This is a genomic window from Giesbergeria giesbergeri, assembly GCF_054779375.1.
In genome coordinates this window covers 1-57671 of sequence record NZ_BAAGYJ010000007.1, presented here as the reverse complement: position 1 = coordinate 57671, position 57671 = coordinate 1, and the positions used below count along the sequence as shown (strand labels likewise).

48 protein-coding genes and 1 pseudogene (1 of these 49 running past the window's edge) are annotated in these 57671 nt (G+C 59.1%); 29 read left to right on the top strand and 20 right to left on the bottom strand.

Translation table 11 applies throughout. The features are described from left to right. Both ACYVB2_RS11800 and metG read right to left on the bottom strand, forming a co-directional pair. Nucleotides 1-560, bottom strand: partial view of a SulP family inorganic anion transporter gene (locus ACYVB2_RS11800; protein WP_382433171.1) — the 5' end (the start) only. 1123 nt of this gene lie to the left of the window's left edge; only the first 560 of its 1683 coding nucleotides appear in the window; its start codon is at nucleotides 558-560; its stop codon lies beyond the left edge, outside the window. Nucleotides 561-613: 53 nt separating this feature from the next. Next, nucleotides 614-2680: a methionine--tRNA ligase gene (gene metG / locus ACYVB2_RS11795; protein WP_382433169.1), complete on the bottom strand. Its 2067-nt coding sequence runs from the start codon at nucleotides 2678-2680 to the stop codon at nucleotides 614-616. Between the two features lie 117 nt (nucleotides 2681-2797). On the opposite strand from metG, the gene ACYVB2_RS11790 reads away from it, so the two are divergent. The 7 genes from ACYVB2_RS11790 to apbC all read left to right on the top strand — a co-directional run bounded on the left by ACYVB2_RS11790 (nucleotide 2798) and on the right by apbC (nucleotide 12176). Next, nucleotides 2798-4075 carry a nitrate- and nitrite sensing domain-containing protein gene (locus tag ACYVB2_RS11790; RefSeq protein ID WP_382433167.1) on the top strand — a complete coding sequence of 426 codons (1278 nt, stop codon included), beginning with the start codon at nucleotides 2798-2800 and terminating at the stop codon, nucleotides 4073-4075. 384 nt (nucleotides 4076-4459) lie between these two features. Then, a complete protein-coding gene (gene cobA, locus ACYVB2_RS11785; protein WP_382433299.1) occupies nucleotides 4460-5248 on the top strand; it encodes a uroporphyrinogen-III C-methyltransferase in 789 nt (262 codons plus the stop codon). Nucleotides 5249-5552: 304 nt separating this feature from the next. Beyond that, a complete protein-coding gene (nirB, locus tag ACYVB2_RS11780) occupies nucleotides 5553-7997 on the top strand; it encodes a nitrite reductase large subunit NirB (RefSeq protein ID WP_382433165.1) in 2445 nt (814 codons plus the stop codon). 24 nt (nucleotides 7998-8021) lie between these two features. Beyond that, nucleotides 8022-8333: a nitrite reductase small subunit NirD gene (nirD, locus tag ACYVB2_RS11775; protein ID WP_382433163.1), complete on the top strand. Its 312-nt coding sequence runs from the start codon at nucleotides 8022-8024 to the stop codon at nucleotides 8331-8333. Between the two features lie 40 nt (nucleotides 8334-8373). After that, nucleotides 8374-9186, top strand: a complete 813-nt coding sequence (locus ACYVB2_RS11770; RefSeq protein WP_382433161.1) for a formate/nitrite transporter family protein — start codon at nucleotides 8374-8376, stop codon at nucleotides 9184-9186. 69 nt (nucleotides 9187-9255) lie between these two features. Further along, nucleotides 9256-10992, top strand: coding sequence for a protein kinase domain-containing protein (locus tag ACYVB2_RS11765; RefSeq protein WP_382433159.1), 1737 nt, complete (start codon nucleotides 9256-9258; stop codon nucleotides 10990-10992). A gap of 92 nt (nucleotides 10993-11084) precedes the next feature. Further along, nucleotides 11085-12176: an iron-sulfur cluster carrier protein ApbC gene (gene apbC, locus ACYVB2_RS11760; protein ID WP_382433157.1), complete on the top strand. Its 1092-nt coding sequence runs from the start codon at nucleotides 11085-11087 to the stop codon at nucleotides 12174-12176. 22 nt (nucleotides 12177-12198) lie between these two features. Here apbC and ACYVB2_RS11755 read toward each other — a convergent pair whose 3' ends face one another. Continuing rightward, complete coding sequence (locus ACYVB2_RS11755) at nucleotides 12199-14214, bottom strand: sensor domain-containing diguanylate cyclase (RefSeq protein ID WP_382433155.1); 2016 nt, start codon at nucleotides 14212-14214, stop codon at nucleotides 12199-12201. Nucleotides 14215-14405: 191 nt separating this feature from the next. Here ACYVB2_RS11755 and ACYVB2_RS11750 point away from each other — a divergent pair, with 191 nt between their 5' ends. Beyond that, complete coding sequence (locus ACYVB2_RS11750; protein WP_382433153.1) at nucleotides 14406-15911, top strand: ABC transporter substrate-binding protein; 1506 nt, start codon at nucleotides 14406-14408, stop codon at nucleotides 15909-15911. Between the two features lie 38 nt (nucleotides 15912-15949). Here ACYVB2_RS11750 and ACYVB2_RS11745 read toward each other — a convergent pair whose 3' ends face one another. Beyond that, nucleotides 15950-18262: an NADP-dependent malic enzyme gene (locus tag ACYVB2_RS11745; RefSeq protein ID WP_382433151.1), complete on the bottom strand. Its 2313-nt coding sequence runs from the start codon at nucleotides 18260-18262 to the stop codon at nucleotides 15950-15952. 252 nt (nucleotides 18263-18514) lie between these two features. On the opposite strand from ACYVB2_RS11745, the gene ACYVB2_RS11740 reads away from it, so the two are divergent. Beyond that, nucleotides 18515-18820, top strand: coding sequence for a winged helix-turn-helix transcriptional regulator (locus ACYVB2_RS11740; RefSeq protein ID WP_382433149.1), 306 nt, complete (start codon nucleotides 18515-18517; stop codon nucleotides 18818-18820). 100 nt (nucleotides 18821-18920) lie between these two features. After that, complete coding sequence (locus tag ACYVB2_RS11735; RefSeq protein WP_382433147.1) at nucleotides 18921-19280, top strand: FKBP-type peptidyl-prolyl cis-trans isomerase; 360 nt, start codon at nucleotides 18921-18923, stop codon at nucleotides 19278-19280. Here ACYVB2_RS11735 and ACYVB2_RS11730 read toward each other — a convergent pair. The 3 genes from ACYVB2_RS11730 to ppsA are packed head-to-tail and all read right to left on the bottom strand — an operon-like array spanning nucleotide 19264 to nucleotide 24101. Next, the gene (locus ACYVB2_RS11730) at nucleotides 19264-21354 is read right to left on the bottom strand and encodes a VC_2705 family sodium/solute symporter (protein WP_460536663.1); all 2091 of its coding nucleotides are present in this window, start codon (nucleotides 21352-21354) and stop codon (nucleotides 19264-19266) included. The two genes, ACYVB2_RS11735 and ACYVB2_RS11730, sit on opposite strands and share 17 nt — an antisense overlap. Beyond that, nucleotides 21347-21697 (bottom strand): DUF4212 domain-containing protein, encoded by a 351-nt coding sequence (locus ACYVB2_RS11725; RefSeq protein WP_382433143.1) that lies wholly within the window; start codon nucleotides 21695-21697, stop codon nucleotides 21347-21349. The genes ACYVB2_RS11730 and ACYVB2_RS11725 overlap by 8 nt, the downstream gene beginning before the upstream one ends. A 13-nt stretch (nucleotides 21698-21710) precedes the next feature. Beyond that, nucleotides 21711-24101, bottom strand: a complete 2391-nt coding sequence (gene ppsA, locus ACYVB2_RS11720) for a phosphoenolpyruvate synthase (protein WP_382433141.1) — start codon at nucleotides 24099-24101, stop codon at nucleotides 21711-21713. A 176-nt stretch (nucleotides 24102-24277) separates the two neighbouring features. Here ppsA and ppsR point away from each other — a divergent pair, with 176 nt between their 5' ends. Genes ppsR through ACYVB2_RS11705 form a run of 3 tightly spaced genes read left to right on the top strand, consistent with a single transcriptional unit; the run spans nucleotide 24278 to nucleotide 26408 of the window. Continuing rightward, the gene (gene ppsR, locus ACYVB2_RS11715; protein ID WP_382433139.1) at nucleotides 24278-25099 is read left to right on the top strand and encodes a posphoenolpyruvate synthetase regulatory kinase/phosphorylase PpsR; all 822 of its coding nucleotides are present in this window, start codon (nucleotides 24278-24280) and stop codon (nucleotides 25097-25099) included. Nucleotides 25100-25110: 11 nt separating this feature from the next. Beyond that, nucleotides 25111-26028: a ketopantoate reductase family protein gene (locus ACYVB2_RS11710; RefSeq protein ID WP_382433297.1), complete on the top strand. Its 918-nt coding sequence runs from the start codon at nucleotides 25111-25113 to the stop codon at nucleotides 26026-26028. After that, nucleotides 26025-26408, top strand: a complete 384-nt coding sequence (locus ACYVB2_RS11705) for a VanZ family protein (protein WP_382433138.1) — start codon at nucleotides 26025-26027, stop codon at nucleotides 26406-26408. Before ACYVB2_RS11710 ends, ACYVB2_RS11705 begins: the two co-directional genes overlap by 4 nt. Here ACYVB2_RS11705 and ACYVB2_RS11700 read toward each other — a convergent pair. Both ACYVB2_RS11700 and ACYVB2_RS11695 read right to left on the bottom strand, forming a co-directional pair. After that, nucleotides 26405-27358, bottom strand: a complete 954-nt coding sequence (locus ACYVB2_RS11700) for an alpha-E domain-containing protein (RefSeq protein WP_382433137.1) — start codon at nucleotides 27356-27358, stop codon at nucleotides 26405-26407. The two genes, ACYVB2_RS11705 and ACYVB2_RS11700, sit on opposite strands and share 4 nt — an antisense overlap. Before the next feature lie 11 nt (nucleotides 27359-27369). Next, nucleotides 27370-28857: a circularly permuted type 2 ATP-grasp protein gene (locus ACYVB2_RS11695; protein WP_382433136.1), complete on the bottom strand. Its 1488-nt coding sequence runs from the start codon at nucleotides 28855-28857 to the stop codon at nucleotides 27370-27372. Between the two features lie 137 nt (nucleotides 28858-28994). Here ACYVB2_RS11695 and ACYVB2_RS11690 point away from each other — a divergent pair, with 137 nt between their 5' ends. The 3 genes from ACYVB2_RS11690 to ACYVB2_RS11680 all read left to right on the top strand — a co-directional run bounded on the left by ACYVB2_RS11690 (nucleotide 28995) and on the right by ACYVB2_RS11680 (nucleotide 36085). After that, nucleotides 28995-32486, top strand: a complete 3492-nt coding sequence (locus ACYVB2_RS11690) for a transglutaminase family protein (protein ID WP_382433134.1) — start codon at nucleotides 28995-28997, stop codon at nucleotides 32484-32486. Nucleotides 32487-32598: 112 nt separating this feature from the next. Beyond that, nucleotides 32599-35127, top strand: coding sequence for a circularly permuted type 2 ATP-grasp protein (locus tag ACYVB2_RS11685; RefSeq protein WP_417398469.1), 2529 nt, complete (start codon nucleotides 32599-32601; stop codon nucleotides 35125-35127). A gap of 40 nt (nucleotides 35128-35167) precedes the next feature. Beyond that, nucleotides 35168-36085, top strand: a complete 918-nt coding sequence (locus ACYVB2_RS11680) for a transglutaminase family protein (RefSeq protein ID WP_382433130.1) — start codon at nucleotides 35168-35170, stop codon at nucleotides 36083-36085. A 9-nt stretch (nucleotides 36086-36094) separates the two neighbouring features. On the opposite strand, the gene ahpF is transcribed toward ACYVB2_RS11680, so the two are convergent. Together ahpF and ahpC are read right to left on the bottom strand one after the other, a co-directional pair. Beyond that, nucleotides 36095-37651 (bottom strand): alkyl hydroperoxide reductase subunit F, encoded by a 1557-nt coding sequence (gene ahpF, locus ACYVB2_RS11675; RefSeq protein ID WP_382433128.1) that lies wholly within the window; start codon nucleotides 37649-37651, stop codon nucleotides 36095-36097. Between the two features lie 99 nt (nucleotides 37652-37750). After that, nucleotides 37751-38314: an alkyl hydroperoxide reductase subunit C gene (gene ahpC, locus ACYVB2_RS11670; RefSeq protein ID WP_382433126.1), complete on the bottom strand. Its 564-nt coding sequence runs from the start codon at nucleotides 38312-38314 to the stop codon at nucleotides 37751-37753. 198 nt (nucleotides 38315-38512) lie between these two features. On the opposite strand from ahpC, the gene bfr reads away from it, so the two are divergent. Next, nucleotides 38513-38989, top strand: coding sequence for a bacterioferritin (bfr, locus tag ACYVB2_RS11665; protein WP_382433124.1), 477 nt, complete (start codon nucleotides 38513-38515; stop codon nucleotides 38987-38989). Between the two features lie 14 nt (nucleotides 38990-39003). On the opposite strand, the gene ACYVB2_RS11660 is transcribed toward bfr, so the two are convergent. Next, nucleotides 39004-39513 carry a hypothetical protein gene (locus tag ACYVB2_RS11660; RefSeq protein ID WP_382433122.1) on the bottom strand — a complete coding sequence of 170 codons (510 nt, stop codon included), beginning with the start codon at nucleotides 39511-39513 and terminating at the stop codon, nucleotides 39004-39006. A gap of 150 nt (nucleotides 39514-39663) precedes the next feature. Between ACYVB2_RS11660 and ACYVB2_RS11655 the strand changes: the two genes are divergently transcribed. Both ACYVB2_RS11655 and ACYVB2_RS11650 read left to right on the top strand, forming a co-directional pair. Continuing rightward, on the top strand, nucleotides 39664-40305 hold the full coding sequence (locus tag ACYVB2_RS11655; RefSeq protein ID WP_382433120.1) for a response regulator: 642 nt from the start codon (nucleotides 39664-39666) through the stop codon (nucleotides 40303-40305). Further along, nucleotides 40289-42109, top strand: a complete 1821-nt coding sequence (locus ACYVB2_RS11650; protein ID WP_382433118.1) for a hybrid sensor histidine kinase/response regulator — start codon at nucleotides 40289-40291, stop codon at nucleotides 42107-42109. The genes ACYVB2_RS11655 and ACYVB2_RS11650 overlap by 17 nt, the downstream gene beginning before the upstream one ends. A gap of 7 nt (nucleotides 42110-42116) precedes the next feature. On the opposite strand, the gene ACYVB2_RS11645 is transcribed toward ACYVB2_RS11650, so the two are convergent. Continuing rightward, a complete protein-coding gene (locus ACYVB2_RS11645; protein ID WP_382433116.1) occupies nucleotides 42117-42509 on the bottom strand; it encodes a hypothetical protein in 393 nt (130 codons plus the stop codon). 146 nt (nucleotides 42510-42655) lie between these two features. Between ACYVB2_RS11645 and ACYVB2_RS11640 the strand changes: the two genes are divergently transcribed. From ACYVB2_RS11640 to ACYVB2_RS11630, 3 genes are all read left to right on the top strand, one after another. Then, entirely contained in the window at nucleotides 42656-42799 is a 144-nt protein-coding gene (locus ACYVB2_RS11640; RefSeq protein WP_382433114.1) for a hypothetical protein, read from the top strand. A gap of 84 nt (nucleotides 42800-42883) precedes the next feature. After that, on the top strand, nucleotides 42884-43816 hold the full coding sequence (locus tag ACYVB2_RS11635; RefSeq protein WP_382433113.1) for a GGDEF domain-containing protein: 933 nt from the start codon (nucleotides 42884-42886) through the stop codon (nucleotides 43814-43816). 9 nt (nucleotides 43817-43825) lie between these two features. Continuing rightward, the gene (locus tag ACYVB2_RS11630) at nucleotides 43826-44161 is read left to right on the top strand and encodes a hypothetical protein (protein WP_382433111.1); all 336 of its coding nucleotides are present in this window, start codon (nucleotides 43826-43828) and stop codon (nucleotides 44159-44161) included. Nucleotides 44162-44216: 55 nt separating this feature from the next. Here ACYVB2_RS11630 and clpB read toward each other — a convergent pair whose 3' ends face one another. The 6 genes from clpB to ACYVB2_RS11600 form a co-directional block, all read right to left on the bottom strand. After that, nucleotides 44217-46823 (bottom strand): ATP-dependent chaperone ClpB, encoded by a 2607-nt coding sequence (gene clpB / locus ACYVB2_RS11625; RefSeq protein ID WP_382433109.1) that lies wholly within the window; start codon nucleotides 46821-46823, stop codon nucleotides 44217-44219. Continuing rightward, nucleotides 46715-47647 carry an RNA-guided endonuclease InsQ/TnpB family protein gene (locus ACYVB2_RS11620; protein WP_382433107.1) on the bottom strand — a complete coding sequence of 311 codons (933 nt, stop codon included), beginning with the start codon at nucleotides 47645-47647 and terminating at the stop codon, nucleotides 46715-46717. Before ACYVB2_RS11620 ends, clpB begins: the two co-directional genes overlap by 109 nt. Nucleotides 47648-47780: 133 nt before the next feature. Next, nucleotides 47781-48293, bottom strand: a complete 513-nt coding sequence (locus tag ACYVB2_RS11615; RefSeq protein WP_382433105.1) for a hypothetical protein — start codon at nucleotides 48291-48293, stop codon at nucleotides 47781-47783. Between the two features lie 110 nt (nucleotides 48294-48403). Further along, nucleotides 48404-50107 (bottom strand): GGDEF domain-containing protein, encoded by a 1704-nt coding sequence (locus ACYVB2_RS11610; RefSeq protein ID WP_460536646.1) that lies wholly within the window; start codon nucleotides 50105-50107, stop codon nucleotides 48404-48406. A gap of 117 nt (nucleotides 50108-50224) precedes the next feature. Next, entirely contained in the window at nucleotides 50225-52150 is a 1926-nt protein-coding gene (gene mnmC / locus ACYVB2_RS11605) for a bifunctional tRNA (5-methylaminomethyl-2-thiouridine)(34)-methyltransferase MnmC2/FAD-dependent 5-carboxymethylaminomethyl-2-thiouridine(34) oxidoreductase MnmC1 (protein WP_382433101.1), read from the bottom strand. After that, nucleotides 52151-52423, bottom strand: coding sequence for an oxidative damage protection protein (locus ACYVB2_RS11600; protein WP_382433099.1), 273 nt, complete (start codon nucleotides 52421-52423; stop codon nucleotides 52151-52153). It lies immediately after the preceding gene. A 117-nt stretch (nucleotides 52424-52540) separates the two neighbouring features. On the opposite strand from ACYVB2_RS11600, the gene ACYVB2_RS11595 reads away from it, so the two are divergent. The 7 genes from ACYVB2_RS11595 (at nucleotide 52541) to ACYVB2_RS11565 (ending at nucleotide 57522) form a co-directional block, all read left to right on the top strand. After that, nucleotides 52541-53554: a sulfate ABC transporter substrate-binding protein gene (locus tag ACYVB2_RS11595; RefSeq protein ID WP_382433097.1), complete on the top strand. Its 1014-nt coding sequence runs from the start codon at nucleotides 52541-52543 to the stop codon at nucleotides 53552-53554. Between the two features lie 27 nt (nucleotides 53555-53581). Beyond that, nucleotides 53582-54172, top strand: coding sequence for an NADPH-dependent FMN reductase (gene ssuE / locus ACYVB2_RS11590; RefSeq protein ID WP_382433095.1), 591 nt, complete (start codon nucleotides 53582-53584; stop codon nucleotides 54170-54172). Nucleotides 54173-54306: 134 nt separating this feature from the next. Continuing rightward, entirely contained in the window at nucleotides 54307-55281 is a 975-nt protein-coding gene (locus ACYVB2_RS11585) for a sulfonate ABC transporter substrate-binding protein (protein ID WP_382433093.1), read from the top strand. A 40-nt stretch (nucleotides 55282-55321) separates the two neighbouring features. After that, nucleotides 55322-55465 carry a hypothetical protein gene (locus tag ACYVB2_RS11580; protein ID WP_382433091.1) on the top strand — a complete coding sequence of 48 codons (144 nt, stop codon included), beginning with the start codon at nucleotides 55322-55324 and terminating at the stop codon, nucleotides 55463-55465. A 15-nt stretch (nucleotides 55466-55480) separates the two neighbouring features. Then, on the top strand, nucleotides 55481-55855 hold the full coding sequence (locus ACYVB2_RS11575) for a VOC family protein (RefSeq protein ID WP_382433089.1): 375 nt from the start codon (nucleotides 55481-55483) through the stop codon (nucleotides 55853-55855). Further along, nucleotides 55852-56682 carry an aliphatic sulfonate ABC transporter permease SsuC gene (gene ssuC / locus ACYVB2_RS11570; protein WP_382433087.1) on the top strand — a complete coding sequence of 277 codons (831 nt, stop codon included), beginning with the start codon at nucleotides 55852-55854 and terminating at the stop codon, nucleotides 56680-56682. Before ACYVB2_RS11575 ends, ssuC begins: the two co-directional genes overlap by 4 nt. 27 nt (nucleotides 56683-56709) lie before the next feature. Further along, nucleotides 56710-57522: an ATP-binding cassette domain-containing protein gene (locus tag ACYVB2_RS11565; RefSeq protein ID WP_382433085.1), complete on the top strand. Its 813-nt coding sequence runs from the start codon at nucleotides 56710-56712 to the stop codon at nucleotides 57520-57522. Nucleotides 57523-57548: 26 nt separating this feature from the next. Here the strand turns inward: ACYVB2_RS11565 and ACYVB2_RS11560 are convergent. Continuing rightward, nucleotides 57549-57671: pseudogene (locus ACYVB2_RS11560) on the bottom strand (electron transfer flavoprotein subunit alpha/FixB family protein); the annotation flags it as partial.

Here is a 57671-nt window from a genome sequence, read left to right as displayed (position 1 = left end):
AGGCAGGCCAGTCCCAGCCCCAGCGCATAGACATTGATGGTATCGATATGCAGTGCCAACACATGCACCTGCGAGAAGAAATTGCCCGGCATCTTCTCGATGTCCAGCCCCCACCAATCTTTGAGCTGCGACAGGGCAATCAGCACGGCAATACCGTTGGTAAAGCCAATCACGATACTCACCGGCACAAAACGCACCAGATTGCCCATCCGAAACAACCCCAGCGCCAGCAGCAACACCCCGGCACAGGCGGTAGAGATGAGCAGGTTGGCCAGCCCGTAGCGTTCGACGATGCCATAGACAATGACAATGAAAGCCCCAGCAGGCCCGCCAATTTGCACATTGGTGCCCCCCAACAGCGACACCAAAAAGCCCCCAATGATGGCTGTCCACAGCCCCGCCTCGGGCTTGAGGCCGCTGGCAATCGCAAACGCCATAGCCAGAGGCAGCGCCACAATGCCCACGGTGGCCCCTGCACCAATATCGGTCAGCGCCCGACCACGGTCGTAACCACGCAAAGCATCCAAAGCACGGGGGCGAAAAGCAAAAGACCAGGACATACAGACGCTCCAAAAAAGGCGATTGGGCAAGACCGGTACGTGTGCTGCGGCGCTCAGTGGATACGCATCCCCGGCGTGGCACCGGGCCAAGGGCTCAGCACATAAATACCGGGATGGGCCTTCTCATCGCCGTGGCTGGCGGCCAGCACCATGCCTTCACTGATGCCAAACTTCATCTTGCGTGGCGCCAAATTAGCCACCATCACCGTCAGTTTGCCAATCAAGTCTTCGGGTTTGTAAACGCTGGCAATGCCACTGAACACATTGCGCGTGCGGCCTTCACCCACGTCCAGCGTCAGGCGCAGCAGCTTGGTGGAGCCTTCTACGGCTTCGCAGTTAACGATTTGGGCAATGCGCAGGTCGATTTTGGCAAAGTCATCAATGCTGATGGTGGGGGCCAGCTCCTCGCCACCGGGGATGGTTTTTTCTGGCTCCGGGGCCGCAGGGGGTTCAAACAAGGCTTCGAGTTGCTTGGCGTCAACGCGCTGCATCAGGTGCTGGTAAGCGCCGATGGCATGGCCTGGGCCCAAGGGCTGTTGCAAGCTGGCAAAGCTCATAGGCTCTACCTTCAAAAAGGCTTCTACCTGTGCAGCCACGGCGGGCAATACGGGCTTGAGCAAAATGGTTAGCACTCGGAAGGCTTCGATGCAGGTGGTGCATACATCATGCAGCCGGGCCTCCATGCCTTCTTGCTTGGCCAACTCCCACGGTTTGTTTTGATCCACGTAGGCGTTTACGCGATCGGTCAGCAACATGGTTTCGCGCAGGGCTTTGCCATATTCGCGCTCGGCCAGCAGTTCGATAATGGCCGGGGCAGCAGCACGCAGGTGTTCTAACAGCGCATCGCCATCGGCAGAGACCTCACCCAACACACCGCCAAAGCGTTTGCTGATAAAGCCTGCCGCACGGCTGGCAATATTGACGTATTTGCCCACCAAATCGCTGTTGGCACGGGCCATGAAGTCATCCGCATTAAAGTCAATGTCTTCGTTGCGGCTACTCAACTTGGCTGCGAGGTAGTAGCGCAACCACTCGGGGTTCATGCCCAAAGCCAAGTATTTGAGCGGGTCAAGGCCAGTGCCCCGGCTTTTGCTCATTTTCTCGCCATTGTTCACGGTGAGGAAGCCATGCACAAACACCGAATCGGGCACCTTGCGACCACTGAACTTGAGGGTAGCGGGCCAAAACAGGGTGTGGAAGGTCACAATATCTTTGCCGATAAAGTGGTATTGCTCCAGTGCTGGATTAGCCATGTAGTCGTCATAGCTTTGGCCACGCTTGTCCAGCAAGTTTTTGAGCGATGCCAAATAGCCAATTGGGGCATCCAGCCAGACATAAAAATACTTGCCCGGCGCATCAGGGATTTCAATACCAAAATAAGGTGCATCACGGCTAATGTCCCAATCGCCCAAGCCCTCGCTGGTGGTGCCATCGGGGTTGGTGCGCACCGTAAACCACTCGCGCACCTTGTTGGCTACTTCGGGTTGCAAGCGGCCGTTTTGTGTCCAGTCTTCCAAAAAGGCCACGCAGCGCGGATCGGACAGCTTAAAGAAGAAATGCTCTGAGCTTTTCAGCACCGGCTTGGCCCCTGACAAAGCCGAATAAGGCTCGATCAGGTCGGTGGGGGCATACACCGCGCCACAGACTTCGCAGTTGTCACCATACTGGTCTTTGGCATGGCATTTGGGGCACTCGCCTTTGATAAAGCGGTCGGGCAAGAACATGTTCTTCTCGGGATCGAAGAACTGCTCGATAGTGCGTGTCTCAATCAGGCCATTGGCTTTGAGGTCGCGGTAAATGTCTTGCGCCAGTTGGTGGTTTTCTGGGGCATCGGTGCTGTGCCAGTTGTCAAACTGGATATGAAAACCATCCAAATACTGCTGGCGACCTGCGGCAATATCAGCCACAAACTGCTGCGGTGTTTTGCCCGCCTTTTCGGCAGCAATCATGATGGGAGCACCGTGGGTATCGTCGGCCCCGACAAAATTTATCTCATTGCCCAACATGCGGTGCGTACGCACCCAGATGTCGGCCTGGATGTATTCCATGATGTGGCCGATATGGAAGTTGCCATTGGCGTAAGGCAGGGCAGTGGTAACAAAAATTTGGCGTGCGGACATGGTGATGAGCGACTGGATGCGGGGTCAGCGCGCTGTGCAGCGCGGAACCAATCATTTTAGGCGGGCACGATCTTCGCTTGAAAAGAGACTGAATCATCTTTTCAGACAAAGGCTCCGATGAAAACAGCACTGGGTTTCTTGGTGGCAGCACGACGTTGTGAAATTCGTGATCTTGAACAACTCACCCTCACCTGCGAACTGGTAAAAATTGTCAGTGAGCTGGTGCATTGCTTTCAGCGCGAACGCGGCACCTCCAACATCTTTCTAGGCTCTGGTGGGCACAACGTGGCCGCACAGCGGCAGGCCTGTATTGCTGCCAGCGTATCGGTAGAGGCGCAATGGCGGGCATGGATTGATCCGTTGGCTCTGGACGGCGTGTGCGGATCTGGGGGCGTGCGTCTGTTTACCCACATTGCCTTGGTGCTGCATGGACTCGATGAGCTACCCAAGCTACGGGCCGACATACAGGCGCTGCAATGCTCCACCGGACATGCCACCAAACTCTACAACCGGTTGATTGCCGCCTTGCTCGGTTTGGTATTTGAAGCCGCTGATATTGCGACCGACCCCACCGTCTCTCGATTGCTTGTGGCCTTGTTCAACCTTATGCAGGCCAAAGAGTACGCAGGTCAAGAGCGGGCGGCAGGAGCTGCCGCCTTTGCGTTGGGAAAAATCACGCCCGAAGAGGTACAAGCCTTACAAGCCCTGATCGACTTGCAAGAGCAATGTTTTCAGCGTTTCGAAACCTTCAGTGCCCCCGAGAGCTTGCAACAATGGCAGGCACTGCAAAGCCGGCAACCACTGGTGGAATTGGAGCGGATGCGGCGCAAACTGATGGCCGGGTTGCCCACAGGCCAACGCGACGGCACTCTGGCCCAAAGCTGGTTCGATTGCTGCTCTTTGCGCATGGATCAGGTGCATCTGGTGGAGTCCCACTTGGCCACCAGTTTGCAGCAGGTCTGCGCCCATCGGATCAGCGCCAGCCAAGCCGAGCTGGAAGACCACCGGGTGCTGCTGGCTGCGCTGGATTCTCTTTCAGAAATCACAGCTCCACCGGTTGTCTTGATGCCTGGTGACTGCCTAGCGGCAGCACCCGACACCCTGCTCACTGGCGATGGCATGGGGCCACGGGTGATGCGTTCCATTTTTGACAGTCTGCAAATTCAATCGCAAAAACTGCAGGCCGTCAGCGAAGAACTGGCCGTGGTGCGCGGTGCGCTGGAAGAGCGCAAGGTGATCGAACGGGCCAAAGGCCTGCTGATGGCCCACCAAGGGCTGAGTGAAGAGGAGGCCTACCGCCTGTTGCGGCAAACGGCTATGGGCAAAAACCGTCGAATCATTGATGTAGCCCGAGCGGCACTGTCGATGGTGGAGTTGCTCCCGGTGCGCAGCTGAACGCCCATCTGCACGGTGCAGACAGCACCAGCCTTGTGCAAGCAACGCACCGACTTTGCGCAAAGCAGATGCCATGTGGGTGTGTGGATGGCTCTGTGGCAAGCGTGGCACGCTTGATGCTTTACCAGCCCTGAGGGCAGGCCAATGACGGCTGGGCCTATTGCAGACTGCTCTGCATCTATTTTTTGATTTTTGAACAACGGCGTTCATTTTGGCTCGGCCACCCAAGGCTGCGGGTCGGGATGAACGCCGTTTTCATTTTGGCATCAGGAGCCACCACCCATGACCACCCCCCCATCCACAAAAACCGCCAAAACCTCCATCACCCCAGAGGGATGGGGTTCGATGCTGGCCCCTCTGCACCGCACCTGCGGCGCTGGTTTGATGCCTCTGGAGGCACCCGGCACCGTCACACTGGTGGGTGCGGGGCCGGGCGATCCAGAGTTGCTCACGCTCAAGGCCATCAAGGCCATTGCCAGTGCCACGTTGCTGATGGTGGATGACTTGGTCAACGATGCGGTGTTGGGCTACGCATCGCCACAAGCCCGTATTGTTCATGTGGGCAAACGGGGCGGCTGCATCTCTACGCCACAGAGTTTTATCGAGCGATTGATGATCATGGCCGCCCGACAAGGAGAAACCGTGGTTCGCCTCAAAGGGGGTGATCCTTTTATCTTTGGTCGGGGCGGGGAAGAAGTGGAATACCTGCGGGCTGCAGGCATCACGGTGCGGATTGTGAATGGCATCACGGCAGCCCTGGCAGCAGCCAGCAGCCTAGAGACACCGCTGACCCACCGCGATCGGGCGCACGGTGTGGTGTTTGTCACAGGCCATGCCAAGCCTGGTGCGGCAAACACCCACTGGGCAGCATTGGCTGCCTGTGCCCATGAAGCCCAACTCACGTTGGTGATTTATATGGGGGTAACCCATATCACCACCATCGAGCAAGGTTTGCTGCAAGGCTTACCCGCCCACACCCCGGCAGCGATTGTGGAGCACGCCAGCCTGCCACAACAGCGCCAAACCCGCTGTCTGCTTGGCAATCTGGCCCAAACTCTGCAAATGCAGGGTTTGGGCAGCCCCTCCATTTTGGTGGTGGGGGATGTGCTGCAAGGTATGGCCCAATGGCATGAGAACGCATCGGCCGGACATCAGCTCTATGCCCAAAGATAAGCACAGAGGCTTGATATTTTGGTGCAGCGGTACCTTGTGCAGCCCCGAACTGGTGAAGCGCATCGCCAGCCCTCCCCCTGCCCCCTCTTGCACAGAGTGCAAAAAAGTCAATAAAAACAATCTATTCAATCGATTTCCATCACTGGCACCGATCTTGCATCGGTGCAGTGAATGCCGGAGCAACGAAGCTCCGGTACCGTGCTTGAAGTGGAGCTAGCGGACAACGGCGTCCGTCACTGGTTGGGGTACTTCCCCAGCCTTTGACGCGACGCCTTTTTTTATTGCTTCTTTGATTGGAGCTGCCATGAAAAAACAGAAACTCGTGCTCGTTGGCAACGGCATGGCCGGGGTGCGCACACTGGAAGAGTTGCTCAAACTCGCCCCCGATCTTTATGACATCACGGTATTTGGCGCAGAGCCTTACGGCAACTACAACCGTATCCTGCTCTCGCCTGTGCTGGCCGGGGAGATAGCCTTGTCAGAGATCATCCTGAACGATCGGGACTGGTATGAAAAGCACGGCATTACGCTGCACACAGGCAAGACCGTCACGCAAATTGACCGCGCCAACCGCCGGGTGGTAGCAGACGATGGCACGGGGGCAGACTATGACTACCTGCTGCTCGCTACCGGCTCCACCCCTTTCATACTGCCCATTCCGGGCAGCCACCTGCCAGGCATTCTGGGCTATCGGGACATTGCCGATACCCAGGCCATGCTGGCGGCTGCCCAGCAATATCAACACGCTGTGGTGATTGGTGGCGGCCTGTTGGGGCTGGAGGCAGCCAACGGCCTGAAGCTGCGCGGCATGGACGTGACGGTGGTGCATCTGGGGCCGTGGCTGCTGGAACGCCAACTCGATGCTGCTGCGGGTCAGATGCTGCAAACATCACTGGAAAGCAAGGGGCTGAAGTTTTTGTTGCAAACACAAACCGAGGCGCTGATAGCGGGCAAAAGTGGTCGGGTGGCGGCTGTGCAGTTGCAGGGTGGGCTGCAAATTCCGGCCGAGTTGGTGGTGATGGCCACGGGCATTCGTCCTGAAACCACATTGGCACAAGCAGCAGGGCTGCATTGTCAGCGGGGGGTGGTCGTCAACGACGCGATGCAAACCGATGACCCGCATATCTATGCAGTAGGGGAATGCGTCAACCACCGTGGCATTGCCTACGGTCTGGTAGCACCATTGTTTGAGCAGGCCAAAGTGGCTGCTAACCACTTGGCAGGCCAGCGCACCAGCAGCTACACCGGATCGGTCACTTCCACCAAACTCAAGGTCACGGGCATTGATCTGTTTTCGGCAGGTCAGTTCATGGGGGGAGAAGGCACAGAAGAAATCGTGCTCAATGACCCACACGGTGGCCGCTACAAAAAACTGGTGCTTCAGGAGGGGCGCTTGGTTGGCAGCGTGCTGTATGGGGACGTGGGCGATGGCCCGTGGTACTTCCAACTGCTGAAGGAAGAGCGCAACATCCAAGAGCTGCGTGACCGCCTGATTTGGGGCCCATCGTCGGGTGCCCAAGCCCAGCAGCCGGGCCAAAATTCTGCCGCTACCTTGGCAGATTCTGCCGAAGTTTGCGGCTGCAATGGTGTTTGTAAAGGCACCATCGTACAGGCCATCCAAGAGCAAGGTCTAGCCAGCCTGGACGAGGTGAAAAAACACACCAAGGCGGCCTCCTCGTGTGGTTCCTGCTCGGGCTTGGTGGAGCAGATTCTGGCGGCCACTCTGGGGGACAACTACACACCCACGGCCCAGAGACACAAACCCCTTTGCGCCTGCACAGAACACTCGCACCAAAGCGTGCGCCAAGCCATCTTGGCACACCACCTGACCCGCAAAGAGGCGGTGTTTGACGCACTGTCCTGGAAGACACCCAACGGCTGTGACAAGTGCCGCCCAGCCATCAACTACTACCTGCTCTCGAGTTTTCCGCACGAGGCCCAAGACGATCCGCAATCGCGCTTTATTAACGAGCGGGCACACGCCAATATCCAAAAAGATGGCACTTACTCGGTGGTGCCACGGATGTGGGGAGGACTGACCAACCCCGCCGAACTGCGCGCCATTGCCGATGCGGCTGAAAAATACCGGGTGCCCACGGTGAAGGTGACCGGCGGCCAACGCATCGACCTGCTGGGTATTCGCAAAGAAGACCTCCCCGCTATCTGGGCCGACCTCAATGCCGCAGGCATGGTCTCAGGCCATGCCTATGGCAAATCCATCCGTACCGTCAAAACCTGTGTGGGTGCCGAGCATTGCCGTTTTGGCACCCAGTTGGCGATGGATATGGGCATCCAACTGGAGAAGATGCTGTTCGACATGTATGCACCACACAAGGTGAAGCTGGCCGTATCGGGTTGCCCACGCAACTGTGCCGAAGCTGGCATCAAGGATGTGGGCGTGATTGGTGTGGACTCGGGCTATGAACTCTACATCGGTGGCAACGGTGGCATCAAAACAGAAGTCGCCCAGTTTCTGTGCAAGGTGCGCTCCGACCAAGAGGTCATGGAGTATTCGGGAGCCTTTTTGCAACTCTACCGGGAGGAGGGTTGGTATCTGGAGCGCACCTGCCACTACTTGGAGCGCGTGGGGATGCCCTACATCCAAAACAAGATCGTGCAAGACCCCGAAGGCCGCCGCGCCTACTACGCACGTTTGCGCGATGCACTCAAGAACGCACAAGACCCCTGGGAAAGCTCACGCGCACCCCGCCCTATCCAACAGTTCATCCCCATCCAACTCCAAGCCTGACCCCTTGCCAACGAGGAACAAAAAATGCACCACTGGAAACCGATTTGCCTGCTGGAAGATATTCCGCCGCTGGGCTCACGCATCGTGCAACGCCCCAGCGGCGGGGACATTGCCATATTCCGCAACGCAGAAGACGAGGTGTTTGCCTTGCACGACCAATGCGCACACAAAAACGGCCCTCTGTCGCAAGGCATCGTGCATGGCCGCAAAGTGACCTGCCCCCTGCATGGCTGGCACTTCAATCTGGAGACCGGCCAAGCCTTGGCGCCCGATGTCGGCTCCTGTGCCACCTTTGCCATCAAGGTAGAGCACGGCCAAGTTTTGCTGGCGGTTTAAGCGCCTCTTTGATCTCACGTACTGTAACCAAGGATAGTTTATGGCCTACCTCGTTCCTGCCGAATTCGTGACCAAGATGGTCGATGCCGGTGAATCCAAAATCTACATGGCAACCCGCGATGTCTTGATTCGCTCTTATATGGCCGGCGCCATTTTGGCGTTGGCAGCGGTTTTTGCCGTGACCGCCTCGGTGCTCTCCGGCTCGCCACTGGTGGGTGCCATTTTGTTCCCCGTCGGCTTTTGCATGCTCTACTTGCTGGGGTTTGACTTGCTCACTGGCGTTTTTGTGCTCACTCCGCTGGCTTGGCTAGACAAGCGCCCCGGCGTGACCATCAAGGCCATTCTGAAAAATTGGGGACTGGTTTTTACGGGCAACTTTTTGGGTGCACTGACCGTGGCCTTCATGATGTCCTTCATTTTTACCTATGGTTTCTCCATCCCCCCCAATGACATCGGCACCAAAATCGGCCACATCGGCGAGGCCCGCACCTTGGGTTATGCCCAATATGGTTTGATGGGCTGGATCACTATTTTCATTCGTGGCATGTTGTGCAACTGGATGGTGTCCACTGGGGTGGTCGGGGCCATGATCTCCACCACCGTCAGCGGCAAGGTGATTGCCATGTGGATGCCGATCATGCTGTTTTTTGCCATGACGTTTGAGCACTCGGTGGTCAATATGTTTCTCTTTCCATCGGGCCTGATGATGGGTGGCAACTTCTCCATCGTGGATTACTTCATCTGGAATGAAATCCCAGTGGTGTTGGGCAATTTGGTGGGTGGCTTGGCCTTTACTGGCCTGACTTTGTACACCACCCATGTGCGCACCGCCCCTAAGCGCACGCTCGGCTAATCATCGACTGCCGCCCACAGCCCCGCTCCTGCTTTTTGGCATGCGCTAGGGGTTTGTGGGCCCGTCCCTATGACTGCGCCAACATTGAAAATCACCGCCGGGCAATACTCGGATGCGGGTCGCAAGGAGCAGAACCAAGATTTTCATGGTCTCTGCATTCCTCAAGGTTCACCGCTTCAGAACAAGGGCATTGCCATAGCCCTGGCCGATGGCATTAGCAGCAGCCAAGTCAGTCAGATGGCAGCACAGTCGGCAGTGACGGCTTTTTTAGAAGATTACTACTGCACATCGGATGCTTGGTCGGTCAAGACATCAGCAGAACGGGTGCTCACGGCCACCAATTCTTGGTTGCACGCACAAACCCAGCAAAGCCAGCACCGCTACGACAAAGATCGGGGCTATGTGTGCACGTTCAGTGGCCTGATCCTCAAATCCACCACGGCCCATCTGTTTCATGTGGGCGATACACGCATCTACAAATGCCACGATGGCAGGCTAGAGCTACTGACCGAAGACCACCGCGTCTGGGTGTCGGCAGAGCAGAGCTACTTGGCGCGCGCCTTGGGCATCGCCCGCCATTTAGAGATCGACTATAGCGCCCTCCCCCTCTCCGTAGGGGATGTGTTTTTGTTAGCCAGCGATGGCGTGTACGAGTTTATAGATGCCGCTTTGGTTATTGCCGGCCTCCAAACAGCGGCAGACCTGAACCTGGCAGCACAACAGATCGTGCAAGAAGCGTTGCGGCGCGGCAGTGGCGATAACCTGACCTTGCAGATCGTCCGCATCGACCAGCTCCCCGAGCCACAGGCCCATGAAATGCAGCACCAGCTGTCGGCATTGCAGATGCCCCCGCTACTGGAAGCGCGCATGGAGTTTGACGGCTACCAGATCATCCGCGAGATCAAGGCCAGCCACCGCAGCCATATCTATCTGGCCGTGGATGGCGAGACGGGCCAGCAGGTGGTCATCAAAACCCCCAGCGTGGACTTGCAAACCCAGCCCACTGCCTTGGAGCATTTTCTGATGGAGGAATGGATTGCCCGGCGCATCCACAGTCCGCATGTGCTCAAATCCTGCCCCCCCCCACGCGAGCGCCACTACCTTTATGTGGTGACCGAATATGTCGAGGGACAAACACTGGCCCAGTGGATGACCGACCACCCCCACCCCGATTTGGCCCGCGTGCGCGCTCTGTTGGATCAGATAGCCAAAGGTCTACGGGCCTTTCATCGGCTGGAAATGGTGCACCAAGACCTGACACCGCACAACATTCTGATTGACACGATGGGCACGGCCAAGATCATCGATTTTGGGGCCACCCAAGTGGCCGGGGTGGCTGAGCTGTCGCCTTCTTTGGGGCCACCTGCGCTGCTAGGGGCCACATCGTATGCGGCACCAGAGTATTTTTTGGGCGAAAACGGCTCGGTGCGCTCCGACATTTACGCTTTGGGCGTCATTGCCTACCAGATGCTATCGGGCCAACTGCCTTATGGTGCCGAAGTACCCAAAGCCAGAACCCGGGCGGCGCAGCGCAAATTGCGCTACTGCTCGGTGCTGCATGAGGAGAGAGAAATTCCGGCTTGGGTGGATGATGCCCTGCGCAAGGCCGTACACCCTGACCCGTGGCAACGCTATGGCGAGCTGTCGGAGTTTATATACGACCTGCACCACCCCAACCCCAATTTTCTGCACCAAAACCGCCCACCGCTGATTGAGCGCCATCCGGTGCTTTTTTGGAAGACCATCTCCTTCGTGCTGCTGGTCTTGCTGGTGGTGCTTATCATGGCGGCCTGGGGTCTGCGATAGCCAGCACAGCACACAGGCCTGCCGATTGTCCTGTCTGCACAGGGGTTGGGGCAGTTGGCTAGACTAGCCCTCCCCCACAGGAGTTAATGCAAATGGCAGTCACAGAACAAGCCCTTTTGGCGGCGCTCGCGCGCGTGCTAGACCCCCACACCGGCCAAGATTTGGTGAGCAGCCGGGCACTGCGCAATGTGCAGATCAACGGCAGCCATGTCTCTTTTGACGTGGTATTGGGCTACCCGGCCAAAAGCATCATCCCGCTCCTGCAAAGCCGCCTCACAGAGGCCGCCAAGGAGGTGGCGGGTGTAGAACAGGTGCAGGCCCACATCAGCAGCCACATCACAGCCCATGCCGTGCAGCGGGGCGTGGCCCTGCTGCCGGGTGTGAAAAACATCATTGCCGTGGCCTCGGGCAAGGGTGGCGTAGGCAAAAGCACCACAGCGGCCAACTTGGCACTGGCACTGGTGGCCGAGGGTGCGCGTGTAGGTGTGTTGGATGCCGATATTTATGGCCCCAGCCAACCCATGATGCTGGGTATTGATGGCAAGCCCGAGAGCCTGGATGGCAAAACGATGGAGCCGCTAGAAAACCACGGCGTGCAGGTGATGTCGATTGGCTTTCTGGTCGATGCCGACCAAGCCATGATTTGGCGTGGCCCAATGGCGACCCAAGCCTTAGAACAACTGCTGCGCCAAACCAACTGGAAAGAACTCGATTACCTGATCGTAGACATGCCGCCGGGCACTGGTGACATCCAACTCACCCTGAGCCAGCGTGTGCCCATCACGGGTGCCGTGATCGTGACAACACCGCAAGACATTGCACTGCTGGATGCCAAAAAAGGCATCAAAATGTTTGAGAAGGTGGGCGTCCCCATTTTGGGGCTGGTGGAGAACATGGCCGCCCATGTCTGCTCGCATTGCGGCCATGTAGAGCATATCTTTGGGGCAGAAGGTGGCAAAAAAATGGCGGCCCAATACGGCATCGACTATCTGGGCGCGTTGCCACTGGATATGCAAATCCGCTTGCAGGCCGACTTGGGCAGCCCCACCGTGGTAGCCGCCCCCGACAGTGAAGTGGCCCACATCTATCGCACGGTGGCCCGAGAAGTGGCCGTCAAGATTGCGCTACAAGCCAAGGATTATTCGGCCAAGTTTCCTAGCATTTCGATCAGCAAGAACACCTGATGGGCTAGCAGGCCAGACTGGCTCAGTCGGCCTGTGCCACGGTGCTGGCATAGGCCACCACCCGGTTGCGCCCTTGTTGTTTGGCTTGGTAGAGGGCTGCATCAGCCTGCTCAAACAGTGTCTGTGCCGCTTGGGGTACTGTGTCTGGCTCGGTACACACGTCAAGGGCCGGAGTGGGGGTAAACACAGGCTGTATGCTGGTGGTGCCAATGCTGACTGTGACGCAGCCTGCAACGCTGGAGTCGGCATGCTCCATCGCCAGCGCCTCCACCGCCGCCCGAATACGCTCGGCGCTCTGCTGGGCCTGCTCCACATCGGTATCGGGCAACAGCACAGAAAACTCCTCGCCACCATAGCGGGCCGCCAACTCCCCAGCACGGCTGGCACAGGCCGCAATGGCCGCAGCCACTTGGCGCAGGCACTCGTCTCCAGCCACATGGCCGTAGTGATCGTTGTAGGCTTTGAAATGGTCTACATCAATCATCAGCAGTGACAGCGGCGTGTGGTTGCGCATGGCCCGGTGCCATTCCAAGACTACATGCTCATCCAAGGCCCGCCGGTTGGGAATTTGCGTCATGGGGTCTAGGCGCACTTTCTCCTCCAAGGCCGTGCGGTAGTTGGTCAGCTCCTGTTCGGACTGTTTGCGTTCCGTGATGTCTTGGATGGTGCCAATCATCCGGGCCACCCGGTCTTGCTCTACCTCGACTTCGTATTCGCCCCACACCTCCACCCAGCGCAATGCTTGGTTGTCCATGCGTTGAATCCGGTATTGCGTGCGCAGTGGTGTGCGTTGTGCCATCGCATCACGGTGGATGGTCAGCACTCTTTGGCAGTCTTCTTCGGGAATGGCACTCATCCATTCTTGTAGCGACAGCACGCCCGTGTGGGACATGCCAAAAATCTCATTGGCCATTGACGACATCAAAAACTGCTTCTGGTCTAGATCAAAGGCAAAGTAACCGACCGAGGCAGCCTTCTGCGCCCCCTCCAACCAACGCATATTGCGCTGCAGTTGGGTTTTGAGTTCGCGCTCGCGGCGCCAAGCCCGCCGCTGCACATAGGCAAAGACCAAACCTGCCAACAACAACAGCAGACTGACAGGTAAGCTCAAGGCCAATATCTCGCGCAACTGGGTATCGGCAAAGGCTTCGGCCACATCGATCTTAGACACCATGATCCAAGGAGAGTCGGGCACGGCACTGGCCATCGCCATCACAGCACGGCCCCGGTAGTCGTGACCATACAGCACGCCACGCGCTCCAGCCATGGCTTGCACCACAGGGTCGTCAGGCGGCATCTGAGACAGCTGAAACACCGACTTGCCATTGGTGTCGTGGCGCAGTGGGCTCAATGCCCGCACTTCGTCACCGTGGCGGCTAAAGAGCGTAGATTCGGCTGTCTCGCGCGGTGTGGGCCAAGTTTGCAGCTTGGTATAGAGGTTGGTGCGTACGTCACTGACCAACCAAACCGCGCCCACCGGCTCGGTGCCCTCAAACAGAGGCACGATGACGCTCAGGAACGGAAACGCAAAGAAATCATCACGGCGCGGCTCCACCACGGTCACGATGGCCTGTGCCAATGCCTCTTGCAATGCCTGCATCTCTGGTGCTGGCAGTCGGCCATTGGTATCTCCATGGGGAGTGAGCCACAACCGCCCCTGGGCATCGAGCAAATAAACCGCTGTGTATTTGGCCCGCTCTTGAAAAATGCGCAAACGCTCTTGAATGCGCAGGGTGAGCACGGTGGCCCCAGGCACCTGCAACCACTGCGAGGCAGACTGCGCAAACATGCTGTCATCGGCCAAGGTGCTGGCATCGATCAGCCGTTGCTCGCGCCAGTCGAGCAGGCTTTGGGTCTGCAAATAATTGACGGTGTGCAGTTCTCGTTCAATCTGGTGCCGGGTATGCTCTTCACGGCTTTGGTAGGCCTGCACCAGCCCCCACAGAACACCCCCCAGCGCCAGCAGGCCCACCAATGCCAACACCCGCCCCCCCCATAACCGGGACTGATACCATGAAAAAGCTGGTGGCAGCGGCATATTGAAAGTAGAGGACGCTAGACAGAAAACCCGATAGAGAACAATAGCGTACCGGCAAAATGTGTTCCAAAGAGAGCCACGGACACTGTGTCGATATGTAAAACGGTGCATTATCGTGGTCTGTGTCCGATTGCGCATCGGGCCTGTGTTTTAACCGACTGTTTCGTGACCCCCTGCCTGGAGTGCTTTCCGTGCCCATCTCTCGCCGCCATGCCACTGCCGCTTTGCTGAGTGCCCCACCAGCGGCCCTGTGGGGCTTACCTGGCCCCGCACAGGCACAAGCACGGGGCCGACACCATGTGGTCATTGGCTTGTCGTTGGAGCCTAATAGCCTCGACCCCACCTCGGCCCCTTCGGCCTCTATTGGCGAGGTGGTGCATTACACCGTGCTGGAGGGGCTGACCCGCATTGAGGAGAGCGGTGCCGTGTCGCCCTTGCTGGCCCAGTCTTGGAGCCGCAGCCCAGACGGCAAGACCTATACGTTCCAACTGCTGAAAGGGGTGCGTTTTCATGATGACGCCCCTCTGGATGCCGCGGCAGTCAAGTTTTCGTTTGAACGCGCCCAAGCCCCGCACTCCAACAATAAAGCCCAGCGCACCCTGTTTAACAACGTCACCGGCATCACCACACCCGATCCGCATACGGTGGTGATTACCTTGCAACACCCGGATGGCAATTTTTTGTTTCGCTTGGGCGAAAACACAGCCGTGATCCTGCATCCGGCCAGCGCGGCCCAAGCCAGCGGCCACCCCATAGGCACTGGCCCCTACCGCTTTGAGCACTGGAAAAAGGGCCACAGCATCCACTTGCGCAAGTTTGCAGGCTACCGGCAAGCCAGCCAAGTGCAGTTGGAGCGGGCGGTTTTTCGCTTCATCAACGACCCGGTAGAACAGGCCAGCGCGGTGTTTGCCGAAGAAGTAGACATTTTGTTCAACATTGCTACACAAAATGTGCAGCAGTTTCAGTCCAACAACCGTTATCAGGTGGTGATTGGCTCCTCCAATGGCAAGGGTATGCTGGCCATGAACAACCGGCGCAAACCCTTGGACGATGTGCGGGTGCGCCGGGCCATCACCCATGCTATTGACCGCGAAGCCTTTATCCAGCGCATGTTGGATGGGCGTGGTCGGGTGATTGGTAGCCATTTCTCACCCTCAGAGCCCGGCTATGTGCATCTGGCAGGTTTGTACCCCTATGACCCAGCCAAGGCGCGGGCCTTGCTGCAAGAAGCGGGGGTCAAGACGCCACTGACCTTGGGCCTCACGTTGCCGCCCACCCCCTATGCCCGCACCGACCGCTCCATGCTGATGGACAACTTGGCCCAGATCGGGATTGAGCTCAAGCCCGAGCATGTTACTTGGCCGCAATGGCTGGAAGGTGCCTTCAAGGGGCACTTTGATCTGACCATGATCAACCATGTGGAGCCGCTGGACTACCCGATTTATGCCGACCCCGATTACTACTTTGGCTATGACAGCCCAGTCTTTCGGGAGTTGATGGCCCGCCACGCTGCCAGCGACAACCCCCGCGAGCGCCAAATGCTGTTTGCCCAACTCCAACGCCATCTGGCGCAAGATGCGGTGAATGCTTGGATTTTTGCCTCGCAAATCACCGCCGTGGCCCGCAAGGGGCTCAAGGGCTGGTGGATGAACTACCCTATTTTTGCGCACGACATTGCAGCGATGCGTTGGGCCTGATACGAGGCCACACGCACCGCTGGTGCCCGGTGCGCGCCTTAGGGCTTGGCGCTGTGGGCGGCGTTGGCGGCGGCCAAGGCCGTCATGTTGACCACACGGCGTACCGTGGACGATGGCGTCAGCACATGCGCCGAGGCTGCCGCGCCCAACAACACGGGGCCAATGGTGGTGCCGTGGCCGCTGGTGGTTTTGAGCACATTGAACAAAATGTTGGCTGCATCCAAGTTGGGGCAGATCAGCACATTGGCCGCACCGGTCAGGGTGGTCTCGGGCAACATGGTGCGGCGCATGGCATCGGACAATGCAGCATCGCCATGCAATTCACCATCGCACTCGATGTGCGGTGCAGCATGAACGAACAGGTCACGCGCTTGGCGCATTTTGCGGGCCGAGGCCCGGCCCGACGAGCCGTAGTTGGAGTGCGACAAAAAGGCGACCTTGGGCGGCAAGCCAAAGCGTTGCACTTCTTCAGCGGCCATCAAGGCGATGTCGGCCAACTCTTCGGCACTGGGGTCTTCGTTGATGTAGGTGTCGGCAATGAACAGTGTGTGCTGCTCTAGCATGAGTGCATTGACGGTGGCCAATGTGGGGGTAGCGGGGGCCAGCCCAATCACATCACGGATGTGGTCGAGGTGGCTGTCAAACTTGCCCACCAACCCGCACAGCATGGCATCGGCATCGCCCAAATGCACCATGAGCGAAGCGATCAGGGTGTTGGAGCGGCGCACAATCACTTTGGCGGCCTCGGGGGTCACGCCACGGCGGCCCATCAAGCGGGCATAGGTTTCCCAATAGCGGCGAAAGCGCGGATCGTCTTCGGGGTCGCAGATTTCTACATCTTTGCCGGGCTGGATGCGCAGGCCTGCTTTGTCGATGCGAGCGGCAATCACTGCGGGACGCCCAATCAGGATGGGGCGTGCCAGACCATCATCAACGGCCACTTGGGCCGCACGCAGCACGCGCTCGTCCTCGCCTTCGGCGTAGGCTACGCGGCTGTGGGCCAGCTTGGCGGCGTGAAACACCGGGCGCATGAACATGCCCGTTTGGTAGACAAAGCGGTTGAGGCTTTCGCGGTAGGCTTCGATGTCGGCAATCGGGCGGGTGGCCACCCCAGACTCGGCAGCAGCCTGCGCTACAGCAGGGGCAATGCGCAAAATCAGGCGGGCATCGAAGGGGGTGGGGATGAGGTAGTCGGGGCCAAACGTCAGGTCTTTACCAGCGTAAGCGGCGGCCACTTCGTCGCTGGCTTCGGCCTTGGCCAAATCGGCAATCTGGCGCACGCAGGCCAGCTTCATGGCATCGGTGATTTTGGTGGCACCGCAGTCTAAGGCACCCCGGAAGATGTAGGGAAAGCACAGGACGTTGTTGACTTGGTTAGGATAGTCGGAACGGCCCGTGGCAATGATGCAGTCGGGGCGTGCGGCCTTGGCCAGCTCGGGGCGGATTTCTGGCTCGGGGTTGGCCAGCGCCAAAATGATGGGCTTGTCGGCCATCGTTTTGACCATTTCCACGGTGAGCACGCCAGGGGCAGAGCAGCCCAAAAATACGTCGGCACCACTGACTGCATCGGCCAGCGTGCGGGCACTGGTGGTGCGGCAGTAGGTTTGTTTGGACACATCCAGCTTGCCCGCTTTGGCATCATCGCGCTCGGTGTGGATCACGCCCTTGGAGTCGCAGACGAGGATGTTTTCTACCCTCACGCCCAACCCCACCATAACGCCCAAACAGGCAATGGCAGCAGCACCGGCCCCAGAGACGGCCAAACGCACTTGGCTGATGTCTTTGCCCACCAGCTCCAGGCCGTTGAGCAACGCAGCCGAGGAGATGATGGCGGTGCCGTGCTGGTCATCGTGGAACACCGGAATGTTCATGCGCTTGGAGAGTTCGCGCTCGATGTAGAAGCATTCGGGGGCTTTGATGTCTTCGAGGTTGATACCGCCCAGGGTTGGCTCCAGCGCCGCAATGATATCGATCAGCTTGTCGGGGTCGTTTTCGGCCAGTTCGATGTCAAACACATCCACGCCGCCAAACTTTTTGAACAGGCAGCCCTTGCCCTCCATCACGGGCTTGCTAGCCAGCGGGCCGATGTTGCCCAAACCCAGCACCGCCGTGCCGTTGGTGACCACACCCACCAAATTGCCGCGCGAGGTGTATTCGTGTGCCAGGTTGGGCTCGGCCTCAATATCCAAACAAGGGTAGGCCACGCCGGGGGAGTAGGCCAAAGACAAGTCGCGCTGGTTGGACAGCGGTTTGGTCGGGGTGACAGAGATTTTGCCCCGGCTAGGATTGCGATGGTATTCGAGTGCGGCTTCGCGCAAGGCTTGTTCGGCGGTAGAGAGGGTTTGGGTCATACACAAAAGGTTTCTGAGCGATTAGCAGAATGAGCTTACCCGATGCTGATGTCTTTTGACCAGACTATGGTACTTTGGGCTACACCAGCCATGCCCTTTTGGCAGCATAGCTATGCCACATTATTTTGGGCCTGATACAGCCTTAGAACATGGTACATCAGACTATGGAGCTATTAAACTTGTAGCAAAATAAATTCAACGCTATAGTCCGCCGCACCGCTGTCCCATCTCTATTGCGCAAGGAGACGCCCGATGAGCTCAAAAGAAAACACTGCCACCTACCAGCTGTTCGAACGTATTGAACGCCGTTATGCCCTGCGTGTGCTGTGGGCCTTGCGCGATGGGCATCCCCAAACTTTTCGTTTGCTGCAAGACAGTGTGGGCGGCATTACCCCCAACACCTTAAACACCCGCATCAAAGAGCTGCGTGAGGCCGGTTTTCTAAACCACGGCAGCGATGGTTACACCGTCACACCGTTAGGCACTGATTTGCTCAAACGCCTGAGCGATGTGCAAGCCTTTGCCAACCGCTGGGCCAGCGCCCGCGCCAAGCGATAAATGCCGCCGGTTTCGGCTACATTGTGCAACGCATGGGCCTTGCGCCCTCGTCCACCAAGCGCATCGGGCGCTTGTTTTCTCTCGCATCACAAGGATATTCATGGCATTCAATACCACTGCATCGGGCCTGCAATACGAAGACACCGTCGTTGGCGAAGGCACCGAAGCCACACGCGGCCAATCCGTCACTGTGCACTACACCGGCTGGCTCTACCAAGACGGCCAGCAAGGCGCCAAATTTGACTCCAGCCGCGACCGCAACGACCCCTTTGTATTTGGTCTGGGTGCTGGCATGGTCATTAAAGGCTGGGACGAAGGCGTGCAAGGCATGAAGGTGGGTGGTCAACGCACCCTGATCATCCCCGCCGCCTTGGGCTATGGTGCCCGTGGTGCAGGGGGTGTCATTCCACCCAATGCCACGCTGAAGTTTGATGTGGAACTGCTCAAGGTGGGCCGCTGATTGTGGGGCCGGGCCGGGCCGCGTGTGTCCACCGACTCACCAGCACGGTCATGAGCAACCCCGCAGGCACCCCAAACACCCCAGCAGAAATGGGCAAAATGCCCCACCACAGGCCATCGCCCAATAACAGGTTAGGCAATGCGGCCCGCACAGCAGCCACATTGCTCAACATATAGTAGGCGGCTACACCCAAACCGGCCATCATGCCCGCCACAGCCCCTTGGCGGGTGGTGCCGCGCCAAAAAATGCCCAGCACCATCACCGGCACAAACGCCGATGCGGCCAACGAGAAAGAGGCCGTGACCAACGGCAAAATGTCGGATGGCTTGAGCGCCGCCACAAAAGCCGCAGCCAGAGCCACCGCCAACAAAATAAACTTGGTCAAAATCACCCGCTGCTCAGGCGAGGCCGCCTGATCGGGGTCGGCCACATACAAATCACGCACCAGTGCGTTGCTGATAGTCAACAACAAGCCATCGGCGGTAGACAGCGCCGCTGCCAGCCCCCCAGCCGCCACCAGCCCCGACACCACATAGGGCAGCCCGCCCAACTCGGGCGTGGCCAGCATGATGAGATCGGCACCCAAGCGGATCTCGCCAAACTGCACCACCCCATCACCATTCACATCTTCAATCGACAACAACGAGGCGTCTACCCGCGCCCACTGGGCCATCCAGTGTGGCAAGGCATCAAACGGACTGCCCACCAAATTGTGCATCACCTCAAACTTCACCAGCACTGCCACCGCAGGCGCACTGAGGTAGAGGATGGCAATAAAAAACAGCGACCACGCTACCGATGCCCGTGCCCCCGCCACCGACGGTGCGGTGTAATAGCGCGTGAGCAAATGCGGCAGCCCTGCTGTACCCACCATCAGGCAAAACATGAGCGCCAAGAAATTGCGGCGCGTGTCTTGGTATTCGGCCTGTTCCTGTGCCGAGCCCTCTGGATCTCCGGCATAGGCTTGGCTATGGCGTGGCAGCCCCCCCAAGGGCTGGGCGCGGGCATAGTTGTCGCGCATTTCTTGGCGCCAACGCTCGCGGGCGGTGGCAGCATCGCGTGGCAAAGCGGCCAACTCACGGCTGGCGGCCACAATCAAACCCACATCCTCATTCTGCGCCCGCAACCGATGCACGCGCTCCTGCATCGCCAAACGTTGCTGCTCCAGCGCCCCTTCTACATCTTCCAAGCGCACCTGCAACTCTAAGGCCCGGCGCAGATAAGCAGCAATCACCTCTTGCTCTGCTGGCGATGCCAACAACTGCTTCTCCAACTCGGCAATCTTGCCCAGCTGCTGCCCATAAACCAATGGGGCGATTGGATTGCCCAACTGCTTATAAGCCAACCAAGAAACCGGAATCAGAAACGCCAACAAAATCACCACATACTGCGCCACCTGCGTCCAGGTGATGGCACGCATGCCGCCCAGAAAAGAGCACAGCAACATGCCCCCCAGGCCCAGCATGATGCCAATTTCAAACTGCACCCCCGTCAGGCGCGAGGCAATCAGCCCCACCCCATAAATTTGGGCCACTAGGTAGGTAAACGAGCACACCACCGCCGCCAAGGCCGCAATCACACGCGGCCAGTGGCCCCCAAAACGCACCTGAAAGAACTCTGGCACCGTATACAACTGCATGGCCCGCAAATGGGGGGCAATCAACAGTGCCACCAAACAAACCCCCCCCGTCCAGCCCAGCAAATAGGCCAGCCCCCCTGCCTGCCCCGGCGTGCCAGAAAAGCCCTGCAAATACAGCGCCCCCGACAAACTGATAAACGAGGCCGCACTCATCCAGTCGGCAGCCGTAGCCATGCCGTTATAAAACGGCGGAATACGCCGCCCAGCCACATAATATTCTTCGGGGTCTGCGGTACGCCCATACACACCAATGGCCGCATAGACCATCACCGTCAGAAAAAGAAAAATCGGGCCAATCCACTGGCGCGACAGGCCACGGTGTTCGGCCCAAGCCATCAGGCCCACAAAACCCAGCACCCCCAGCGCATACAAGGCCAGATTGCGGTGCAGACGGCGCAGATAGGCGCGGTCTGTGCCAGCGCCCGGCTCAGCCATGCCGGGCAGGCCGGGCGGCCGCAGCAGCCACAACGGCCGTGGTGGGTGCGTCAGGCAAGGGGTGGCGGTCAATATAGGCCATGACCAAGGCATAGACCAACACGATGGCCAAAAACACCAACACCACCCCCTGCGAAGCCAGCCAATAACCCAAAGGCCAGCCATACACCTGTAAAGATTGCAGATCGCGTGCAAAAAACATAACCCCAAAGGCTGCCAGCCCCCACAGCAGCAGCAACACCGCCTGCAATCGCAGGCGGCGTGGGTCGGGTTTGGGCAGTATCACCGGTGGCAACGCCACAGGCGTGCCACTGGCTTCTGGGGTGGCGTGGATGCGGGTCACCACGCGCGCAGGTTCAACCTGCCAGTTGTTGCCAAGTCGCGATCACGCTGTCTGGATTGAGCGAGATCGAGGAAATGCCCTCATCGGCCAGCCACTGAGCAAAGTCAGGGTGGTCGCTGGGGCCTTGGCCGCAAATACCAATGTACTTGCCCTGTGCCAAACAAGCCGTGATGGCTTGGTGAATCAAGGCCTGCACTGCAGGATCGCGCTCATCAAAGTCGGCAGCCAGCAATTCCAGACCCGAGTCCCGATCCAAGCCCAAGGTGAGCTGGGTCAGATCGTTAGAGCCAATCGAGAAGCCATCAAAATATGCCAAGAAGCGATCTGCCAAGATGGCATTGCTTGGGATCTCGCACATCATGATCAGCTTCAAGCCGTTCTCACCGCGCTGCAGACCATGTTGTGCCAACAGTTGCGTCACGCGCTCGGCCTGGCCCAATGTGCGCACAAAAGGCACCATGATCTGCACATTGGTCAGGCCCATGTCGTTGCGCACCCGCTTGAGGGCTTCGCACTCCATCGCAAAAGCTTCGCCAAACTCTTGGCTCACATAACGGGCTGCACCGCGGAAGCCCAGCATTGGGTTTTCTTCTTCTGGCTCGTAACGGCTGCCACCAATGAGCTTGCGATATTCGTTGCTCTTGAAGTCCGACAGGCGCACGATGACGGGCTTGGGCCAGAAAGCGGCGGCAATGGTCGCCACGCCTTCGGCCACCTTGTCCACATAGAAGGCACGCGGCGAGGCATGGCCCCGCGCCACCGACTCGACCGCCTTTTTCAGGTCGGCATCTACAGCGGGGTAGTCCAAGATGGCCTTGGGGTGTACGCCAATGTTGTTGTTGATAATGAACTCGAGGCGGGCCAAGCCCACGCCTTCGTTGGGCAACTGGGCAAAGTCAAACGCCAACTGCGGGTTGCCCACGTTCATCATGATTTTGGTCTTGATGGGGGGCATCGCGCCGCGCTGCACTTCGGTCACTTCGGTCTCTAGCAAACCGTCATAAATACGGCCTGTGTCGCCTTCGGCACAAGAGACAGTGACCAGCGTGCCATCCAACAACTTGTCGGTGGCATTGCCACAACCCACCACGGCCGGAATACCCAATTCACGCGCGATGATGGCGGCGTGGCAGGTGCGGCCACCCCGGTTGGTGACGATGGCGCTGGCGCGCTTCATCACCGGTTCCCAGTTAGGGTCGGTCATGTCAGTCACCAGCACATCGCCGGGCTGCACCTTGTCCATCTCAGAGATGTTATGCACCAAGCGCACTGGGCCAGTGCCAATTTTTTGCCCAATGGCGCGGCCTTCGGCCAGCACCGTGCCGGTGCCCTTGAGCTTGTAGCGTTGCTCGGCTTGGCCCTTGGCTTGGCTTTTCACGGTTTCGGGGCGGGCTTGCAGGATGTAGAGCTGGCCGTCGGTGCCGTCTTTGCCCCATTCAATGTCCATAGGGCGGCCATAGTGCTGCTCAATCACCAGCGCATAGTGGGCCAATTGCTCTACATCGGCATCGGTGAGCGAGTAGCGGTTACGCAGTTCGGGCGCTACATCGGTGGTCTTGACCAGCTTGCCGCTGGCGGCCTTTTCTTCGGGGCTAGAGAACACCATTTGAATCAACTTGCTGCCCAAGTTGCGGCGAATCACGGCCTTGTTGCCGGCCTTGAGCATGGGCTTGTGCACATAAAACTCGTCAGGGTTCACCGCACCTTGCACCACGGTTTCGCCCAAACCATAGCTGGAGGTAATAAACACCACCTCTTCAAAGCCCGATTCGGTGTCGATGGTGAACATCACACCGGCAGCGCCCAAATCCGAGCGCACCATGCGTTGCACACCAGCAGACAAAGCCACCACATCATGGGCAAAACCCTTGTGGACGCGGTAGGAGATGGCACGGTCGTTGTAGAGCGAGGCAAACACTTCCTTCATTTTGTGCAGCACGTCTTCGATGCCAACCACATTGAGGAAGGTTTCTTGCTGACCGGCAAACGAGGCATCGGGCAGGTCTTCGGCAGTGGCCGAGGAGCGCACCGCAAAGCTGGCTTGTGGGTTGCCAGCCGAGAGTTGGGCAAACTCTGCACGCACAGCCGCCTCTAAATCGGCCGGGAAGGGGTGGTTCTCCACCCAGCCCCGGATTTCAGCACCTGCGGCAGCCAAGGCGCGCACGTCTTCCACGTCCAACGCAGCCAGTTTGGCGCTGATTTTGTCGGCCAGCCCCTCAAAGGCCAAAAATTCGCGAAAGGCATGGGCCGTGGTGGCAAAGCCGGTAGGCACGCGCACGCCCTCGGGCAATTGCGAAATCATCTCGCCCAAACTGGCGTTTTTGCCGCCGACCGATTCGACATCGGTCATTCTCAGGTTTTCAAACGGTACCACCAAGGCGGTTGGGCTGAAAAGTGCAGACATAGGAGTGCTCCAGAAGTTAAAACCGGCTCAAAGGCCCACGCCCGTGCAATGCGGCGGACGAGGCAACACCCCCAGCAGGAAAGCAGCTTTATCGTTGTTCTTATGGGCCGCTGCCCATGCTGGGCGCAGAATTTAGATAATCCCGCGATTGTAGGCTCCTCCCCTGGAAAATCGTCATGCACACACGCACCGTATTTTTTGTCTCCGATGGCACCGGCATCACCGCCGAAACCTTTGGCAATGCCATCCTGGCGCAATTTGAAATGGTGCCACGCCGTGTGCGCCTGCCCTTTGTCGATACCGTAGACAAGGCCCATCAGGCCGTGCGCCAAATCAACCACACGGCAGAGCTCGAAGGACGCAAGTGCATCGTCTTCACCACACTGGTCAACATGGAGGTGCTCAAAATCCTGCAAGAAGGTTGCAAAGGCATGCTGTTAGACATGTTTGGCACCTTTGTCCATCCACTTGAAGAGGAACTGGGCATCAAGTCGCACCACCGCGTGGGGCGCTTTTCTGACATCAGCAAAAGCAAGGAGTACCACAGCCGCATTGAGGCCATCAACTTCAGTCTGGCCCACGATGATGGTCAGAGCAACCGCGACTTGGCCGGGGCCGATGTGATTTTGGTTGGCGTCAGCCGCAGCGGCAAAACACCCACCAGCCTGTATTTGGCGATGCAGCACGGCCTCAAGGCGGCCAACTACCCGCTGATTCCCGAAGATTTTGAGCGCCGTCAATTGCCACCAGCACTGGTGCCGCACCGCAAAAAGATTTTTGGACTGTCAATCGGCCCCGAACGGCTGTCCGAAATCCGCAGCGAGCGCCGCCCCGACTCGCGCTATGCCAGCTTGCAAAATTGCCGCCATGAAGTGGCCGAGGCTGAAGCCATGATGCGCCGCTCGGGCATCCGCTGGCTCTCGACCACCACCAAATCCATTGAAGAGATTGCCACCACCATCCTGCAAGAGCTGCAACCCGACCGGCTGGTGTACTGAGCATGGCCGCCTTGCAGATTGCCGTCATGGGTGCTGGGGCTGTAGGCAGCTACTACGGTGGCCTGCTGGCCCGAGCAGGCCATGCCGTCACCTTGATTGCGCGGCCTGCCCATGTGCAGGCCATCGAGCAACACCAGGGATTGTGGCTAGAAAGTGCCTCTTTTACGGGGCGTGTGCCCGTGCGTGCAGCCACCGAGGCCCGCGCAGTGCAGGGGGCACAGTTTGTGCTGTTTTGCACCAAGTCCACCGATACCACCAGCGCCGGGCAAGACATGGCGCCCCATCTGGCCTCTGGTGCCGTGGTCTGGAGCCTGCAAAACGGCGTAGACAATGCCCAACGGCTCACACAGGTGCTGGGGCGGCCTGTGGCCCCAGCCGTGGTCTATGTAGCCGCTGCGATGGCGGCACCGGGCCATGTGTGCCACCTGGGTCGGGGTGAGCTGGTGGTAGGGCCACACCCCGGCCATGCGCCACTGCTGGCCGCACTGACCCATGCCGGAGTACCGGTTCAAGAATCGAACAACGTCACCCACGCCCTATGGGCCAAACTGGTACTTAACTGCGTTTACAACCCCCTGTCAGCCATTGCCGATCTGAGCTACGGCCCCTTGCTGGCAAGCCACGGGGTGGAGCAAGTGGTGCGCAACACCGTGCAAGAATGCCTGGCCGTGGCCCATGCCAACGGTATCGTCTTGCCACCAGACACCCTCGACAAGGTGCTGCAACTGGCGGCCACCATGCCACAACAAAAATCTTCCACAGCCCAAGACTTGGCCCGTGGCAAGCGCAGCGAGATCGACCACCTCAATGGCTTTATCGTTCGCGAAGGGCAACGGCTAGGCATTGCTACCCCGGTCAACCAACTGCTGCACACACTGGTGCGCCTGCGCGAGTCACATCCCCCCGCTGCGGGCGCAAGGGCCGCATGACACAGAAAGCCATCCTCCCCACACAGCGCCAGCGGCTACTGCGTTGGGGCTTTTGGAGCCTGCTGCTGGCCGTGGTGGTGTTGTCTTTGCTGCCCACCAGTTATTTGCCACCACAGGCTTTTAGCCTGTGGGACAAGGCACAGCACGCCTTGGGCTTTTTGGCGCTGGGCCTGCTGGGGCAGGCGGCCTACCCAAGCCAGCGCATCCCGCTATGGCTGGCCCTGCTGACCGTGGGCGGCGCCATTGAACTGGCCCAAGCAGCCACCGGCTGGCGCTACGGCGAATGGGCCGACTGGCTGGCCGATGCACTGGGACTGTTGGCAGCCCCTGCCATGCAAACCCTGTGGCCTGCACGGCACCGCGCCCCCACGCAGCCTTAGTCGGCAGCCAGAAAGTCGCGCCCAATACCCACGCCAATGTCGTTGATACGCAGCAAAATCTGCGTCAGGTAAGCGTGCAAGCCGGTGGCCAAAATTTCGTCGATACGGCCATACTGCAAATCGGCCAGCAGGCGGCCCACCAAACGCTGGGTTTCCTGTGACTGGCCGTTGGCCACCCGGTCGAGGTTTTGCCGTACTTCCAACATACAGGCCAACAAGGAGCGCGGCATCGACGGGTTCAAGATCAACAACTCGGCCACACGCTCGGGGCGAATGCCATCGCGGTACACCTTGCGATAGATCTCAAAGGCCGAGAAGCTCCCGAGCACGGCGCTCCAGTGGTAGAAGTCGTACTCTTGGTCGCGGCCATTGTCGGTGCCGTGGAACTCACTGTCCAAGGCATGAAACTTGGCGTCCAGCAGGCGTGCCGTGTTGTCGGCCCGCTCCAAAAAGGTGCCCAAACGCAGAAAATGCAGCGCCTCATCGGCCAGCATGGTGCCCAAAGTCACCCCCCGCGAGAGATGGGAGCGAAAGCGCACCCACTCAAAGAACTGCCCCGGATCGGCTTCCAACTGGCCGCTGCGCAGCAGCCGGTTCACTTCTAGCCAAGTCTGGTTTTGCATTTCCCAGGCTTCGGTGGTCAGGGAGCCACGCACAGCACGGGCATTTTCGCGCGCAGCACGCAAACAAGACAAGATAGAGGCCGGATTGCTCTCGTCCGCCACCATGAACTGCAACACATTGCGGGCAGTGATCTCGCCATGTTTAGCCTGATAAGCCGGGATCAGCTCACTGATGGACAGCAGCCCCTGCCAGTTGGTTTGCGCTACAGCAGCCGATTGCGGCAGCAGCGCAGTTTCGTAGCCCACATTGAGCATGCGGGCGGTATTCTCGGCCCGCTCCATGTAGCGGGACATCCAGAAAAGGTGGTCAGCGGTTCGGCACAACATCCATACTCCTCTCAAACTTCCATGATCCAGGTGTCTTTGGTGCCGCCCCCTTGGGAGGAGTTGACCACCAAGGAGCCTTCTTTGAGGGCCACCCGCGTCAAGCCACCGGGCACCATCTGCACCGTTTTGCCACTGAGGACAAAGGGGCGCAGGTCAATGTGGCGCGGCGCAATGCCTTGCTCGACAAAAGTGGGGCAGCTCGACAGACTGAGCGTGGGTTGGGCGATATAGCCCGCCGGGTTGGCACGCAGCACCTGGGCAAATTCGGCAATCTCGGCCTGCGTGGCGGTGGGGCCAATCAACATGCCGTAGCCGCCCGCGCCATGCACTTCTTTCACCACCAAATCTTTCAGGTTAGCCAGCACATATTGCAGGTCTTCGGGCTTGCGGCACATCCAAGTGGGCACGTTGTTGAGGATGGGCTTCTCACCCAGATAGAACTCAATCATCTTGGGCACATAGGGGTAGATGGATTTATCGTCGGCCACCCCGGTGCCCACCGCATTGCAAATGCTGACGTGGCCCGCCCGGTAGGCGTCCATCAGGCCCGCACAACCCAAGGCCGAATCGGCACGGAAGACCGCCGGGTCAAGGAAGTCATCGTCCACACGGCGGTAAATCACATCCACACGCTCTGGCCCTTGCGTGGTGCGCTTATAGACAAAGCCATCGCGCACAAACAGGTCTTGGCCCTGCACCAACTCCACGCCCATTTGCTGTGCCAAGAAGGCATGTTCAAAATAGGCGCTGTTGTACATGCCGGGGGTGAGCACCACCACGTTGGGGTCGGAAGCGCCCGTGGGGGCGCTGGCGCGCAAGGTCTCCAGCAGCAGATCGGGGTAGTGCGCCACTGGGGCGATGCGGTTTTGGCTGAACAGCTCTGGGAACAAGCGCATCATCATCTTGCGGTTTTCGAGCATGTAGCTCACGCCGCTGGGCACGCGCAGGTTGTCTTCGAGCACGTAGTATTGGCCGTTACCGGCGCTGTCGGGGGCGCGCACAATATCGACACCGCTGATGTGCGAATAGACATTGTTGGGAACGTTGACCCCCATCATCTCGGGGCGAAACTGGGCATTGTTGACCACCTGCTCACGCGGAATCACGCCCGCCTTGAGGATTTCTTGGTCGTGGTAGACGTCGTGAATAAAGCGGTTCAGTGCCGTGACCCGCTGCACCAGCCCTTTTTGCATCTGGCTCCACTCTTGCGCCGGAATGATGCGCGGAATGAGGTCAAACGGAATCAGGCGCTCGGTGCCGGCGCCATCTTCATCCTTGGCACCATACACCGCAAAGGTGATGCCCACGCGGCGGAAGATCATTTCCGCCTCTTCACGGCGCGCACGCATGGCCGCCTCCGTCTGCCGCTCTAGCCATTGGGCATAGGCAGCGTAACCGGAGCGCACATCGGTGCCACACCGCAAACCCTGTTGTTGCACCTGCCCGCCCCCGTGTGGCAAAGGGGGCAGCGTGGCGTACATCTCGTCGAATTTCAGCATGGTGTTTTCTCCTGCCGAGGCTTTAAGCAAGGAGTGGGCCAGCTTCCCACACGTTGTGTTGGCGCAGCTTTTGCTTGAGGGGCTGTTACAACGCGCCTTGGGGCGTGCCTGCAAAAACCCTATCCCCTTTTGCTCTTATGTCGATACACGCTGCCCTACACCACGTTACCCACTACCAATACGACCGTCCCATCAATTTGGGGCCACAGTTGATTCGCCTGCGGCCTGCACCGCACTGCCGCAGCAAGGTGGTGTCGTACTCGCTGCGCGTAGAGCCAGCGCAGCACTTCATCAACTGGCAGCAAGACCCCTTTGCCAACTACCAAGCACGGTTTGTTTTTCCAGAGAAAACCACCGAGTTCAAAGTGACGGTGGATTTGGTGGTGGAGATGGCGGTCTACAACCCGTTTGACTTCTTTTTGGAGCCAGAGGCCGAGCAGTTTCCGTTTGGTTACAACGCCGCTACCACCGAGGAGCTGGCCCCCTATCTAGCCACCGACCCCATCACACCATTGCTGGCCGCTTATTTGGCCCAAATAGACCGCAGCCCCCGGCGCACGATAGATTTTTTGGTGGATCTGAACACCCGCCTGCAACGCGACATTGGTTATCTGATTCGGCTAGAGCCCGGTGTGCAACCCCCCGAAGAGACCCTCACCAAACGCTCTGGCTCCTGCCGCGATAGCGCCTGGCTGATGGTGCAGTTGCTGCGCCACTTGGGGCTGGCGGCCCGCTTTGCCTCGGGCTACCTGATTCAGCTCAAGCCCGATGTCAAATCGCTCGATGGCCCCAGCGGCACTGAAGTGGACTTTACCGACCTGCACGCTTGGTGCGAAGTCTATTTGCCCGGTGCAGGCTGGATTGGCCTTGACCCCACTTCGGGTCTGCTGGCCGGTGAAGGCCATATTCCGCTGGCCTGCACGCCACGCCCTTCGGGCGCTGCACCGATTGAGGGCGGTCTGGACGAGTGCGAAGTAAAGTTCCAGCACACGATGGAACTGACGCGCATTTATGAGTCGCCGCGCGTCACCAAGCCCTATAGCGAAGAGCAGTGGAGCGAGGTGCTGGCGCTGGGCGATCTGGTCGATCAGGTGCTAGACGCCGGGGATGTGCGCCTGACGATGGGCGGTGAGCCCACTTTTGTGTCCGTCCACGACCGTGATGCACCAGAATGGAACACCGATGCCCTCGGCCCCACCAAACGCGGCTATGCCACCGAGTTGGTGCATAAGCTGCGCACCGAATACGGGCAGGGCGGCTTTTTGCACTTCGGTCAAGGCAAGTGGTACCCCGGTGAACAACTGCCGCGCTGGGCGCTGTCCATCTACTGGCGGGCAGACGGCGAACCCGTCTGGCACAACCCAGCCCTGTTTGCCGACGAGCGCCAAACGCAACACTACACCAGCGAAGATGCCAGCCGCTTTACACAAACACTGGCGGGCAAACTAGGCCTGGACGGCCAGCACATCACCCCCGGCTATGAGGACACTTGGTATTACCTCTGGCGCGAGCGCCGTCTGCCCATCAATGTCGATCCGTTTGACTCCCGACTCGATGATGAGATGGAGCGTATGCGCCTGCGCCGGGTGTTCGATCAAAAGCTCGACAGCGTGATTGGCTATGTGCTGCCACTGCAAGCCAACCCCGGTGCCGATGACCACCACACCCTCTGGAGCAGCGGCCCGTGGTTTTTCCGTGATGGGCGCATGTATCTCATTCCGGGCGACTCCCCCATGGGCTACCGCCTGCCACTGGACACCCTGCCTTGGGTCAGCCAAGCAGACTACCCCTATCTGATCGAACAAGACCCCTTTGCCCCCCGCAGCAGCTTGCCACCAGCCACCCAGCTGCGCGCCCAATACGCACCGCACAGCGTAGGGGGCGGTTTTGCCGAAGGGGGCAGCGTAGCCGTGCAAGGCCAAGGCCACACCGACAGCCATGCCCCGCTGCTGCACGATGGCCGAAACCAGTCCCCCTCGCACGCAACGGTCATGCCCAGCCATGTGCCCCAGCGTTTTGAATCGGCCCACTGGACTACACGCACTGCCATCTGCGTCGAAGCACGCGACCCCATGCGCGCCAATGGCCCCAAGGCCGAACGTGAACATGGCTGCAACTTTGCCCATGACGGGGGGGGGCTGTATGTATTTATGCCACCACTGCAACGGCTCGAGGATTACCTGCGCCTCTTGGCCGCCATTGAGGCCACGGCAGAAGAGCTGGGCGTACAAATCGTGCTGGAAGGCTATCCACCACCGCGTGACCCGCGCCTAAAGCTGCTGCAAGTCACCCCTGACCCCGGCGTGATTGAAGTCAACATCCACCCAGCCCACCACTGGGGGGAGCTGGTGCAACACACCGAGTTCCTCTACCAAGCAGCCCACGAGTCGCGCCTGTGCGCCGAAAAGTTTATGACCGATGGCCGCCACACTGGCACCGGCGGTGGCAACCACTTTGTGCTCGGCGGGGCCACCCCGGCAGATAGCCCCTTTTTGCGGCGCCCTGAACTGCTGGCCAGCCTGATCTTGTATTGGCACAACCACCCCAGCCTGAGCTACCTGTTCAGCGGCATGTTCATTGGCCCCACCAGCCAAGCCCCACGCGTAGATGAGGCGCGCAACGACCAGTTGTATGAATTGGAAATTGCACTGCAAGAAATCCATGCCAATCGGCAAAAGTTTGGTCAAGACATGCCACCGTGGTTGGTCGATCGCACACTGCGCAACATCCTGATCGATGTCACTGGCAACACCCACCGCAGCGAGTTCTGCATCGACAAGCTCTATTCACCCGACAGCAGCACGGGCCGTTTGGGCCTGTTGGAATTGCGCGCCTTTGAGATGCCGCCGCACGCCCGCATGAGCATCGTGCAGCAATTGCTGCTGCGCGCACTGGTAGCCCGCTTCTGGGATCAGCCCTATCTGGCCCCCGCCACCCGCTGGGGCACCGAACTGCATGACCGCTGCCTGCTGCCCACCTTTGTGCAGATGGACTTCTCTGATGTGCTGGCCGACATGCGCCAAGCCGGTTTTGCTTTTGACGATGCGTGGTTTGCACCCCACTTTGAGTTCCGCTTCCCACGGGTGGGGCAGGTGCACAGCATGGGCATCGAGCTGACCCTGCGCACCGCGCTAGAGCCGTGGCACGTCATGGGAGAGGAAGGCTCTGCCGGGGGCACCGTGCGCTATGTCGACTCCTCTTTAGAACGCATAGAAGTGCGTGTCAGTGGGCTGAACCAAAGCCGCTACGTCATCACCTGCAACGGCCAGCCGCTGCCCTTGCAATCCACAGGTGTCGCTGGCGAATATGTGGCCGGGGTACGTTACAAGGCCTGGAACCCACCGTCGAGCCTGCACCCCAGCATCGATACGCACGCCCCACTGACCTTCGATATCCTAGACACCTGGATGAAACGCTCGGTCGGCGGATGCCAGTACCATGTCGCCCATCCTGGCGGTCGCAGCTACGACGTTTTTCCGGTCAACGCCTATGAGGCCGAAAGTCGACGCTTGGCACGCTTCTTCCGCATGGGGCATACCCCTGGCGCAATGCAAGTGCCGCCCGCCACCATCGAACTGCCCGGCAGCCGCGAATTCCCGTTCACACTGGATTTGCGCCGCACGCGCTAACCCCGCGTGAGGCCGCGCCCTGTACCTGAAAACTTTTGACGTGACGATTCTCTCTCCCCTGTCCCCGGTGGCGGCAGCCCCTGAAGCCTCCACCGCCGATCTGGCACTGTCCATGGCAGCCCCGGCCCTGCCGGGGCATTACGACGAACTGCGTGGTGGCACTGGCCTGCCCCATGACGACAGCACAGACACCACTATGGCGCCAGCCTGGCGGCAGTTCTTCTCCCATCCGGGCACACAGAACCTGGCCGATCTGAACCGCCGCCAGACCAGTTTGGAGCAGCAAATCCGCGACAACGGTGTCAGCTACAACGTCTATGCCGACAGCAGCAACCCACAACGGCCTTGGTCGCTGGATTTGTTCCCACTGATCGTGCAAGCCGACGAGTGGCGCCATATCGAGGCGGGTGTATTGCAGCGGGTGCGCCTGCTGGAACACACCCTGCAAGACGTCTATGGCCCCCAAGAATTGCTGCGCGATGGTTTGTTGCCAGCGGCTCTGGTGCAAGGCCATCCGGGCTACCTGCGCACACTGCACGGTCTGGCCCCAGTGGGCGGCAACCGCCTGCAAGTGTGTGCGTTTGACTTGGCCCGTGGCCCCGATGGCCGCTGGGCCGTGGCTGCGCAACGCACCCAAGCCCCCTCGGGGCTGGGTTATGCGCTGGAGAACCGCCTGTCTATCTCGCGGCTGTTTCCGCAGGCGTTTGACTCTTTGCAGGTACAACGTCTGGCCTCGAGCTACCGGGCGCTGATTGACGGTTTGCGCAGCATGTCACCCGCCGGGGCCGATGCCCACATCGCCCTGCTCACCCCCGGCCCCTACAACGAAACCTATTTTGAACAAGCCTACCTGACGCGCTATTTGGGCATCACGCTGGTGCAAGGCAACGACCTGACCGTGCGCGACAACCGCTTGTTCTTGCGCACATTGCGCGGCCTTGAGCCAGTGCATGTGCTCATCAAGCGGGTGGACGATGCTTGGTGCGATCCGCTGGAGTTGCGCGCCGACTCATCGCTGGGCGTGCCCGGTTTGCTGCAAACCCTGCGCAGCGGCAACCTGCTCATGGCCAACATGCCCGGATCGGCCTTTCTGGAATCTGTGGGCATGCTGGGATTCATGCCCAAACTCTCGCGCCGCCTGCTCAATGAGGAATTACAACTGCCATCGTGGCCCACCTGGTGGTGTGGCGAACATGCAGCACTGCAATCGGCCACCGCCCATCTGGCCCAATGTGCCATCAAGCCCACTTACACCGGCTCTGCGTTGCATGGGCAGTTTGCGGGGCTGCAATGCAGCACATTAGACGCCCACGAGCGCGCCGCTTGGCTAGAGCGTTTGCACCAGTCGGGCGAAGAATTTACGCTGCAACAAGAAATCCCCCTGTCGCAAATGCCCACTTGGGATGCCCAATCCCAGCCTCCACGCATTGTGCCGCGCGAAGTCATGCTGCGTGTGTTTGCCCTGACCGACGGCCAGCAATCGTGGCGCGTGTTACCCGGCGGGCTGGGGCGCATCGTTAGCACACAAGACAGCGTATTGAGCCTGCAACGCGGGGGCAGCAGTGCCGACGTTTGGGTGCGTGTCGATGCCGAGCGCGGCCACACGGTCGATCGCACCACCCTGCTCAACAAACGCATTACCCCGGCCACCGTTGCGCAATACCGCCGTGTAGTCACCAGCCGAGCGGCCGAAAACCTGTTCTGGTTGGGCCGCTACACCGAGCGCAGTGAAAACAGCCTGCGCCTGGCGCGCCTGACCCTCTCCACCTTGGGCAGCGCCGGGCAATCGTGCTTGCCACTGGTCAAATGGCTGGGCAGCTTGGCAGCCTCATGCTCTTTGGTGCCTGCCGATGTGCCCTCGCCCATGCTGGCGCGGCGGGTGTTCACCCGCGCGCTGGTGGCCGGGTTGGGCAACCCCGACACCACGGCCAGCGTCGGCTTTAACCTGCGGGCGCTGCGACAAGTAGCCTCCTCCATTCGCGAACGGCTCTCGCAAGAGCATTGGGGCTTGATCCTGCGCACCGAGCAGCATTTCTTTGAACGCTGCGCCGATCTGGTCGATGGCAATTACTCTACGCTGGACGTGCTGCGGGTACTCGATTCAGTCAGCCCCAATCTGGCCGCCATGACTGGCGAACAAACCGACCGCATGACCCGCGATGATGGCTGGCGCTTGCTGTCGATTGGCCGCCAACTGGAGCGGCTGGATTTTCTGGGCATGGCACTGGCACGGGCCTTTGAGTCAGGGGCCATGGCCGAATCGGCAGGCTTTGAAGCCGTGCTGGCCTTGTTTGACAGCACCATCACCTTCCACGCCCAATACCAGCGCAGCCGCGACGTAGCGGCGCTGCTGGAATTGCTGGTCATCAGCCGCGACAACCCGCGCTCGCTGGGCTGGGTGGTACAAACCCTGCGTGGGCGCCTGGCCAAACTGGCCTGCGATGCCGACGACAGCCTGCTGGCCCTGACCCCCGACCCCAACCAATGGGCGCTCGCGCAGTTGTGCAATGACGAGGTGCCACTGCCCGCGCTGGGGCAATTGCTAGAACGCTGCACCAGCGCCACTTGGCGCGTCTCCGATGGCATCAGCCTGCGCTACTTTACCCACACCCACGAATCCTCACGCAGCCTGGGTGCCTGAGGCGCAGGGTCTTTCTTTTCTTCCTGAAGGTGAACGCCGCATGTTGTTACAGGTCACCCACGAAACCCGCTACGACTATCAGCCAGCGGTGGAGACGGCACAGCATGTGTTGTGTCTGCGCCCCATCCAAACCCCCTGCCAGCAGGTGCTAGAGCACCAGCTGGACATCCATCCGCGCCCCGCCTCACGCACTGAGCGCGAAGACGTATTTGGCAACCACCTGTGCCACTTCTCGATGCAAAGCCCGCACGAGACGCTGCGCGTGGTCTCACACAGTGCCATCCTGACACACACGCCAGCACCAGCCACCAGCCACACTGCGTGGGAGACCGTGCGCGAGAGCCTGCGCTACCAATATGGCATGGTGTACGACCCCGCCGTGGAGTTCACTTTTCCATCGCAGCATATTCCTCGGCACCATGAGTTTGTCAATTACGCCCGCCCCAGCTTTACCCCTGGGCGCTCTCTGCGAGAAGCAGCGCGCGAATTAATGCAGCGCATCTACCAAGACTTTACCTATGCGGCCCAAAGCACCGAGATCAACACCCCGGCCCTGACGGCGCTGGCCCAGCGCAAAGGGGTATGCCAAGATTTTGCACAAATCCTGATTGCCTGCCTGCGCAGCTTGGGCCTGCCGGGGCGTTATGTGAGCGGCTACCTGCTCACCACTCCACCACCCGGCAAACCGCGCCTGATTGGCAGTGATGCCTCACATGCTTGGGCACAGGTCTATTTGCCCGATCTGCACGCCCAACACCCCGGTCAAGGCTGGTACGACCTCGACCCCACCAACAACCGCGATGGCTGGGGCACCCCCGGTGAAGACTACGTCACCGTGGCCCGGGGCCGTGACTACAGCGATGTGGCCCCGATGCGCGGCGTCATCCACGGTGGCACCCGCCACACCCTGCATGTGGGGGTGACGGTAGCGCCGGTAGAAGAGAGTGTCGACGCCTAAAACCGTTCTTCAGTGCCGAATCAGGTGGTCAAAGGCGCTCAATGCCGCCTTGGCCCCTTCGCCGGTGGCGATGATGATTTGCTTGTACGGCACCGTGGTGCAATCACCAGCGGCAAACACGCCTGGCACATTGGTATGCCCCTTGGCATCCACCACGATTTCGCCCATACGGTTCAGCTCTAGCGTGCCCTTGAGCCAATCGGTATTGGGCAACAGGCCAATCTGCACAAAGATGCCTTCCAACGCCACCTGCTTGATCTCGTCGTTGGTGCGGTCTTTGTAGGTAATACCCGTCACCTTGTGGCCGTCGCCGTTCACCTCCGTGGTTTGGGCATTCAGAATGATGTCCACATTGGGCAGGCTGCGCAATTTGCGTTGCAGCACGGCATCGGCCTTGAGTTCGGCGGCAAACTCCAGCACCGTCACATGGGCCACCACACCGGCCAAGTCAATGGCCGCTTCTACGCCCGAATTGCCACCGCCAATCACGGCCACGCGCTTGCCTTTGAATAAGGGGCCATCGCAATGTGGGCAGTAAGTCACGCCCTTGGTGCGGTATTGCTCCTCGCCGGGCACGTTCATGTTGCGCCAGCGAGCACCCGTGGCCACAATCACCGCTTTGCTGCGCAGGCTGGCCCCATTGTCTAATTGCACCTCAATCAGGCCACCAGCTTCGGCAGCCGGTACCAAGGCTTTGGCGCGTTGCAGATTCATTACCTCCACGTCATAGTCGCGCACATGGCGCTCCATCGCGGCGGCCAGTTGCGGGCCTTCGGTTTTGGGCACAGAGATGTAGTTTTCGATGTCTACGGTGTCGAGCACTTGGCCGCCAAAGCGTTCGGCTGCTACGCCAGTGCGAATGCCCTTGCGCGCGGCATAAATGGCGGCGGCAGCACCAGCGGGGCCACCACCCACAATCAACACCTCAAACGGCTCTTTGGCAGCCAGTTTGGCTGCTTCTTTGGCCGCTGCGCCGGTGTCAATTTTGGCGACAATCTCGGCCAACTCCATCCGGCCCTGACCAAATTTTTGGCCGTTCAAAAAGATGGTGGGCACGCCCATAATCTCGCGCGCCTCAATCTCATGCTGGAACACGCCGCCATCAATGGCCGTGTGGGTGATGCGCGGGTTGAGCACGCTCATCAGGTTGAGCGCCTGCACCACGTCTGGGCAGTTGTGGCAGCTCAGGGAGTAGTAGGTTTCAAAGTGAAAATCGCCTTCCAAGCCACGCACCTGCTCCAGCAGGTCGGCTGCTTCTTTGGAAGGGTGGCCGCCCACTTGCAGCAGCGCCAGCACCAGCGAGGTAAATTCATGGCCCAACGGCACGCCAGCAAAGCGCAGGCCCGTGTCTTGGCCGGGATTGGTAATTAAGAACGAGGGCTTACGCACATCGGCATCGTTCTTCTCTACCACCGTCACCTTGTCTGAGACGGAGGCAATATCATGCAGCAGCTCCTTCAGCTCGTGCGACGTGGCACCGTCATCCAGTGTAGCCACCAACTCCACCGGACGTTGCAGGCGCTCCAAATAGGACTTCAATTGGGCTTTGAGGTTGTCGTCGAGCATAAGAAAACTCCTGAGAAATCAAAATTTGGGGTAAAAAAAACCCAGGCGCCAAGCACCTGGGCGTCTTTATGGGGCTAAAAAAGTGCGGTGCAGACCGACTTAGATCTTGCCCACCAAGTCAATCGACGGAGCAATCGTCTGGGCGCCTTCTTTCCACTTGGCAGGGCACACTTGACCGGGGTTGGCGGCGGTGTACTGGGCAGCCTTGAGCTTGCGCAGGGTTTCCGACACGTCACGGGCAATCTCGTTGCTGTGGATTTCAGCGGTCTTGATTTGGCCTTCGGGGTTGATGATGAAGGTGCCGCGCAGTGCCAAACCTTCTTCAGGGATATGCACGCCAAAGGCATTGGTCAGGGTATGGGTGGGGTCGCCCACCAGCGGGAACTTGGCCTTGCCCACAGCGGGGCTGGTTTCGTGCCAAACCTTGTGGCTGAAGTGGGTATCAGTGGTCACGATGTAGACCTCGGCACCGGCTTTTTGGAAGGCTTCGTAGTTGTCGGCAGCGTCTTCAATCTCAGTGGGGCAGTTGAAGGTGAAAGCGGCAGGCATGAAGATCAGCACAGACCACTGGCCCTTCAGGCTGGCATCGCTCACTTCCACGAACTTGCCATTGTGGAAGGCTTGGGTCTTGAAGGGCTGGACTTGGGTGTTGATCAGGGACATTGCGGTTTCCTTTCGGTGGTTGAAACTGAACACGGAACGAAGTATGGCCGAAGCCATTACATACATCCAATCAATTGATTCGATTGAATCGATATCATTTAACTATTAACCTATACCTACCCGCCGCGCAGGAAGATTGCTGCACGTTCTGCGCGCAGGCAGCACAATATATATCTATCTCTCAACCAGGAGTCCACCATGAAGGGTGACACCCAGGCCATCGGCCATCTGCAAGCCCAGCTCAAAAACGAGCTGACCGCCATCAACCAGTATTTTCTGCATTACCGGATGCTCAAGCACTGGGGTTTTGACAAACTGGCCAAGAAGGAATACTCCGAATCCATCGGCGAGATGAAACATGCCGACTGGCTGATGGATCGCATCTTCATGCTCGATGGCCTGCCCAACCTGCAAGACCTGGGCAAACTGCAAGTAGGCGAGACCGTGCCAGAAATCCTGGCCTGCGATCTGCGTCTGGAGCAAGCTGCACAAGCCACCATCAAAGAGGGTATGGCCCACTGCGAGAGCGTGCGCGACTACGTGTCACGCGATCTGCTGCAAAAGATCTTGGATGACACCGAGGAACATATCGACTTTCTGGAAACCCAGCTCGAACTGGTGGACAAGGTAGGTCTGCAAAACTACCTGCAATCCCAAATGGGCACGCCCGAATAAGGGTTGCGGCCGGTTTATCCGGCGGCTGCACGGGCAGCCGCCAGTGCCCGCTTGTTGCGCATGCGTGGCACATACACCGATTGGGGGGCACCGTTGATGGCCGACAGCCCCAGCACCAACGTGACGGTGGGTGCTTCAGGCCGCTCATCCGTGGGTGGATAGGGCCGGTAAATACCATTACCTCCCCCCACAAATGGCACCGGATGGAAGACCAAGCGCACCGTGCCACGCTGCCCCCCAAAGGGCAATACGCGCAAACGTGCATTGAGTGCCAACACCAAGCCCATAGGGCCGTCGCGGTGGAGCAAATCGGTGCGCACTGCCTGCCAAGGCTTGGCCTCGTCCAGCGAATACTGCCAAACGCCTATTTGAGAGTCCAACCGCTCAATCACCACCCCCGCCAGCACGGGTGTGTCGGTGCAATGCATAGCCACAATGTCTTCTACACTGTTGCCACCCAAGGCGCTGGGCTGTGCAGTGGCCCCGTGGGAGCGAAAAGCGTGGATATTGATGGGAGAGGTCATGGCAGTATCCTTCAGAAGGCGGCCATCACGTCCAAGACGGTGATAGCACGATTCAATCAGCAAGCTACAGTCTAAAAACAGCACAAGCACTCGTCCATCGCACAAAAGGACTAGATGCAGTAGTGTTTTTATGCGCAATACTCTGCCTCCATGCCTGCCACCCTGTTGCTGGTCGATGACCACACCCTGTTTCGTACCGGTCTGCGCCTGATCGTGCAAGACCACCCCGGCGTAGGCACCATTGCCGAGGCAGGCTCCATTGCCCAAGCTTGCGCACTGGGTTTGCCTCTGTTGGAACTGGTGCTGCTAGACATTCAGTTGCCGGGCATGAGTGGCCTGGACGGGCTGCACCTGCTGCGCCAGAGCTACCCCGTTGCCCGCATTGTGTTGGTCTCGGCCAGCATGGCCCCTGATGCCGTGCGCGAGGCCCGCCTGCGCGGAGCCGATGGCTTTTTGCCCAAGTCTGCGAGTGCCGAAGATATCCTGCACGCCATCACGTTGGCCCTGGCCGGGCAGCCTTGTTTTCCGCCAGAGAGCAACACACCCGCCGTGGCCTGCTTTGGCACCCCAGCACCCAGCCTCACCTCGCGCCAACTGGATGTGTTGTCGCTGCTGTGTAACGGCAAACCCAACAAAGTGATTGCCCGCGATTTAGGCCTGAGTGAAAACACGGTGCGGGTGCATGTGGCCGCCATCTTCAGTCAATTGGGCGTCAACAGCCGCAGCGCCGCACTGCTACAGGCCCAGCGCCTGGGTCTGGTCAGTGCTCCCACGCATGACAGTAGCTACTGAAGCAAAGCCCGCACCGACGTCCTGGCTGGAGCGTTGGCGCAGTTCAGCCACCGGCCAAGACCGTGACGAGGTAGTGGCCGAACAGGTGGTGCTACTGCGGCGCAGCTTCCCCATGACGCTGTGGGCCTCGCTGCTGACCTCGTTGGGCACCGTGTGGGTGATGTCGTTGGTGGCCCCGTTGCAAGCCATGCTGTGGTGGATGGCCTCGCATGTGCTGGTGGTGGCCAGTGTGTATCTGTATTTACGTCCCCTGCCACGTTCACGCCAGCACCCTGGCGCAGATGTCTGGCGGCTGGTGGTCTGTATGGCTGCTATGGGCCTGACCTGGGGCAGTCTGGGCATCACCGTGTGGTATCTGAGTGGCAGTACCGAAGGGGTGGTGTATGCCATAGGCATTTTGAGCACCGTGTCGTCGGGGGCGCTGGGGCTGGGGGCGCCACTGCTGCGGGCCTATATCGTTTATCTGAGTTGTGCCGTTGGTGGCATCTTGCTGGCCTTGGTGCTGGCCGAAGGCCCGGTTACGCTGCCTGCCACTGTGTTGGTGGCCGTTTATTACGGGCTGACCTGTCTGCACGCACGCAATCTGGGCCAAGCCGCCCGCGACAGCATTGAGATCAAGTTTGACAACGAGCGACTGGTCATGCAGTTGCGCGCCCAAACCCAGCGGGCGCTGGAAGCCCAAGAGGCCGCCGAACACGCCAACCAAGACAAATCGCGTTTTCTGGCTGCCGCCAGCCACGACCTGCGCCAGCCCCTGCATGCCATGGGCTTGTTTCTGGAAACCCTGCGCCGCAGCCCACTCAATGACCACCAATCTCTGGTGCTGGGTCACGCACGCACGGCCTCCAGGGCTGCCGCCGAAATGCTCACCACACTGCTGGATTACTCACGCCTGGAAGCCGGGGTGGTGAAAGCCCACCGGGCACCGTTTTCTGTGCAGGCGCTGCTGTCGGCACTGGAGCAAGAGTTTGGCGGGCAGGCCGATGCGGCATCACTGGTATACCGCACCCGCGAAACCTCTGCGGCTGCGCTGGCAGACCGGGCCTTGGTCGATCTGGTGATGCGCAACCTGATCTCTAATGCCCTGCGCTACACCCCCAAAGGGGGCGTACTGATCGCCTGCCGCCAACGCCGGATGCGCTTGGCTCTGGAGGTATGGGATACCGGAGTGGGTATTCCCAAAGAGCAAATCGGAGAGATTTTTCGCGAGTTCCACCAGTTGGGCAACCCCGAGCGCGACCGACGCAAAGGGCTAGGGCTAGGGCTGGCTATCGTCAAACGATTGGTGGCTGAGATGGGCACACAGGTGGAGGTGTTCTCCTGTGTGGGCCGAGGCTCGGTGTTTAGGCTGTGGCTCGATGCTTGGCATGGCCCCTTGCTGATGGATGAACATGCCGACAGCGGCGACCAGACCCGGCGGCTGGTGGGGCTGCGGGTATTGGCAATTGACGATGATGAGGCCGTGTGCCTAGGCATGCAATCGCTGTTCCAAAGCTGGGGCTGCCTCTGCACCACAGCCCCTTCTGCCCATGCAGTGCTGGAGAGCCCCGCCGCCTTGCGCCGCCCCCCCGAGCTCATCATCACCGACTACCGTTTGCGCCAAGGCGAAACCGGCAAGGACGTGCTGGAACAATTGCGCAACCATTGGGGCCAGCCCGTGCCGGCCATCATCATGACGGGCGATACCTCACCACAACGCCTGCGCGATGCCCAGTCCACTGCGGCACTGTTGCTGCACAAACCCGTTTCTAGCGACCAACTCATTGCCGCTATGGTGCAACTGCTGCCCACCCCAGAACGCTGATGCCCGATCAAGACCGGCGGTGCGGCTCACGGGGCTGAACGTCGGTCACGTCAGCATCTGCCTGACCAGGCAAGGCCCGCGGAAACTGGCTCTCGGGCCATTCACCGGGCGTCTCGCGCACCTCGGTCACATCCGTGACATCACCGCCCTTGTGCCCTGGAGCAGCGGCCCCACGGGCCTGACCGCGCTGGTACACCGTGCGCCAGCCCGCACGCGGGTCTAAGGGCATAACCCAAGGTGCCACAGGACGCCCCGTCAGACGCGCCCACAAGGCCCGCAATGCCCATACCAGGGCCAGCACCAACCCCAAAGCCATCACGCCCAAGAACACCACCACGCCCACCAGCAACAAGATGGCCCGGAGAGCCCAGCGGATCAGCCCCGCAATGAAATCAGCCACAACAACTTCCTACGGGATCAGCCCGCTTCTGGGTGGTATGACCCACCATGTTGACCCCATCCGAGCGGCAAGCCTCGGGGTTCAACCCAAGGTTGGAGCGAGCAAGCCGGTACGGCCTGTGGTGTTGGGGTGCAGCAGCATAACCTATGATGGTCGGCATGGGCGCCAGCACCCAAGCCCCTCGGTTGCGCCTCAAAGACACGCAGGCCACCGTGCTGCATCCAATGGCGCATGAGGCTCGTCAGGTGGCAGCCTTTGCACGGCACGCCCCCATATCTCTCTGGCTATAACCAGCCAAAACGCACTGCGGGGGTCAGCCAATTGGGTGAGATAGGATGGGTGCTGTCTGTTCTTCTGGCACCCAGTGATCCGTCATGCAACATTTAGCAGCCCTGCACACCTCTGTTTTCCATTCACTGGAGGAGCAGATCGCGGTGATTGATCTGACGGGAAAAATTCTGGCCGTCAATCTTGCCTGGCAAGAATTTGGCATCCACAATGGGTTCTCACCCGAACATGTCTGGACGGGCTGCAACTACCTAGATACTCTGTCCCACTCGGCCTCGGCTGGCGACCGCCTCGCCCATGAAGCGTTGCAAGGCATTTTGGACGTGTTTTCTGGCAAACGCACAGTGGTCTACTTGGAATATCCCTGCCACAGCCCAGACGTGCAACGCTGGTTCACCATGCGCGTGGCCCCTTTGCATGGCGATGACTCGCGCACACTGTTTCTGATCTCGCACCACAACATCACCCAACGCAAGCTGGCCGAGGAGCAAGTCCGCCTGCTGGCCTTACAAGACCCGCTGACCCAATTGGCCAACCGCCGGGCCTTTGAGCAATTTCTGCACCGTGAAATACGCCACAGCACCCGCCATCAGCATCCTATTAGCCTGATGTTGGTCGATGTGGACTACTTCAAACACTACAACGACGCATTAGGACATGCAGCCGGAGATCAGTGCCTGAGCGATATTGGTCGGGTACTACAAAACCATGCTCGCAGACCAAGCGATCTTGCCGCACGCATTGGTGGCGATGAATTTGCGCTGATTCTAGGAAACACCCATCCAGCCATCGCCCACCAGATCGCCACATCGATCTTGAAGGCCATCCACGATCTCCAGTTGGTCTTTGGCCCATCGGAACAGGTCACTGTGAGCATTGGTCTGACCTCTGTGGTGCCACAGGCACTACAAAATGCGGATGCTCTGTTTCGGCAAGCAGACAATGCTCTGTACCAAGCCAAATCGGCAGGCCGCAACCGGGTAGAGCAGGCACTGCCCACCCCCCACGAACCGCACTGACTACGCCCCATGTTCCCCATACGGCTGCGCCGTTTGTTGATCGTCCTTGCCTGCTATAGCCTCTCAGGCTATGGCATTTTGGCCACCCTTTTGCTCGTGGTCGAGGGCATTCGGCATCCCGAGCCCAGCAGTGTGCTGACACTTATTCTTGTGTACGCATGGGCAGCACATCTGGTCTTGAGTATTTCTTGGATACGCGGCAAAGCCCCCCATCGGTTCTGGCCCCTCAGTGGCACGATGGCGGGCATTTGCTCACTCGGCATGCTCCCGGTGGGGTTGCCGTTTGTGCTGCCATCGGTGCTGCTGGCGGTGTATTTGGTGCGACAACATTACCAACAAAGCTGAATTGCCAAACCACCGCCCCCAGCTGCCGAGGTGCCAGCCATGCCCAGCCCGCGGCCTATGCCGCCGCCCCCCCACTGAAGTGGAAGACCCCCGGCTCGCGCACTGGGTCTACATCCACCGCAATGGTGCTCTTGGGCGAAAAGCGCCCTTCCAGCAACAATTTGGACAGTGGGTTCTCAATGCGCTGCTGAATGGCCCGCTTCAAAGGCCGCGCACCAAACACGGGGTCAAAACCCACTTTAGCCAATTCGGCCAACGCAGCCTCCGACACCTGCAAATGCAGCTCCATCTGCGCCAGCCGGTGTTGTAGCAGTTGCAACTGGATGCGGGCAATGGCGGCAATATGCTGGGCATCCAAGCCGTGAAAGACCACGGTTTCGTCAATGCGGTTGAGAAACTCTGGCCGGAAGTGGTTTTTCAACTCGCCCCAGACGGCGTCTTTGATGTCCTGTGTATCCTGACCCACCATGGCTTGAATCAGCGGCGAGCCGATATTGCTGGTCATGACGATCACCGTATTCTTAAAGTCCACGGTGCGGCCCTGACCATCGGTCAGGCGGCCATCGTCCAGCACTTGCAGCAGCACGTTAAAGACATCGGGGTGCGCTTTTTCTACCTCATCGAGCAGCAGCACGCTGTAGGGCTTGCGGCGCACGGCTTCGGTCAGGTAGCCGCCCTCTTCGTAACCCACATAGCCGGGGGGGGCGCCAATCAGGCGGGCCACTGAGTGCTTTTCCATGAATTCACTCATGTCAATGCGCACCAGATGTTCTTCACTGTCAAACAGGAAGCCCGCCAAAGCCTTGCACAGCTCGGTTTTGCCCACACCCGTGGGGCCAAGGAACAAAAAGGAGCCGGTAGGGCGGTTGGGGTCGGACAAGCCCGAACGCGAGCGGCGGATGGCGTTGGCCACGGCAGCAATAGCCTCGTTTTGCCCCACCACACGCTGGTGCAGCTTGGTCTCCATCTGCAAGAGCTTGTCTTTTTCGCCTTGCATCATCTTGGCCACCGGAATGCCGGTAGCACGGCTGACGACTTCGGCAATTTCTTCGGAACCCACTTGGGTGCGCAACAGGCGCGGCGCGGCGTGGTGGCCGTCTTTGCTGGATTCTTTGGCTTGGGCCTCGTTGAGCTTGCGCTCCAACTCGGGCAACTTGCCATATTGCAACTCAGCCACCTTGTTGAAATCGCCTTTGCGTTTGAGCTCTTCGATTTGTAATTTCACCTGCTCAATTTCTTCGCGCAACTGGCCCGAACCCAAGGCTTGGGCCTTTTCGGTTCTCCAAATGTCATCCAGATCGGCAATTTCTTTTTGCAGGTTCTCAATTTCCTCTTGGATCAACTCTAGGCGCTTGAGCGAGGCTTCGTCCTTTTCCTTTTTCACTGCTTCGCGCTCAATTTGCAACTGGATCAAGCGGCGATCGAGTTTGTCCATGACCTCGGGCTTGGAGTCCATCTCGATTTTGATTTTGGAGGCGGCCTCGTCGATCAAATCAATGGCTTTGTCGGGCAAGAAGCGGTCGGTGATATAGCGGTGGCTCAACTCGGCAGCCGCAACGATGGCCGGGTCGGTGATATCGACGTTATGGTGCTTTTCATAGCGTTCTTTCAGGCCGCGCAAAATGGCAATGGTGGCCTCCACCGTTGGCTCGCCCACCAAGATTTTTTGGAAGCGCCGCTCTAAGGCCGCATCTTTTTCGATGTATTTGCGGTATTCGTCCAGCGTAGTGGCCCCCACACAGTGCAACTCGCCCCGTGCCAAGGCGGGTTTGAGCATATTGCCCGCATCCATCGCCCCTTCGGCCTTGCCAGCTCCCACCATAGTGTGCAGTTCGTCGATAAAGACGATGGTTTGGCCTTCGTCTTGGGCCAGCTCTTTCAGTACGGTTTTCAGGCGTTCTTCAAACTCGCCGCGAAACTTAGCCCCGGCCAGCAAGGCGGCCATGTCCAAACTGAGCACCCGCTTGCCCTTGAGCGATTCGGGCACTTCACCGGCCACAATGCGCTGCGCCAGCCCTTCAACAATCGCCGTCTTGCCCACACCCGGCTCACCAATAAGCACCGGGTTGTTTTTGGTACGCCGTTGCAGCACTTGGATGGCGCGGCGGATTTCGTCATCGCGGCCAATCACGGGGTCGAGTTTGCCTGCGCGAGCGCGTTCGGTCAGGTCGATGCAGTATTTTTTCAGGGCTTCGCGCTGGCCTTCGCCTTCGGCGCTGTCCATTTTTTGGCCGCCACGTACCGTCTGGATCGCAGCCTCCAGACTTTTGCGCGTCAGGCCGTTGTCTTTGGCAATGCGCCCCCCCTCACCTTTGCTATCGGTGAGGGCCAGCAAAAACAATTCGCTGGCGATGAAGTTGTCATCGCGCTTGATGGCTTCTTTCTCAGTGGCTTGCAAGACCCGGCCCAACTCTGGGCTGGGTTGCACCTGTTCTTGGCCCTGTACCTGCGGCAGGCGCTTGACGGCGGCCTCGGCATCTTTGAGCAAGCCGGGCACATTGGCTCCGGCACGCTCCAGCAGGGCGCGGGGGCCGTCTTCTTGGCGCAGCAAGGCTACCAGTAGGTGGGTGGGTTCGATATAAGCATTGTCATGGCCCAAGGCCAGCGATTGGGCGTCGGCCAGAGCTTCCTGAAACTTGGTGGTGAGTTTGTCGATGCGCATGGGGTGTTCCTCCGAATGACGGGCAGTTGGGGCAGGAATACGCTGTTTTCAAGACACTTCCAGCGCAATGTAACGTCTTCCAGAAGCAATAGACATGCCTCGCTACCGCTATGGGCATTGACATCCTCTCCGGGATAAACCCTGGAGATTCCTACTGCTAGACGGCGATGCCCCGCCGCGAGAATGTTGCGTGCTGCATTCACATCGCGGTCGTGTTCCGCCCCGCAATCGCTGCACTTCCACTCTCTTATTCGCAAACCCGCCCTACCTTTCGGACTGCTGGCGGGTATGCTCCCGCAGCACGAGCAAGTTTGGGTTGAATACGCTTCGTTCACTTCCATAAAGACGATACCGGCCTGATGGCTCTTGTATTCCAACATCTTCTTTAGCGTGGCCCAGCCCGCATCCAGTGTGGACTTGGCCATTTTTGTTTTGACCAGCTTTGCGCTGGCTACGTCGCCCACGAAGATGGCGGCGTTTTCTCGCACCATCGTGGTGCTGAATTTGTGCAGCGCATCTTTGCGCTGATTGGCAATTTTTGCGTGGATGGCTTTGACCCGGTGCTTTTTATGCGCCCGCTGTGCTTTAGCCAGTTCCAATTCATGCTGGCGATACCAGCGGCCATGCTCTTTTTTTTCGTTCGACGCCGTGGCGCAGTCTTTCAGGCCCAAGTCAATACCCACACTGGCCGTTGCCGTTGCCACTGTAGGCTTGGCTTGCGCCTTGACTACGATATTGAGATGCCAACGCCCCCGGTGGTCTTGGCTAAAACTGCCAGAACGTAGCTCGTAGTCTGCCAAGCCGTAACTATCCCAAAGGCTCAATTTCTGTCCGGCAAAGGCGACTTGCCCTGCCTTGTACTGCAAGGCCCGTGCTTTGAAAGGAATCTAGCCCAAGCTCGACCTCAGGCTAAACCACGAGACTTCCCGCGCACTGGGTGAAGAGACTGCATACCCATCAGCGAAAAACACCAGATTTCTCTATTACCCGACGGGTAACAGCATCGATTTTTACTGATATGGAGTTGATGCAATAGTCACCACAACGATCTCCGTACCATGTAAAAATCTCATAGGATTCACTGGGGCAATCAGGGCCGCCACCACAAAAATTACTATCCCAAACACTATGGACGGGTGTTTCATACTGACACCCCATGATCTGATTAACCTCATCCAGACCCATGCCCATTTGAATTTGATCTAACTTTTGTGGTGTCACAGGAATCGCTGCATTGCTTGCACTGCCACATATCGGAAAATCAGACGGTGCCTGACTAATAATACCAACATCCAGCACTTCTACAGCCAATATGCGCACCTTTGGGAAGTTGTAACGCACACCACCCAGCTCCATACTCGGAATGGTGAGTGTATTTTGCTGCACATTATAGCCGGTACGGCCCGCATGGGTTTGTCCAGCCCATAGCAGAGCCAATAATACTATAGCCATAGAGGGGCGAATCATCATCTTGCTGCCTATGCAATAAATGCCTTATTTTTGATAGTAAGCCACCCGACTCTACTATGGTGAAATCAACACAAGCTGTTACACTGAAGATCAATTGACACACAAACCATTCAAAAAACAACGGACGGACAATAATTGTTTCGCCCCCTGGCTTTGGCAGCGTACAACGCCTGATCACCTTGGTGCAATAAGGTGTCCACGGTTTCACCGGGCTGCTGCAAATGGCCCCCAATGCTGGCCGTCAGTGGCACCGGCTGGCCTGCACCATCAACCACTGTGGCACACGCAGCCACTTCGGCGCATAGGCGCTGGCCCAGCGCGTTTAGTGTGGCCTGATCGGCATGGGGTAAAAGCACCAGAAACTCATCGCCCCCCCAGCGCGAAACAGCATCTTCGGGGCCAACGCAGCGTTGGATCAACACTGCCACGGTTCGCAATGCCAAGTCCCCTGTAGCATGACCACGTGCATCATTGATTTCTTTGAAGTAGTCTACATCGAGCCACAAAATGCCAGGGCGGCGCACATGGAGGGTGCTGGACTGTAGCCGTGCCTCCAACTGCTCCAACATGCCACGGCGGTTGAGCAAGCCGGTCAGGGGGTCAATTTTGGTGAGCTGCTCCAGCGCCGCTGTACGCTCTTGCACTTTGTTTTCTAGATCGTGACGGGCATCCGCCACCGCCTGTTGCATTTGCACAAAATGCTGGATCAACTGCCCAATCTCGCCACCGCCGTGTGACAGCAGGGGTGCCGTCACGGCCTGCCCTGCCTGCACTGCCGACATGCCTTGCCCCAATCGTGCCAAAGGCGTGACAACATAATAGCGCAGGGCCATATTAAACATCAGCAACAAACCGATCATGGTCAGCCCATAAACCAGCAGCAAACCCTTAAATTGGCTCAGGGGCAGCAACACATCCAAATCGAGCAGGGTAATTTCATACCAGTCAATTTCGGGCAGGTAGGCCACCCCGGCCAAATGCCGCTTGCCATGCACCTGCACAAACAAGGTGGCAACCTTTTGTGTGCCAGTCTCTAGGGATTTCATGGCGGCCAGCATGGCGGTGTAGTCTTGCTCTTGCTCGAACAACAGGTGCAAGGTCTTTTGTTCGGCACCACTTTTACTAACACTACCAAAATCAATCAATTGTTGGTTGCGGTGAATCTGTATTGCTCCACCATGATCAACAAACAAGCTGGTCACGCCTGCTACATTTTCTTCTACCACGTCATGGATAAAGGTGGTCAAATCCAGTCCAGTGCCTGCAATACCCAAAATATCATTGCCATCGCGAATCAATACATCAATCCACAGCTTGGTAATACCCAAGGCCGGATCAGGATTGACATTGATATGCATATCACGCTGCTGGCGGATAAGGTCAAAAAACCAAGCATCTTTGGGGTCTTTGGGATTGAGCTGATAGCGCAATTCACGCCCCGCAAACTCATTGGCCGCATTGTTATGAAAATACTGCCGCGTTTTGTACAGGCCCACAAAATAACTTTTGTCCTGAAAGTTTTTCCGAAAACTCTCAAGCTCTGCCATCGCCCGCTGTTGGGCGTGGCTGTCTTGCGGCTGCCGAGCCCAATCACGCACATCCTGCGATGCTGCCAACTGACGCGACAACGCCACCTCGCGCAAAATGGGTTGCAAGGTGCGGCTGGTGTCGTACAGCACCTGCTTTTCGGCATAGCGCACCGCCCATTGCTCCACAATGCCCTCGGCAATAGAGCGCACAACCCACCACGATGGCGCTGCCAACATGACAAAAAACAAGACCGTCAGCAGCAAAAAGCGCGGCTGAAGATTCATTGCAGCAAAAGGCAAGGGCATGGCATCAAAGGAGCGCAACGCATGGTGGCAGGCACATGCGGCAAATACATGGAAGCGCCCACTATAGCCACCGGCACAGGCTATCTGCGCATATTTTTAAAACCGCTCTGCCGCCAAGGCTTGTGCCAGCTTGGCCTCTAATGGCAAGGGCTCGCCGTGCCATCGTGCCGCCAATACTTCGGCACACAGCAGCGCCAGCGTCAGGCCACGCGCACCCATCGCAGTGCAGGCCCACAAACCGGGCAGAGCAGCACTGTCCAATGGCCCCACGATGGGCAGCCGATCGGGGGCAGCGCAGCGCACGGCAGCCCAGCTTTGCACCGCAGGCACAGGCGGTAACGCCAGCGGCGGCTCAACCCCAGCCTCCCATGCTGGTGCCAATGCCTGCTCTAACGCAGGCAACACACCCGGCAGCAACCCCGACAAACGTTGGCGATTGGCCGCATGGGCTTGCACACGCTCGGCAGGGGTGGGAGGCAGGGTGTGGATGCCACGCTCAAAGGTAGAACCTAAATACCAAGCCCGACCACCATCGTCCAACGGAATATGGGTGACCAAATTGCCCTCGCCATTCACCGGAAACGGTGGCAAAGCTGCATCCAATGCTGCATCTTGCACCCCCCAAGAGATCTGGCCGCGCAAGGCTTGCAAAGGTAAATGCTCCCCTGACAAGGCACGGCTGGCAAAACCTGCCGCCAGCACCACCCTGGGAGCCTGTGCCAACACTTGGGCTTGGGCATCCAAGGCCTGCCACTGAATGCGGCCCTCAAGCTCCACACCATGCAGGCGGGCCACTGTGGCACCACCACGCCATGCAATACCCGGCTGTGCCAACAACGCCGATACCAGACGGGCCGGACGAATCCAGCCAGCCTTGGCATGCCAGCAGGCTGTAGCATCTGGCGGCAACCCGGCAGCACGCAGCAAGTCGGCGGCAGCAGCCTGGCTCCAATCGATACCGGGGCCATCATGCCACTGGGGGGGCAAACCCAGCCGCCCCTCCACCCGATGCTCTAGCACCCCATTGGGCTGCCAGTCCACCCCAGCCTGCAACAGGTTTTGGGCTTGGCCTAGCAGCACCCGAATGCCACTGCGCGATAACCGTGAGATCACACTGTCATCGGGCGAGATATGCGGACAAAACAAACCCGCTGGTAAACCAGAGGCTCCAGCAGCGGGAGCCTCGGCACCATCGAGCACCTGCACCTGCCAACCACGCCGTGCCAAGCTAGAAGCCACGGCAGCCCCGGCCAAGCCACCACCAATCACCAAACAATGCGCAGGGGCTTCGACGGTGGGTTGCGCTGGGCGGGCCTTGCGTGGCTCCCAGCGCGGATCAAAGGTGGCCTGCACGTTATGGCGTTTGGGCGGTATGCCGGGCACTTTGGCCACGGTAAAGCCGCATTGCGTGAGGGCATCGCGCACCGAGCGAGCCACCGTCCAAGTCGCCAGCCGGGTGCCACGGCGGCAGCAACGGGCAATGGCCTTGAGGGTTTGTAGGCTCCACAACTCTGGGTTGCAGGCAGGGCTAAAGCCATCCAAATAGACCGCATCCACTGTCCACTCTGGTGCGCGCAGCAATGTTGGGGCATCGCCAATGCACAGTGTGAGCAACACGCGCCCACCATCAAAGGCCAAGCGATGCACCCCCGGCAGCAAACCCCAGTATTGGGCTGCCAAGGCTTGCGCCAGTTCAGCCAGTTCTGGGTGGGTACGGGCCACACGCAGCAAGTCATCTGCGGCTACCGGCCATGCTTCTAACGAGACAAAATGCAGCAACGTGGGGCGCTGCGGGTCGGCACGCCAAGCGGCCCAAGTGACAAGAAAGTTGAGACCAAAACCAAAGCCGGTCTCCAAAATACGCCACTGGGCTTGGCCCGCCCACTCCTCGGGCAGGCCACAGCCTTGCAAAAACACCCCACGCGCCTGCGCCAAACCCATCCCCTGTTCGCTGTGGTAGCGGTCACCAAAGCGCGGGCTGTAGGGCGTGCCGTCGTCTAGCCAGTCGATGCGTTCAGCCATTCAGGCGCTGGGGGGCACGTAGCCTTGCACGGCATCGGCACCGCCGCCAAAAAAGTGCTGCTCCATCTGCCGGGCCAAATACTGGCGCGCACGGGCATCGGCCAAGTTCAGGCGGTTTTCATTGACCAGCATGGTCTGGTGCTTGAGCCAAGCGGCCCAGGCCTCTTTGCTGACGTTTTCCCACAAACGCTTGCCCAACTCACCAGGGTAAGGAGGAAAGTCCAGACCTTCTGCTTCCTTGCCGAGCTTAACGCATTGAACCATTCTTGCCATATCAAATTGCTTCTTTAGATGTTTAAGTAATTAAAAACTGAAAACTCAGTCGTTCCAGTTTGGAGGCGTGGCTTTCAGAATCCAGCCATTGCATTTCAGACCCCAGAAAGATTCGCCATGAGCCTTCGTCGCCACTTTATCAAGATTCCTTTGGTCGCTGCGGTGTTGACCCTGAGCGCCACAGCGGCTCTCGCCCAAGGCGTGACGCTGCTGAACGTGTCGTACGACCCCACCCGTGAGTTATATGTGGAGTTCAACCAAGCGTTTGCCAAGCACTGGAAGGCCCAAGGCGGGCAGGATGTGAGCATCCAACAATCGCATGGGGGCTCGGGCAAGCAAGCCCGTGCGGTGATTGATGGCCTCAATGCCGACATGGCCACTCTGGCCTTGGCCGGTGATACCGATGCACTGCATACCAACGGCAAGTTGATTCCGAAAGACTGGCAAAAACGCTTGCCGCACAACGCCTCACCCTATGCCTCGACCATTGTGCTGGTGGTGCGCAAGGGCAACCCCAAGGCCATCAAAGATTGGGATGATCTGGTCAAACCCGGCGTGAGCGTAATTACCCCCAACCCCAAAACCTCGGGCGGGGCGCGTTGGAACTATCTGGCAGCGTGGGAATTTGCCAAGCGCAAGTACGGTGGCGATGCCAAGGCCAAAGAATTTGTGCAAAAGCTCTACGCCAATGTGCCCGTGCTCGATACCGGGGCGCGAGGCTCATCGATCACTTTCTCGCAGCGCAACCAAGGCGACGCTTTTATTTCTTGGGAAAACGAAGCCTATCTGCTGAAAAAAGAGTTTGGCGACAAGATTGAGATTGTGGTGCCCAGCATCAGCATTTTGGCCGAGCCTGCCGTGACGGTGGTGGACAAAAACGTGGACAAAAAAGGCACCCGCGCCGTGGCCGAAGCCTACCTGAAGTACCTGTACAGCGAAGAAGGCCAAGACATTGCGGGCAAACATTTTTACCGCCCAGCGGTGTCGGACAAAGCCAAGACCAAGTATGCCGCGCAGTTTCCCAAGCTCAACTTGTTCACTATTGACGATGCCTTTGGTGGCTGGGAAAAAGCGGCCAAAGAGCATTTTGCCGATGGCGGCAGCTTTGACCAAATTTATGCCCGCAAGTAAGCCAGCCCCTACAGAAAAGAGTTGATCATGTCTGTTTTGTTGATTGCTGGCAGCCCCACAGAACGCTCGCGCTCGGCGGCCTTGCTGGATGCAGTGGCACTGCGCCTGTCGGTGCAAGGCATCCGCAGCGAGCGTATCCAGGTGCGCGATTTGGCCCCCGAGGCACTGGTGCGGGCGGATTTTAGTCACCCAGCGGTGGTAGCAACGGCAGCACAGGTAGAGCGGGCCAACGTGATTGTGGTGGCAACCCCGGTTTACAAAGCTGCCTACAGTGGCGTGCTCAAGGCTTTTTTGGACTTGCTGCCGCAAACGGCACTCAAGGGCAAGACGGTCTTGCCTTTGGCTACCGGGGGCAGTCCACACCACATGTTGGCATTGGACTATGCGCTGCGCCCTGTGTTGCAGTCTTTGGGAGCCAAGCACATTCTGCCGGGCATTTATGCCACCGACGCCCAAGTCACGCTCACACCAGAGGGTGCCTACACCGTTCACCCCGACATCGGCTCCCGGCTCGACGATGCCACCCACATTCTGCTGAGTGAGACCTTGCGCCCAGCCAGTTTGGCCGCTGGAGCGTTTGAGGCGGTGAGTTTCTCTCAGGTGCGCTGTAGCGTTTAACGCCCTGTTCCATACCGGCAGGCCCGCACGGCCTTGCTGTTTTGCCTGTGATTGCATTTTTGCCCCGATGCCGGGGCCGGGCACCGCTTTGTCTGCGCCCTTGTCTATTGATTGCTCAAGAAAGAAAAACCGTCATGACCGATTTCACTGCTCTGTCACGCCGCCGCTTGTTGACTTCTGGCGTTGTGGGTCTGGCCGCCACATTGGGCGCCACTGGCACCGCCCTGGCCCAATCGAGTGGCACAAGCCGCGTGCTGCGCATCGGCTATCAGAAGGGTTGGCTCTCCATCCTCAAGGGCCGGGGCACCTTGGAAAAGCGCCTCGCCCCGCTGGGTGTGGGGGTGAACTGGACGGAGTTCACCGCCGGGCCCGTGCAACTGGAGGCACTCAATGTCGGCTCTATTGACTTTGGAGACGTGGGCGAAGCGCCACCGATTTTTGCCCAGGCTGCCGGTGCCCCACTGGTATATGCCAGCACCACCGTACCCCGCCCACACAACGAGGCAGTGCTGGTGCCCAAAGGCTCTGGTCTGCAAAAGGTGCCTGACCTCAAGGGCAAGAAAATTGCCCTGAACAAGGGCTCCAATGTGCATTATTTTTTGGTCAAGCTGCTGGAGAAGCATGGCTTGAAATATGCCGACGTGCAGGTGGTGTTTTTGCCCCCCGCCGATGCCCGTGCCGCCTTTGAGCGTGGCTCGGTCGACGCTTGGGTGATTTGGGACCCGTTCCTGTCATCGGCCATCAAAACCCTCGAAGCGCGTGTGTTGGCCGATGCCGCTGGGGTAGCCAACAACCGAGCCTACTACTTCACATCGCGCGACTTTGCGACCAAAAACATCGATGTGTTGAAGATTGCCATTGAAGAAGTAAAAGCCATTGACGCTTGGGCGGCCAAAAACAAGGCCGAAGCCGCACAAGAACTCTCCAAAGTGCTGGGGTTGGAACGCTCCATTGTGGAGCTGTATGTCAACAACCTGCGCTATGGCAGCCTGCCAGTCACACCAGACATTCTGGCGGAACAGCAAGCCATTGCCGACACCTTCTTTGAGTTGAAGTTGATTCCCCGAAAACTCAATCTACGCCACGCTGCGCCCATTGACCTGCGCTAATAAGCGCAGCCTTTGCCCTGCCTCTTTTTAGGAGCACGCCATGCCCACCCCCATGCCTTTTCCTTTGCACCAACGCTTGCAGCGTTTGCTGTGCGTCACAGCCACTGCCTGGGGGCTGAATACGCAACGCCCTTGCCGTGCGCTGGCACGCGCTCCTCGGGGCGGGTTTGCCATCTCCTACTAAAAGGAACACCCCTTTATGGCTATCCATTCGATCAACCATGTGCAGCTGACCTTTCCTGCAGGGGCAGAAGGTCAGATTCGCAACTTTTACAGTGATTTGCTCGGGCTGCCCGAGTTGCACTACCCCACAAGCAAGGCATTGCGTTTTGCCGCAGGCCCACAGCGCATCGAGCTGGTGCCCACCGAACGCGGGCCAGCCACCAGCACCGCCGCGCATCTGGCGCTGGAAGTCAACAACCTGCCCGAACTGCGCAGCCGCTTGCTGCAAGCCGAGCTGGCCTTGGTAGAAAACCGCGCCTTGCCCGGCTATCTGCGCTTTTACGTGAAAGACCCAGCAGGCAACCAGCTGGAGTTTTTAGAACCCGACACCGAACAGGAGTACGCCGCATGACACAGGCTGTGGAGCAATTACGGGCGCACCACGCGCCCCATCTGGCCAATGCCAGCGCCCCGTGGGCCGCTCTGTGGCAGCGCCTGCTGCCTTGGGCCGTACCCGTGGGCTTGATCGTGCTGTGGCAAATCGCCTCGGCCTTGGGTTGGCTCTCCACCCGCGTCTTGCCTGCCCCCGTAGATGTGCTGCGCGCCGCTTGGAGTTTGACGCTCTCGGGCGAGTTGTGGACACACGTCAAGGTGAGTGCAGGCCGCGCTTTGGCCGGGCTGGCCGTGGGCGGTGGCTTGGGGCTGCTGCTGGGGCTGCTGACTGGCTCGGTGCGCATGGCCGAGACTTTGCTGGACTCCACCATCCAGATGGTGCGCAACATCCCGGCGCTGGCGCTGATTCCACTGGTGATTTTGTGGTTTGGCATTGATGAGACCGCCAAGCTGTTTTTGATCAGCGTCTCGGTGTTTTTTCCGATTTACCTCAATACTTTTCATGGCATTCGCAATGTAGATGCGGGCCTGATTGAGATGGGCCGTACCTATGGCCTGGGTCGTTGGGAGCTGTACCGCCAGATCATCTTGCCCGGTGCGATGTCGTCCATTTTGGTGGGGCTGCGCTTTTCACTGGGGCTGATGTGGGTGATCTTGATTGTGGCGGAGACCATTTCGGCCCAAGCCGGCATTGGCTACCTGACGATGAATGCCCGCGAGTTCTTGCAAACCGACATCGTCTTGGTGGGCATCTTGCTTTATGCCTTGCTGGGCAAACTGGCCGACGTGTTTGCCAAAAGCCTAGAACGCTATTGGTTGCGCTGGCACCCCGGCTACCAACACTGACATGACCCATCGGCATTGGATTTTATTGTGAGCACCCCATCTTTTTCCTCCCCCCGCACAGGCGGCGTACACCTGCACATCAGCGGCTTGAGCAAACGCTACGGCCAGCGCACCGTGCTCCACCATGCCCATCTGGACATAGAGCCAGGCCAGTTTGTAGCGATTGTGGGGCGCAGTGGCTGCGGCAAGAGTACGCTGCTGCGCCTAGTGGCAGGGCTAGAGCAAGCCAGCGGCGGCCAAATCACCGTGGACGGCCAGCCCCTGAACGGTTTGTCCAACGACACCCGCATCATGTTCCAAGATTCGCGCCTGTTGCCCTGGAAGCGGGTACAAGCCAATGTCGCCTTGGGCCTGCCTCCAGAACAACACGATGCTGCTGCGCAAGTGCTGGAACGTGTGGGTTTGGGAGAACGCCTCAACGAATGGCCCGCACGCCTGTCCGGCGGGCAACGCCAGCGCGTTGCACTGGCCCGTGCGCTGGTACACCAGCCGCGCTTGCTGCTATTGGACGAGCCGCTAGGAGCACTCGACGCCCTGACCCGTATCGAAATGCACCGCCTGATCGAAGGCTTATGGCGCAGCAGCGGGTTTACGGCACTGCTGGTGACGCACGATGTGCAAGAGGCCGTGGCCTTGGCCGACCGGGTCATCCTGATCGAAGACGGCCAAATTGCGCTGGATCAGGCCATTGACCTGCCCCGGCCACGCTCCCACGGTGATGCCCGTTTTGCGGCGCTCGAAAAACGCATCCTTGATCGGGTGCTGCAAAAGCCAGATCAGCCCCACCACGAACCGCTGTGGCCGGGCATCCCGGCCCACGGCTTGCGCTGGGCGGTCTAAAACTGGCGTGAATTTTTGGTTATGGCTCAGAGTGCCTGAGCCAGCTCCGGCACGGCCTGGAACAAATCCGCCTCCAACCCATAGTCCGCCACGCTAAAAATCGGCGCCTCCGGGTCTTTGTTGATCGCCACAATCACCTTGCTGTCCTT

Bases quoted from the DNA above. Each gene is read 5' to 3' on its own strand.
- metG (WP_382433169.1), bottom strand. From the start codon at position 2,680: ATGTCCGCACGCCAAATTTTTGTTACCACTGCCCTGCCTTACGCCAAT.
- ahpC (WP_382433126.1), bottom strand. From the start codon at position 38,314: ATGTCCCTGATCAACACCCAAGTCCAGCCCTTCAAGACCCAAGCCTTC.
- bfr (WP_382433124.1), top strand. From the start codon at position 38,513: ATGAAGGGTGACACCCAGGCCATCGGCCATCTGCAAGCCCAGCTCAAA.
- ppsA (WP_382433141.1), bottom strand. From the start codon at position 24,101: ATGTCTGCACTTTTCAGCCCAACCGCCTTGGTGGTACCGTTTGAAAAC.
- ACYVB2_RS11680 (WP_382433130.1), top strand. From the start codon at position 35,168: ATGTTGTTACAGGTCACCCACGAAACCCGCTACGACTATCAGCCAGCG.
- ppsR (WP_382433139.1), top strand. From the start codon at position 24,278: ATGCACACACGCACCGTATTTTTTGTCTCCGATGGCACCGGCATCACC.
- ACYVB2_RS11765 (WP_382433159.1), top strand. From the start codon at position 9,256: ATGACTGCGCCAACATTGAAAATCACCGCCGGGCAATACTCGGATGCG.
- nirB (WP_382433165.1), top strand. From the start codon at position 5,553: ATGAAAAAACAGAAACTCGTGCTCGTTGGCAACGGCATGGCCGGGGTG.
- ACYVB2_RS11705 (WP_382433138.1), top strand. From the start codon at position 26,025: ATGACACAGAAAGCCATCCTCCCCACACAGCGCCAGCGGCTACTGCGT.
- ACYVB2_RS11595 (WP_382433097.1), top strand. From the start codon at position 52,541: ATGAGCCTTCGTCGCCACTTTATCAAGATTCCTTTGGTCGCTGCGGTG.
- ACYVB2_RS11575 (WP_382433089.1), top strand. From the start codon at position 55,481: ATGGCTATCCATTCGATCAACCATGTGCAGCTGACCTTTCCTGCAGGG.
- ACYVB2_RS11660 (WP_382433122.1), bottom strand. From the start codon at position 39,513: ATGACCTCTCCCATCAATATCCACGCTTTTCGCTCCCACGGGGCCACT.
- ACYVB2_RS11615 (WP_382433105.1), bottom strand. From the start codon at position 48,293: ATGATGATTCGCCCCTCTATGGCTATAGTATTATTGGCTCTGCTATGG.
- ACYVB2_RS11600 (WP_382433099.1), bottom strand. From the start codon at position 52,423: ATGGCAAGAATGGTTCAATGCGTTAAGCTCGGCAAGGAAGCAGAAGGT.
- ACYVB2_RS11635 (WP_382433113.1), top strand. From the start codon at position 42,884: ATGCAACATTTAGCAGCCCTGCACACCTCTGTTTTCCATTCACTGGAG.
- ACYVB2_RS11655 (WP_382433120.1), top strand. From the start codon at position 39,664: ATGCCTGCCACCCTGTTGCTGGTCGATGACCACACCCTGTTTCGTACC.
- clpB (WP_382433109.1), bottom strand. From the start codon at position 46,823: ATGCGCATCGACAAACTCACCACCAAGTTTCAGGAAGCTCTGGCCGAC.
- ssuC (WP_382433087.1), top strand. From the start codon at position 55,852: ATGACACAGGCTGTGGAGCAATTACGGGCGCACCACGCGCCCCATCTG.
- ACYVB2_RS11650 (WP_382433118.1), top strand. From the start codon at position 40,289: ATGACAGTAGCTACTGAAGCAAAGCCCGCACCGACGTCCTGGCTGGAG.
- cobA (WP_382433299.1), top strand. From the start codon at position 4,460: ATGCCTCTGGAGGCACCCGGCACCGTCACACTGGTGGGTGCGGGGCCG.
- ACYVB2_RS11745 (WP_382433151.1), bottom strand. From the start codon at position 18,262: ATGACCCAAACCCTCTCTACCGCCGAACAAGCCTTGCGCGAAGCCGCA.
- ACYVB2_RS11685 (WP_417398469.1), top strand. From the start codon at position 32,599: ATGGCAGCCCCGGCCCTGCCGGGGCATTACGACGAACTGCGTGGTGGC.
- ACYVB2_RS11695 (WP_382433136.1), bottom strand. From the start codon at position 28,857: ATGCTGAAATTCGACGAGATGTACGCCACGCTGCCCCCTTTGCCACAC.
- ACYVB2_RS11735 (WP_382433147.1), top strand. From the start codon at position 18,921: ATGGCATTCAATACCACTGCATCGGGCCTGCAATACGAAGACACCGTC.
- ahpF (WP_382433128.1), bottom strand. From the start codon at position 37,651: ATGCTCGACGACAACCTCAAAGCCCAATTGAAGTCCTATTTGGAGCGC.
- ACYVB2_RS11755 (WP_382433155.1), bottom strand. From the start codon at position 14,214: ATGCCGCTGCCACCAGCTTTTTCATGGTATCAGTCCCGGTTATGGGGG.
- mnmC (WP_382433101.1), bottom strand. From the start codon at position 52,150: ATGGCTGAACGCATCGACTGGCTAGACGACGGCACGCCCTACAGCCCG.
- ACYVB2_RS11580 (WP_382433091.1), top strand. From the start codon at position 55,322: ATGCCCACCCCCATGCCTTTTCCTTTGCACCAACGCTTGCAGCGTTTG.
- ACYVB2_RS11770 (WP_382433161.1), top strand. From the start codon at position 8,374: ATGGCCTACCTCGTTCCTGCCGAATTCGTGACCAAGATGGTCGATGCC.
- apbC (WP_382433157.1), top strand. From the start codon at position 11,085: ATGGCAGTCACAGAACAAGCCCTTTTGGCGGCGCTCGCGCGCGTGCTA.
- ACYVB2_RS11585 (WP_382433093.1), top strand. From the start codon at position 54,307: ATGACCGATTTCACTGCTCTGTCACGCCGCCGCTTGTTGACTTCTGGC.
- ACYVB2_RS11630 (WP_382433111.1), top strand. From the start codon at position 43,826: ATGTTCCCCATACGGCTGCGCCGTTTGTTGATCGTCCTTGCCTGCTAT.
- ACYVB2_RS11700 (WP_382433137.1), bottom strand. From the start codon at position 27,358: ATGTTGTGCCGAACCGCTGACCACCTTTTCTGGATGTCCCGCTACATG.
- ACYVB2_RS11730 (WP_460536663.1), bottom strand. From the start codon at position 21,354: ATGGCTGAGCCGGGCGCTGGCACAGACCGCGCCTATCTGCGCCGTCTG.
- nirD (WP_382433163.1), top strand. From the start codon at position 8,022: ATGCACCACTGGAAACCGATTTGCCTGCTGGAAGATATTCCGCCGCTG.
- ACYVB2_RS11640 (WP_382433114.1), top strand. From the start codon at position 42,656: ATGATGGTCGGCATGGGCGCCAGCACCCAAGCCCCTCGGTTGCGCCTC.
- ACYVB2_RS11740 (WP_382433149.1), top strand. From the start codon at position 18,515: ATGAGCTCAAAAGAAAACACTGCCACCTACCAGCTGTTCGAACGTATT.
- ssuE (WP_382433095.1), top strand. From the start codon at position 53,582: ATGTCTGTTTTGTTGATTGCTGGCAGCCCCACAGAACGCTCGCGCTCG.
- ACYVB2_RS11790 (WP_382433167.1), top strand. From the start codon at position 2,798: ATGAAAACAGCACTGGGTTTCTTGGTGGCAGCACGACGTTGTGAAATT.
- ACYVB2_RS11610 (WP_460536646.1), bottom strand. From the start codon at position 50,107: ATGAATCTTCAGCCGCGCTTTTTGCTGCTGACGGTCTTGTTTTTTGTC.
- ACYVB2_RS11690 (WP_382433134.1), top strand. From the start codon at position 28,995: ATGTCGATACACGCTGCCCTACACCACGTTACCCACTACCAATACGAC.